Annotated in this window: 47 protein-coding genes (2 of these 47 running past the window's edge); 24 read left to right on the top strand and 23 right to left on the bottom strand. The window is 70.8% G+C overall.

Annotation, left to right across the window (positions count from 1 at the left end; genetic code table 11):
* The 6 genes in view from RS82_RS18455 to RS82_RS18430 are tightly spaced (at most 59 nt apart) and all read left to right on the top strand, a layout consistent with a single transcriptional unit that may run on beyond the window.
* Positions 1-1542, top strand: the 3' portion of a protein-coding gene (locus RS82_RS18455; protein ID WP_045302111.1) for an ABC transporter ATP-binding protein. 102 nt of this gene lie to the left of the window's left edge; 1542 of the gene's 1644 nt are visible here — the last part of the coding sequence; its start codon lies off the left edge, out of view; its stop codon occupies positions 1540-1542.
* Complete coding sequence (locus RS82_RS18450) at positions 1539-2918, top strand: M20/M25/M40 family metallo-hydrolase (protein ID WP_045302109.1); 1380 nt, start codon at positions 1539-1541, stop codon at positions 2916-2918. The genes RS82_RS18455 and RS82_RS18450 overlap by 4 nt, the downstream gene beginning before the upstream one ends.
* A complete protein-coding gene (locus tag RS82_RS18445) occupies positions 2915-4027 on the top strand; it encodes an LLM class flavin-dependent oxidoreductase (RefSeq protein ID WP_045302108.1) in 1113 nt (370 codons plus the stop codon). The genes RS82_RS18450 and RS82_RS18445 overlap by 4 nt, the downstream gene beginning before the upstream one ends.
* A gap of 59 nt (positions 4028-4086) precedes the next feature.
* On the top strand, positions 4087-4959 hold the full coding sequence (locus tag RS82_RS18440; protein ID WP_045302105.1) for a DUF1684 domain-containing protein: 873 nt from the start codon (positions 4087-4089) through the stop codon (positions 4957-4959).
* Positions 4956-6041, top strand: coding sequence for an LLM class flavin-dependent oxidoreductase (locus RS82_RS18435; RefSeq protein WP_045302103.1), 1086 nt, complete (start codon positions 4956-4958; stop codon positions 6039-6041). The genes RS82_RS18440 and RS82_RS18435 overlap by 4 nt, the downstream gene beginning before the upstream one ends.
* Positions 6038-7483, top strand: a complete 1446-nt coding sequence (locus RS82_RS18430; protein ID WP_052676930.1) for an MFS transporter — start codon at positions 6038-6040, stop codon at positions 7481-7483. Before RS82_RS18435 ends, RS82_RS18430 begins: the two co-directional genes overlap by 4 nt.
* Before the next feature lie 13 nt (positions 7484-7496).
* Here the strand turns inward: RS82_RS18430 and RS82_RS18425 are convergent, their stop codons facing one another.
* Positions 7497-8510: a GlxA family transcriptional regulator gene (locus tag RS82_RS18425; RefSeq protein ID WP_045302101.1), complete on the bottom strand. Its 1014-nt coding sequence runs from the start codon at positions 8508-8510 to the stop codon at positions 7497-7499.
* A gap of 152 nt (positions 8511-8662) precedes the next feature.
* Here RS82_RS18425 and RS82_RS18420 point away from each other — a divergent pair, with 152 nt between their 5' ends.
* Positions 8663-9484: an alpha/beta fold hydrolase gene (locus RS82_RS18420; RefSeq protein WP_045302099.1), complete on the top strand. Its 822-nt coding sequence runs from the start codon at positions 8663-8665 to the stop codon at positions 9482-9484.
* A gap of 69 nt (positions 9485-9553) precedes the next feature.
* Here RS82_RS18420 and RS82_RS18415 read toward each other — a convergent pair whose 3' ends face one another.
* The 8 genes from RS82_RS18415 to RS82_RS18380 form a co-directional block, all read right to left on the bottom strand.
* Positions 9554-10924, bottom strand: coding sequence for an FAD-binding oxidoreductase (locus tag RS82_RS18415; protein ID WP_211255963.1), 1371 nt, complete (start codon positions 10922-10924; stop codon positions 9554-9556).
* 147 nt (positions 10925-11071) lie between these two features.
* Positions 11072-11914 carry a PhzF family phenazine biosynthesis protein gene (locus RS82_RS18410; protein WP_045302286.1) on the bottom strand — a complete coding sequence of 281 codons (843 nt, stop codon included), beginning with the start codon at positions 11912-11914 and terminating at the stop codon, positions 11072-11074.
* A 61-nt stretch (positions 11915-11975) separates the two neighbouring features.
* Positions 11976-12170 carry a hypothetical protein gene (locus tag RS82_RS18405; RefSeq protein WP_045302095.1) on the bottom strand — a complete coding sequence of 65 codons (195 nt, stop codon included), beginning with the start codon at positions 12168-12170 and terminating at the stop codon, positions 11976-11978.
* A gap of 75 nt (positions 12171-12245) precedes the next feature.
* Positions 12246-13541, bottom strand: a complete 1296-nt coding sequence (locus RS82_RS18400) for a D-alanyl-D-alanine carboxypeptidase family protein (protein ID WP_211255962.1) — start codon at positions 13539-13541, stop codon at positions 12246-12248.
* A 152-nt stretch (positions 13542-13693) separates the two neighbouring features.
* Positions 13694-15859 carry an LLM class flavin-dependent oxidoreductase gene (locus RS82_RS21700; RefSeq protein ID WP_084695759.1) on the bottom strand — a complete coding sequence of 722 codons (2166 nt, stop codon included), beginning with the start codon at positions 15857-15859 and terminating at the stop codon, positions 13694-13696.
* 126 nt (positions 15860-15985) lie between these two features.
* On the bottom strand, positions 15986-16978 hold the full coding sequence (locus tag RS82_RS18390) for an ABC transporter substrate-binding protein (protein WP_045302091.1): 993 nt from the start codon (positions 16976-16978) through the stop codon (positions 15986-15988).
* 52 nt (positions 16979-17030) lie between these two features.
* Positions 17031-17834 carry an amino acid ABC transporter ATP-binding protein gene (locus RS82_RS18385; RefSeq protein WP_045302089.1) on the bottom strand — a complete coding sequence of 268 codons (804 nt, stop codon included), beginning with the start codon at positions 17832-17834 and terminating at the stop codon, positions 17031-17033.
* Position 17835: 1 nt separating this feature from the next.
* Positions 17836-18915 carry an amino acid ABC transporter permease gene (locus RS82_RS18380; protein WP_045302087.1) on the bottom strand — a complete coding sequence of 360 codons (1080 nt, stop codon included), beginning with the start codon at positions 18913-18915 and terminating at the stop codon, positions 17836-17838.
* 197 nt (positions 18916-19112) lie between these two features.
* Here RS82_RS18380 and RS82_RS18375 point away from each other — a divergent pair, with 197 nt between their 5' ends.
* The 6 genes from RS82_RS18375 (at position 19113) to RS82_RS18345 (ending at position 24729) form a co-directional block, all read left to right on the top strand.
* On the top strand, positions 19113-20171 hold the full coding sequence (locus RS82_RS18375; RefSeq protein WP_045302085.1) for an LLM class flavin-dependent oxidoreductase: 1059 nt from the start codon (positions 19113-19115) through the stop codon (positions 20169-20171).
* On the top strand, positions 20168-21481 hold the full coding sequence (locus tag RS82_RS18370; RefSeq protein ID WP_045302083.1) for an LLM class flavin-dependent oxidoreductase: 1314 nt from the start codon (positions 20168-20170) through the stop codon (positions 21479-21481). Before RS82_RS18375 ends, RS82_RS18370 begins: the two co-directional genes overlap by 4 nt.
* A gap of 68 nt (positions 21482-21549) precedes the next feature.
* A complete protein-coding gene (locus RS82_RS21915; RefSeq protein ID WP_052676929.1) occupies positions 21550-22284 on the top strand; it encodes a nitroreductase family deazaflavin-dependent oxidoreductase in 735 nt (244 codons plus the stop codon).
* Between the two features lie 62 nt (positions 22285-22346).
* Positions 22347-23618 (top strand): HNH endonuclease signature motif containing protein, encoded by a 1272-nt coding sequence (locus RS82_RS18355; RefSeq protein WP_045302081.1) that lies wholly within the window; start codon positions 22347-22349, stop codon positions 23616-23618.
* 18 nt (positions 23619-23636) lie between these two features.
* Positions 23637-24134, top strand: coding sequence for a hypothetical protein (locus tag RS82_RS18350; RefSeq protein ID WP_045302079.1), 498 nt, complete (start codon positions 23637-23639; stop codon positions 24132-24134).
* Between the two features lie 205 nt (positions 24135-24339).
* The gene (locus tag RS82_RS18345; protein WP_045302078.1) at positions 24340-24729 is read left to right on the top strand and encodes a rhodanese-like domain-containing protein; all 390 of its coding nucleotides are present in this window, start codon (positions 24340-24342) and stop codon (positions 24727-24729) included.
* Positions 24730-24735: 6 nt separating this feature from the next.
* Here the strand turns inward: RS82_RS18345 and RS82_RS18340 are convergent, their stop codons facing one another.
* The gene (locus RS82_RS18340) at positions 24736-26064 is read right to left on the bottom strand and encodes a M20/M25/M40 family metallo-hydrolase (protein ID WP_045302076.1); all 1329 of its coding nucleotides are present in this window, start codon (positions 26062-26064) and stop codon (positions 24736-24738) included.
* A gap of 134 nt (positions 26065-26198) precedes the next feature.
* On the opposite strand from RS82_RS18340, the gene RS82_RS18335 reads away from it, so the two are divergent.
* Positions 26199-26960, top strand: coding sequence for a Pr6Pr family membrane protein (locus RS82_RS18335; RefSeq protein WP_045302075.1), 762 nt, complete (start codon positions 26199-26201; stop codon positions 26958-26960).
* Between the two features lie 255 nt (positions 26961-27215).
* Positions 27216-27950 carry a Pr6Pr family membrane protein gene (locus RS82_RS18330; protein WP_045302072.1) on the top strand — a complete coding sequence of 245 codons (735 nt, stop codon included), beginning with the start codon at positions 27216-27218 and terminating at the stop codon, positions 27948-27950.
* 58 nt (positions 27951-28008) lie between these two features.
* Here the strand turns inward: RS82_RS18330 and RS82_RS18325 are convergent, their stop codons facing one another.
* On the bottom strand, positions 28009-35049 hold the full coding sequence (locus tag RS82_RS18325; RefSeq protein ID WP_045302070.1) for a DUF5979 domain-containing protein: 7041 nt from the start codon (positions 35047-35049) through the stop codon (positions 28009-28011).
* Positions 35050-35241: 192 nt separating this feature from the next.
* Here RS82_RS18325 and argG point away from each other — a divergent pair, with 192 nt between their 5' ends.
* From argG to RS82_RS18300, 5 genes are all read left to right on the top strand, one after another.
* Positions 35242-36684 carry an argininosuccinate synthase gene (argG, locus tag RS82_RS18320; protein ID WP_045302068.1) on the top strand — a complete coding sequence of 481 codons (1443 nt, stop codon included), beginning with the start codon at positions 35242-35244 and terminating at the stop codon, positions 36682-36684.
* Positions 36685-36736: 52 nt separating this feature from the next.
* On the top strand, positions 36737-37378 hold the full coding sequence (locus tag RS82_RS18315) for a helix-turn-helix domain-containing protein (RefSeq protein WP_045302066.1): 642 nt from the start codon (positions 36737-36739) through the stop codon (positions 37376-37378).
* A complete protein-coding gene (locus RS82_RS18310) occupies positions 37375-38067 on the top strand; it encodes a hypothetical protein (RefSeq protein WP_045302064.1) in 693 nt (230 codons plus the stop codon). Before RS82_RS18315 ends, RS82_RS18310 begins: the two co-directional genes overlap by 4 nt.
* Positions 38064-39917, top strand: a complete 1854-nt coding sequence (locus tag RS82_RS18305) for a YhgE/Pip domain-containing protein (protein WP_045302062.1) — start codon at positions 38064-38066, stop codon at positions 39915-39917. The genes RS82_RS18310 and RS82_RS18305 overlap by 4 nt, the downstream gene beginning before the upstream one ends.
* 184 nt (positions 39918-40101) lie before the next feature.
* Positions 40102-42702, top strand: a complete 2601-nt coding sequence (locus RS82_RS18300) for a penicillin acylase family protein (RefSeq protein ID WP_084695758.1) — start codon at positions 40102-40104, stop codon at positions 42700-42702.
* A gap of 3 nt (positions 42703-42705) precedes the next feature.
* Here RS82_RS18300 and RS82_RS18295 read toward each other — a convergent pair whose 3' ends face one another.
* Entirely contained in the window at positions 42706-42888 is a 183-nt protein-coding gene (locus RS82_RS18295; RefSeq protein WP_045302061.1) for a hypothetical protein, read from the bottom strand.
* 28 nt (positions 42889-42916) lie between these two features.
* Complete coding sequence (locus RS82_RS18290) at positions 42917-43360, bottom strand: VOC family protein (protein ID WP_045302059.1); 444 nt, start codon at positions 43358-43360, stop codon at positions 42917-42919.
* Positions 43361-43443: 83 nt separating this feature from the next.
* Between RS82_RS18290 and RS82_RS18285 the strand changes: the two genes are divergently transcribed.
* Positions 43444-43992, top strand: a complete 549-nt coding sequence (locus RS82_RS18285; protein WP_045302058.1) for a CGNR zinc finger domain-containing protein — start codon at positions 43444-43446, stop codon at positions 43990-43992.
* A 4-nt stretch (positions 43993-43996) separates the two neighbouring features.
* Here the strand turns inward: RS82_RS18285 and mnhG are convergent, their stop codons facing one another.
* From mnhG to RS82_RS18250, 7 genes are all read right to left on the bottom strand, one after another.
* Entirely contained in the window at positions 43997-44353 is a 357-nt protein-coding gene (gene mnhG, locus RS82_RS18280; RefSeq protein ID WP_045302057.1) for a monovalent cation/H(+) antiporter subunit G, read from the bottom strand.
* A complete protein-coding gene (locus RS82_RS18275; RefSeq protein WP_045302056.1) occupies positions 44353-44619 on the bottom strand; it encodes an MrpF/PhaF family protein in 267 nt (88 codons plus the stop codon). Before RS82_RS18275 ends, mnhG begins: the two co-directional genes overlap by 1 nt.
* Positions 44616-45215, bottom strand: coding sequence for a Na+/H+ antiporter subunit E (locus tag RS82_RS18270; RefSeq protein ID WP_084695757.1), 600 nt, complete (start codon positions 45213-45215; stop codon positions 44616-44618). The genes RS82_RS18275 and RS82_RS18270 overlap by 4 nt, the downstream gene beginning before the upstream one ends.
* Positions 45212-46795, bottom strand: coding sequence for a Na+/H+ antiporter subunit D (locus tag RS82_RS18265; RefSeq protein WP_045302055.1), 1584 nt, complete (start codon positions 46793-46795; stop codon positions 45212-45214). The genes RS82_RS18270 and RS82_RS18265 overlap by 4 nt, the downstream gene beginning before the upstream one ends.
* Positions 46792-47337, bottom strand: a complete 546-nt coding sequence (locus tag RS82_RS18260; protein WP_084695756.1) for a Na(+)/H(+) antiporter subunit C — start codon at positions 47335-47337, stop codon at positions 46792-46794. The genes RS82_RS18265 and RS82_RS18260 overlap by 4 nt, the downstream gene beginning before the upstream one ends.
* Positions 47334-50273, bottom strand: a complete 2940-nt coding sequence (locus RS82_RS18255) for a Na+/H+ antiporter subunit A (protein ID WP_045302053.1) — start codon at positions 50271-50273, stop codon at positions 47334-47336. Before RS82_RS18255 ends, RS82_RS18260 begins: the two co-directional genes overlap by 4 nt.
* A 153-nt stretch (positions 50274-50426) precedes the next feature.
* Positions 50427-51494, bottom strand: coding sequence for a LacI family DNA-binding transcriptional regulator (locus RS82_RS18250; RefSeq protein WP_045302272.1), 1068 nt, complete (start codon positions 51492-51494; stop codon positions 50427-50429).
* A 97-nt stretch (positions 51495-51591) separates the two neighbouring features.
* Between RS82_RS18250 and RS82_RS18245 the strand changes: the two genes are divergently transcribed.
* A complete protein-coding gene (locus tag RS82_RS18245; protein ID WP_045302051.1) occupies positions 51592-52821 on the top strand; it encodes an MFS transporter in 1230 nt (409 codons plus the stop codon).
* 20 nt (positions 52822-52841) lie between these two features.
* On the opposite strand, the gene RS82_RS18240 is transcribed toward RS82_RS18245, so the two are convergent.
* A complete protein-coding gene (locus tag RS82_RS18240; RefSeq protein ID WP_169748725.1) occupies positions 52842-53483 on the bottom strand; it encodes a response regulator transcription factor in 642 nt (213 codons plus the stop codon).
* A complete protein-coding gene (locus tag RS82_RS18235; protein WP_245619652.1) occupies positions 53480-54676 on the bottom strand; it encodes a sensor histidine kinase in 1197 nt (398 codons plus the stop codon). The genes RS82_RS18240 and RS82_RS18235 overlap by 4 nt, the downstream gene beginning before the upstream one ends.
* Before the next feature lie 117 nt (positions 54677-54793).
* On the opposite strand from RS82_RS18235, the gene RS82_RS18230 reads away from it, so the two are divergent.
* A complete protein-coding gene (locus RS82_RS18230) occupies positions 54794-55648 on the top strand; it encodes a GAP family protein (RefSeq protein WP_045302049.1) in 855 nt (284 codons plus the stop codon).
* 31 nt (positions 55649-55679) lie between these two features.
* Here RS82_RS18230 and RS82_RS18225 read toward each other — a convergent pair whose 3' ends face one another.
* Positions 55680-56972 (bottom strand): MinD/ParA family ATP-binding protein, encoded by a 1293-nt coding sequence (locus RS82_RS18225; protein ID WP_045302047.1) that lies wholly within the window; start codon positions 56970-56972, stop codon positions 55680-55682.
* 132 nt (positions 56973-57104) lie between these two features.
* Here RS82_RS18225 and nucS point away from each other — a divergent pair, with 132 nt between their 5' ends.
* Positions 57105-57671 carry the 5' portion of an endonuclease NucS gene (gene nucS / locus RS82_RS18220; protein WP_045302045.1) on the top strand. The gene runs 129 nt beyond the window's last position, so 567 of the gene's 696 nt are visible here — the first part of the coding sequence; the start codon lies at positions 57105-57107; its stop codon lies beyond the right edge, outside the window.

Here is a 57671-nt window from a genome sequence, read left to right as displayed (position 1 = left end):
GAGGTCGTCGCGATCGTCGGCGAGTCGGGCTCGGGCAAGAGCACGACCGCGCACGCCGTCATCCACCTCCTGGCCTCGAACGCGTCGGTGGATGCCGGAGCCATCGTGTTCGACGGCACCGATCTCACCGGGCTCCCGCGCCGTGCCTGGCGCGAGGTGCGCGGTCGTGCGATCGGGCTCATCCCGCAAGACCCGACGACGAGCCTCAATCCGGTCAAGCGCGTCGGGCGCCAGGTGGGCGAGCCGCTGGTGATCCACGGCCTCGCCACGCGCCGCGGCGCGGACGCGCAGGCCGTGGAACTGCTGCGTCTGGCCGGCATCGGCGAGCCCGAGGCGCGCGCCAGGCAGTTCCCGCACCAGTTCTCGGGCGGCATGAAGCAGCGCGCCCTCATCGCGACGGCGCTGGCCGCCGAGCCGCAGCTCGTGATCGCCGACGAGCCCACGAGCGCGCTCGACGTGACGGTCCAGAAGCAGATCCTCGACCACATCGACACCCTGGCGACGACGCTCGGCACGGCCGTGCTGCTCATCACGCACGACCTCGGCGTCGCCGCCGACCGGGCCGACCGCATCATCGTGATGCAGAACGGCGAGATCGTCGAGACGGGCGCTGCACGTCAGGTGCTGGACAGTCCGCAGCATCCGTATACCCGCGCACTCATCGCCGCCGCCCCCGGGCTCCGAAGCGGGGCCGCGCGGGTGACGGATCGAGCGGCACGGACGGAACCGGATGCTGCGACCCCGGCACTCCTGGAGGTCACCGGCCTCCGCAAGGAGTTCCCGCTCCCCGGCCGCGAGAAGCTCCTCGCCGTCGACGACGTGACGTTCCGCGTCGACCGCGGCGAGACGCTCGCGATCGTCGGCGAATCGGGCTCGGGCAAGAGCACGACGGCGCGCCTCGCGCTGCGGCTCGAGAAGCCGTCGGCGGGCAGCATCCGTTTCGACGGCGAGGATCTCGTCGCCGCGAGCCGTGACGAGCTGCGCGCGCTGCGCCGGCGGTTCCAGCTCGTCTACCAGAGCCCGTTCGCATCTCTCGACCCGCGGTTCACGATCGCCGAGGTGATCGACGAGCCGCTGCGGGCCTACGGCGTCGACAAGGCCGAGCGGGCACGCCGCGTGCGAGAGCTGATCGACCAGGTTGCTCTTGCGTCGAACACGGCCTCGCGGCGGCCGGCGGAGCTCTCGGGCGGCCAGCGGCAGCGCGTGGCGATCGCACGCGCGCTCGCACTGCGCCCCGACCTCGTCGTGCTCGATGAGGCGGTGTCGGCGCTCGACGTCTCGGTGCAGGCGCAGATCCTCGATCTCCTCGCCGCCGTGCAGCGCGAGGTCGGAGTGTCGTACCTGTTCATCAGCCACGACCTCGCCGTGGTCCGCGAGATCTCGGACCGCGTCGCCGTGATGCAGCACGGCCGGATCGTGGAGCAGGGTGCGACCGCGCAGGTCCTCAGCGCGCCGCGCGAGGAGTACACGCGACGGCTCATCGAGGCGATCCCGGGGTCGACGCTGTCGGCGCCGGCACTCGCGGAAGAGGCGGTCGCATGAGCATCGGGGGAACGCTGTCGCAGCAGACGACCGAGCTCCTGCAGGAGCTGATCCGCAACGCGGCCGTCAATGACGGCACCCCCGGCTCGGGGCACGAGCACCTGCAGGTGCGCACGCTGCAGCGCTTCTTCGAGGGCTCGGGTCTTGAAGGCGTCGTCGTCGAGCCGCACCCCGGGCGCCAGTCGCTCATCGTGCGCATCGAGGGCACCGACCCCACGGCGCCGTCGCTGGCGCTCGTCGGGCACACCGACGTCGTGCCCGTCGAGCCGTCGGGCTGGTCGCGCGACCCGTTCGCCGGCGAGATCGTCGACGGCGTGCTGTGGGGACGCGGCGCGATCGACATGCTCAACCTCACCGCCGCGTACGCCGTCGTGACCCGCGCGATCGCGACGGACAGGTTCCGCCCGCGCGGCGACCTCATCTTCGCCGCCGTCGCCGACGAGGAGAACGGCAGCCGGTTCGGCGTGGGGTGGCTCACCGAGCACCGCCTCGACCTCATCGACGCGGACTGCGTGCTCACCGAGTCGGGCGGCGCCCATGCCGGCGCGCAGCCGCACCTCGGCGTCATGGTGGGCGAGAAGGGCGGCGCCGGGCGCCTCCTTCGCGTGACCGGTGCCCCTGGTCACGGGTCCGCGCCGTGGGGCTCGCGCAACGCGGCGGTCATCGCTGCCGAGGCCGTGACCCGCCTCGCGCGGCACCGCGGAACCACCGTCATCACGCCGCAGTGGCGCGCGTATGCCGAGGCGCTCGACCTCGATCCCGACACCCGCACCGCCCTCACCGACCCCGACCGGTTCTACGAGGGCCTCCCGCACCTCGGCACCCTCGACGGGTTCGCGCACGCCTCGACGCACACCACGATCTCGCCGACCATCGTCCGCGCCGGGGAGAAGGGCAACGTCATCCCGGGCACCGCGACCGTGCAGCTCGACATCCGCATCCTGCCGGACGTCACGCGCGAGGACGTCGAGGGCTTGATCCGCGACGCGCTCGGCGACCTCATCGAGCACATCGAGATCGAGGGCGACTGGTTCGGGGAGTCGACGGCCTCGCCGATCGACACTCCCCTGTTCGCAGCCCTCGGCAGCGCGGTCCGCCGCGCGTACCCGAGCGCCGAGCTTCTGCCGATGCTCGGAGTGGGCGGCACGGACGGCCGCTTCTACCGTCGCCGCGGCATCCCGGCGTACGGCTTCGGCGTGCTCAGCGAGCGATGGGACTACGGCACGTTCCGCCGCCTCTTCCACGGCAACGACGAGCGCATCGACCTCGACTCGATCGCCCTCACGGTCGACGCGCTCGACCACGCGGTGCGCACGTTCCACGCCGATACGAGCACCGCGACGAGGACCCGCGCACCCGAGGAAGCCACCGTATGAGCACGCCCGGCACCATCCCGGTCGCGGGCATCATCCTCGCCGGCACGTTCCCCGAGCACGACCCCCGCGCGGGCCTCGAGACGACCCTGCGCCTGTTCGAACTCGCCGAGGATCTCGGCTACGACGTGGCCGGCATCCGTCAGCGCCATCTCGAACGCGGCGTCTCGTCGGCGCTGACGTTCCTCGCGGCGGCGAGCCAGCGGACCCGCACGATCCGCCTCGAGACCGACGTCGTGCCGCTGGGGTACGAGACGCCCTTCCGCCTCGCCGAGGACTTCGCCACCGTCGACGCCCTCTCGGGCCGCCGGGTGAACGTCGGCGTGAGCACGTCGGCCCCGCACGGCGACCTGCTCGCATCGCTCGCGAGGACGGTCCCCACGCCCCCTTCAGGCGCCGCCGGCGCGTCGCCCGGAGCCTCCGGGCGCGTGGGCCCAGCTGCGGCCGCCGCCGATCCGTACGCGCTGATCGAGCGGTTCCTCGAGTCGCTCGAAGGGCACGCGCTGTCGGACGACGAGCTGTCGACGCCGTACGGGCCGCAGATCCCCCGGGTGCAGCCGCACATCGCGGGCCTGCGCGACCGCGTGTGGCTCGGCGGCGGCTCGCTGCGCTCGGTGCGCTGGGCAGCCGCGCGCGGACTCAAGCTGCTGCTCGGCAACGTCGGGGACGGCGACGCCGCCGACACCTTCGAGGCGGCGCAGCGCGCGCACGTCGACGCGTACCTGTCCGAGTTCCGCGGCACCGACCCGCGCATCGGCGTGGAGCGGGTGATCCTGCCGACCGACTCGGCGACCGCCGCGCAGCGTGAGCACTACGCCGCGTACGTCGCCGCGCGCGACGAGCGCACCGCGGAGCCGGTGAGCCTCGGCGGACGCACCGTCGTCTTCCAGCGCGACCTCCACGGCACCGCGGAGCAGATCGCCGAGCGCCTCACGAGCGACCCGACTTTCGACGGTCGCACGGAGCTGCGCGTCGCGTTCCCCTACGGATTCGACGAGGACGAGTGCCGCCAGATCCTCACCGACATCCGGACCGCCGTCCTGCCGCTCGTCGGGTGGCGGCCTGCCGCTGCCTCCGCGACCACCGGCACCGTGGCCGCGCCCGCGGCCTGACGTCCGCGCCGGCTGAGCCCGCAGCATCCGTTCCCCACCCACCCCACCGAGGAGGACCTATGACCACCACCCTCAACTCCGATGTCGACCGCGCCGAGTTCGGGCGCGAGTGGGAGGACTGGCACCGCGGGCACGAGACGCGGCGCGCCGACTCCCTCGGCTTCTTCGCGATCACCGGCCTGCACTGGCTCGGCCGCGACCCGATCACCCTGCCGGGTGCGCCCGGCACGTGGCACCTCGGCGCCGACGGCGTCGTCGTAGACCTGGCCGACGGCGAGAGCCTGACGCTCGACGGCGCGACGATCACCGGCACGCATGCGTTCGGCGAGATCGCCGAACGGGGCAGCGTCACCCCCACCTTCACCGACGGCGACATCGCCGGTGCGGTCGAGATCGCGATCCGCGGCGGGCACACCATCCTGCGACCGCGACGGGCCGATCACCCGTTCCTCGCCGAGTACTCGGGCACCCCGACCTACGTGCCGAACCCGCGGTGGCGGGTCGCGGCGCGCTTGCGCCCGTTCGATGCGCCCGTCCCGACCGAGGTCGGTGCCGCCGTCGACGGGCTCACCCACGTCTACGACGCCCCCGGCGTGCTCGAGTTCTCGTGGCGGGGCGAGGAGTTCGCGCTCACGGCGTTCGAGGGCAAGGGGCCGGGCGACCTGCTCGTGCTGTTCACGGATGCGACGAGCGGGATCACCACGTACGCCGCGAACCGCTCGGTGGGCATCGACGCGCCCGATGCCGACGGCTGGACCACCATCGACTTCAACCGCGCCGTCAACCTGCCCTGTGCGTACACGGACTTCGCCACATGCCCGCTGCCGCCGGAGGGCAACCGTCTGCCGATCGGGATCGAGGCCGGCGAGAAGACGCCGCTCGCCCGCGTGATCTCGAACGCCGAGCTCGTCGCGCCGGGGGTGTCGGCATGAGGTTCCAGCTGCTCGACATCATCCCCTACCGCGCCGATCCGATCACCGGCCATCAGGTCTCGCCCGCCGAGCGATTCGCCGAGACGCTGCAGCAGGCGATCCGCGCCGAAGAGCTCGGATTGGATGCTGTGGCCATCGGCGAGCGCCACGCCGGGCATTTCATCTCCTCGGCGCCGACGGTGCTGCTGGGCGCGATCGCGGCCCGGACGCACAGCATCCGCCTCAACTCCGGCGTGACCGTGCTCTCGGTCCTGGATCCGGTACGCGTGGCCGAGGACTATGCGACGATCGACCAGCTGTCGGGCGGGCGCCTCGACATCACGATCGGGAAGGGCAACGAGGTCGCACAGTTCCCGTTGTTCGGCCTCGACATCGATGACCAATGGGAGCTGCTCGCCGAGAAGTACGAGCTGCTGCGCACGCTCTGGCGCGAAGAGGATGTCACCTGGCCGGGCACGGAGTTCACCCGGCCCCTGTCGGGTGTGACGACGCTGCCGCGGCCGTATGCCGGGGCACCGCGAGTGTGGCACGGCTCGGCGACGACGCTGTTCTCGGCGGGGCTGGCCGCGAAGTTCGGGGATCCGCTGTTCAGCGCGAATGCGATCCAGCCGCTCGAGAACTACGGCGTGCTGGTCGATCACTACCGCTCGGAGTACGCGCGGCACGGCCACGATCCGGCGGACGCATTCGTCGCCGCCGGCTCGGGCGCCCTCTTCATCGCCGACACCACCCAGGAGGCGATCGCCCAGTACGGGCCCGTATACAACGCCATCGTCGCCGCCACCAACGTGCCCGGCAACAACACCCCGTTCCGCGACATCGAGCATGCCGTCGCCGAGGGTCCTGCCCTCGTCGGCACACCGCAGCAGGTGATCGACAAGATCGCACGGTTCCACGGCCGGCTCGGGCACGACCTGCAGTCGATCAGCCTGCCGACGACGGTGCCGTTCGTGCAGCAGCTAGAGATCCTCGAGCGGTTCGCCGAGGAGGTCGCACCGGTGCTGCGGGAGGAGTTCCCGACGGTGCTGTGGACCGAGGCCGACCCGCTCGGTCAGCGGGAGCGCGAGCTGACGACCGCATGAGTGGCCAGAGCGCGGTCCGCGACGCGCGGCCCGCGCTCTGGGCGTGCCTCGCGGCAGGCTTCGCGACGCTGTTCGACGCGGTGGTGATCACCTACGCGGCACCGGCGGTGAGCGCGTCGCTGGGCGGCTCCACCGCGGGCGTGCAGTGGCTGCTCGCGTCGTTCTCGCTGACGTTCGGGCTCGGGCTCATCCCCTCGGGGCGGCTGGGTGATGTGTACGGGCGCCGGCTGCTCTTCCTGGTCGGCCTCGCGATCTTCCTGGTCGGAGGCGTCGCGGCCGTGCTCGCCCCGACGATCGTCGTGCTCGTGGCGGCGCGGTTCGTGCAGGGGCTGGGTGCGGGCGTGATCAGCGCGCAGGTGCTCGGCGCGATCCAGGACCTGTTCACCGGCAGAGCCCGACTGAGCGCCCTCGCCGCGTACACCGCCGTCGGCGGGCTCGCGGGTGTGCTCGGGCCGGTGCTCGCGGCCGTGGTGATCGTTGCCGTTCCCGCAGAGGTGGCATGGCGCGCCGTGCTGCTGACTCCCCTGCCGCTGGTGATCGCCGCCTTCGTCCTCGGATGGCGCGGGATGCCGGGCCCCCGCGCCCGTCCGGAGTCCTCGGGGTCGGAGCGGGTGTGGCTCGACCTGCCGGGCATCGTGCTGCTCTGCCTCGTGGTGGTGGCGCTGACCCTGCCCGTCGTGGAGCCGGGGCTCTCGGGCGTGTGGGGCCTGGCTGTCGTGGGCGCGGCGGTGCTGCTCGGGCTCGTACTGGTGCTGTGGGAACGCAGGTACGCCCGGCGTGGACGGCTTCCGCTGTTCGCGCCGGCGCTGGTGCGCTCGCGCGGTTTCGTCGTGGGGAACGTGGTCGCGCTGCTGTGGTTCGGCAGCGGCATGGCGGCCGGGTCGGTCGTGACCCTGTACTTCCTTCAGTCGCCGGCGCTGTCGGCGCTGGTGATCGCGCTCGTGTTCGCGCCGGGCGCGCTGGCGCGGCTCGTCGGGTCGCTGTTCAGTCTGCGGGTGGTGGGGCGCATCGGGTCCCCGGCCACGGTGTGGCTCGGCCTGGGACTCCAGGCGGCGCTGTTCACCGGGCTCGCGATCGCGGCGCCGCTGTCGCCGGACGGAGTGCTCTTCGTCGTCGCCGCGGCTGCCCAGATCGGGCTGGGGATCGGCGGCGGCCTCGTGGAGCCGGTGGTGCGTGCCACGACCCTGTCGTTCGCGCCCGCCGAGCTGCACGGCGTGGCGGCATCGTTCCTGCAGCTCACGCAGCGATTGGCGGCGACCTTCCTGGTGGCACTGGCCGCCGGCATCCTTCTCACGTCATCCGGTGTCTCGACGGCCGCCACCCTGCAGGCCGCACTCGCGACGTGCGCGGTCGGCTCTGCCGTTGCGCTGGCCGCGTCGGCCGATCCGGCGTTCCGGCGAGCGGGAACGCGCGCCGAGGTGACGGCCACGGCGCAGACCTGAGACTCCGGCCAGGTCAGGAGGCGAGCTCGAAGCCACCCTCCGCAGGTCTGTCTCGAACCGCCGGGAGCGCGGACCGGAACCGCCGCTGGTACTGCGACGGAGAGATGCCGAGGCGGGCGATGAACGCGCGGCGGAGCGCCTCGGCGCTCCCGTAACCCGCCTGCGCGGCGCTCTCGGTCACGTTCGCACCCGCCTCGAGGTGGACGCGGGCGAGATCGAAGCGCACCCCGGTGACGTACTCGGTCGGCGACTGCCCGATCTCTTCACGGAAGAGGCGGGTCAGATGGCGTGAGCTGACCGCCACGAGCCCGGCGAGTTCCGGCACGTTCCACGCACGAGCGGGATCCGCGTCGACGAGGTCGGTGGCGCGGCGCACGATCGAGGCTGCCTGTGCGCGGGCGCGCAGCGGCACCGAGTACTGCGACTGGCCGCCCGAACGCTGCAGGTAGACCAGCAGCAGCTGGGCGACCTGGCGCGAGACATCGGCGCCGTGGTCGTCCTCGACGAGGGCGAGCGCCAGATCGATGCCCGCCGCCACGCCGGCCGACGTCGAGACGCCGCCGTCACGCACGAAGATCGCGTCCGGTTCGACGCGCACGCGCGGGTAGCGGCGTTGCAGCTCCGGCGCGAACTTCCAGTGCGTCGTCGCCCGCTTGCCGTCGAGCGCGCCGATCTCGGCGAGCACGAAGGCGCCGCTGCAGATGGAGACGACACGGCGGGCCCGGGTGGCGAGGGCGGCCGCAGCATCCGTCAACGGTCCTCTCGCGAATTCGTGCGGCGGCATCTCGCTGCCCGGCACGATCACGGTGTCGAAGTCGCCGGCATCGTCCGCCGCGCCGTGCACCGAGACAGTGGTGCCGAGCGAGGTCATGACATCGTGTCCGTCGGGTGAGAGAAGAACGACGTCGTACCCCCGCACGGCCTGGTTGGCCTCGACGAAGACCTCGGCCGGCCCGACATAATCGAGGGTCTTCACTCCGTCGAACAGCAGGAACGCGATTCGCCGTGGGGCGGGGGCCGAGTGCATCCTTCCATCCTCGTCCTGAATCGTGGGATGTGAGGCCGTTCGAGCGGGGCGCCACGGCCGCCGATCGTCGAGGCTCGAGGGTGGCGCCGTCGCCCGTGACGGCTCCGGCGAGTGGGGCGACGGGTCGGCCCGATGATCGCAAGGAGTCCGCCATGCCGACGTTCACCACCTCCGACGGCACCGAGATCTACTACACCGACTGGGGAACCGGGAAGCCGGTCGTCCTGAGCCACGGCTGGCCGCTGAGCTCCGACGCGTGGGCCGTCGAGTCCAAGCTTCTCGCCGACGCGGGCTACCGCGCCATCGCGCACGACCGCCGCGGGCACGGCCGTTCGACCAACACCGACCGCGGGCACGACATGGACACCTACGCCCGCGACCTCGCCGAGCTGATCGAACACCTCGACCTCACCGACCTCGTCGTCATCGGCCACTCGACCGGCGGCGGTGAGGTCGTGCGCTACGCCGCGCAGCACGGCACGGGTCGCGTCCGCAAGGTCGTCACCGCCGGCGCCGTGCCTCCGATCATGGTCCGGTCCGAGGCGAACCCCGAAGGCACGCCGATCGAGGCCTTCGACGGCATCCGCGCCGGCGTTCTGGCCGATCGCTCGCAGTTCTACAAGGACCTCGCAGTGCCGTTCTACGGATTCAACCGCGAGGGCGCCGCGGTGTCGCAGGGCCTCATCGACGACTTCCAGCGCCAGGGCATGCTCGCGGGTCTCGCCGCCGCCTACGAGTGCGTCAAGGTCTTCTCCGAGACCGACTTCACCGAGGACCTCAAGGCGCTCGACGTGCCGATCCTGCTCGCTCACGGCTCGGACGACCAGATCGTGCCGATCGCAGCGGCGGCCGAGAAGTCCATCGGCCTCGTCTCGGACGGCACGCTGAAGGTCTACGAGGGCGCGCCGCACGGCATCGCCGGCGAGTATCAGAAGGCGCTGATCGCCGACATCCTCGCCTTCATCGCGGACTGACCGCGGAACCGGCCCGGGAGCTCGTCCCTCGACGGGCTCCCGGGCCGGAATCCGTCGTCCCGCCGGCCGCTAAGGCACGATGTTCTGGTTGAGGTGGAACACGTTGTCGGGGTCGTACTCGCGCTTGACGGCACGGAGCCGCTCGTAGTTGGCGCCGTAGTTGCTGGATGCCTTCGGCTGGTCGTCCTGCGAGGCGAAGTTGATGTAGCCGCCCGGCTGGGCGAACGGCTCGATCGCCGCGTAGTAGTCCTTGACCCACGCGGTGTTCGCGGTGTTCTCCGCCGGATCCGGCCACATCCCCGCGATCACCAGCGCGAAGTTCGCGTCGCGGTGCCCGAAGGCCGTCGCGTCGGACGCCACGTCGTGGCACGCTCCGTTGATCGGGTAGAAGTGGACCGTCGAGTTGACGGTCGGCACCCGCGGGCCGTGCTCCATGTGAGCGGCCACCGATTCCGGCCTGAGCTCGTCGAGGAACGCCGCCTTCCAGTAGTGCTGGAGGCCGGGTGGGACAAGTCCATCGAAGAGGCCGTTCATCGCCGGGTAGGGCATCGGACCCACCATCTCGGCCACCGGCTTCGCGACGTCGCGGAACCCTTGGACGATCTTCTCGGCCTCCGACGCCGGGCCGTTGATGCAGAAGACCACAGCGACGAACGGCTCGCCGGCGCGGTCCTCCGGCACGAACGGCAGCGCAGGAGCGATCTGGAACGCGGGGAACCCGCCGAACTCGCGCGGTGCGGTCCGCACGTAGTCGGCGAAGTACGCCAGGATCGCCGGACCGTCCGCGAGCTCGAAGAACATCGGGCCGCCGTAGATCTCGGCGACCGGATGCAGCCGGAACGTGAACTTCGTCACGACGCCGAAGTTGCCTCCCCCGCCGCGGAGAGCCCAGAACAGGTCGGGCTCCTCGTCCGCACTCGCCGTGACCACTCTCCCGTCCGCAAGCACGACCTCTGCCGAGAGCAGGTTGTCGCACGAAAGCCCGTGGCCGCGGGCGAGGTAGCCGATCCCGCCGCCGAGCGTGAGTCCGCCGACACCCGTCGTCGAGATGATCCCGCCCGTCGTGGCAAGGCCGTGCTGAGACGTCGCCTCGTTGAACATGCCCCAGGTGGCGCCGCCTGCGGCCTCGGCGGTCGAGGACGCGGGATCGACGGTCACCGTGGTCATGTCGCCCAGATCGGCGACGATCGCACCGTCCGCGGTGCCGAATCCGGGCACGCTATGGCCTCCGCCGCGGACCGCGACGTCGCTCCCATCCTCGGCGGCGGCGCGGACGACGGCCGCGACATCTGCGGCGCCCTGGCACCGCACGACCGCGGAGGGTCGGCGGTCGATCATCGCGTTGTAGACGACCCGCGCCTCGTCGTATCCGTCGTCGCCTTCTTCGACGACGGAGCCCTTCACGCTGCTGCGCAGCGAATCCATCACCTTCATGGACATGGTCGACCTTCCCATCGACGCAAACGGGCACAGCGACCGCACGGTGCGTGCGGCCGTCGGCACCGGTTTGAATCGACGGTCCTCGCGTTGGAGGGCACTGTCAAGGCGGTCAGTACCCGCGGCGCGGAGGCAGCGGAATCGCGGAGGTCAGTCGATGCGGACGGCCGACCCCGACACGACGATCCCACCGGCTGTCGGGATGTCGACGGTGAGCTCGCTCGGCCTGCCGACGTGGCTGCCCTGGAGGATCACGACTCGTGCGGGCGCCTCCACCGCGTGCGTGGCGCGAAGATAGCCGCCGGTCGCCGCTGCGGCCGCGCCGGTCGCCGGATCCTCGATGATCGACCCGACGGGGAAGACGTTGCGCGCATGCCACCGATCAGCGCTTTCGGGCCACAGCACGATCATGGTCGCAGGCCATCCCCGCGCGTCGAGCACCGCGCGCGCCCGGTCGGGATCGATCGCGAACCCGTCGAAGACCTCCCGCTCAGCGAGCACGACGAGGGGATGCCAGTTGCCGCCGAACGCCTGTGCGGGGGCGAAGTCCGGATGCAGGTCCTGGTCCGACAGCCCGATCGCCCCGAGCACGTCGGCGAGGGCGTCCGTGGGCAGCGGGGTCGTGTCGGGCTCGACGCTGATGAACGACACCCGCCGCTGCCCGGAGTCCGTTGCGGTGACGATCTCGACGACGCCGACCGGAGTCTCGAACGAGATCGCGCCGTCGCCGTCGGCCTCCGCGATCGCTGCCGCCGCAGCGACGGTGGCGTGACCGCAGAATGGCACCTCGGCGAGGGGCGAGAAGTAGCGGATGGCCCGACGGCCGTCCTCGCCGGCGACCACGAACGCCGATTCGGCATAGCCGAGGTCTGCGGCGATGCCGAGCATCGCAGCATCCGTCAGTCCGCCGGCGTCCAGCACGACACCGGCGGGATTGCCTCCCGCGGGCTCGGAGGAGAAGGCCGTCCATCGCTGGATGTCGATCGCGCTCATCCGGTCACGATAGGTCACGGCGGCGCGAGGAGGTCGCCAGGCACCGACCGATTCCTGCCGATCAGGGGGTGCGCCGCCGGCGCCGCGCGATCCCGATGCCGATCAGCACGAGCCCCACGACGAGCACGATCGGCCCGATCGTCGCCCACAGCGTCGACCCGGTCATCGCCGACCCCTGCAGCACCCCGACCCCCTGCAGCGTCCACACCAGCCCCACCGCGGCGAGGATCACGCCGGGCACGAGGAACGGCCACATTCGCTTCACGACCACGACTCTAGGTCGGCGGCGCTCCTCGCGACAGAGCCGTGGTGACCCGCGAACGGAACCGGGTTACTCCCCGCCGAGCTCCCCCGGGTGGGTGAGTCGCCAGGAGTCCGTCGGCGGGACGATGGCGCCGTCGATCTCGATCGGAACCGTCACCGTGTTCGGGCCCGCGGTCCACGTGATGCTCCCGACCTCTTCGCCGTCGGTGTACGTCTTCGGCGTGGTCGTCGTCATCTCGACGGCGATCGGGGTGTCGGACCACGTGAAGATCGTCGCGTAGTCCGAGACGACGATCTGCGCCGACGCGCCCCATCTCGTCGTGATCGTGCCGACCGGCTGATCGCGCTTGGCGAGCGGCACTTCGTGGAAGCCGGCACGGATGCTGTCGATCAGCGTCATGACGTCGTGATCGACGTTCGCGCGGGTGAAGCCGCCGAGCACCACCCCGGTCACGCTGAGCGGCTGCGCCGTTCCGACGGGGACGGATGCGGTGAAGAGCAGGTTGTACGTGCCCTCGCCCAGGTTGCCCGTCTTCAGGCCGGTGATCCCGTTGCTGCCGAGGAGGTCGTTGGTGTTCTGCATCGCACCGGGACCGGGCAGCGCGAGCGAGCGCGTCGCGACGATGCTCGCGATCACCGGGTTCGCGGCGGCGAGCTTGCCGAGGGCGATGAGGTCGGCCGGCGTGCTGGTGTTGCGCGCGTCGAGGCCGGTCGGCTCGACGATCGTCGTGCCCGTGAGGCCGTTCGTCGCGAGCCACCGCTGCGCGGCACCGCGGAAGGCGCCCTGCGAGCCGAACGCCCACGTCGAGACCGCCTCCGCGTAATTGCTCGCCGAGGGGATGAGCATCGTCGCGAGCGCGTCGTGCAGCGACATCGAGCTGCCCGTCGGCATCGCCGCGATCGTCGCACCCCTCACGTAGTACTGGTCGTAGAGGTCGTGGTCGGCCTTGCTGAAGGTGATGGTCGGCCCGGGATCCGCGGCATCCGCCAGTGGATGACGCTCGAGGATCACGAGCGCCGTGATGAGCTTCGTGATGCTCGCGATCGACTGCGGCTCGCTGGTCCCGCTCGTCGCCCAGATGCCGCTCGCCTCGGCCCCGAGGTACTCGTCGCCACCGGCGACGGCGATCGCCGAGGCCCCGGTGGACGGAAGCGCGACGGCGGCGGCTGCCGGCACCGTCACGGGCGGCTCGTGCGTCTCGACGAGTGGCGCGCTCACCGGCGCCGTCAGTGCCCACCACACGTACCCGCTGGGGACGGCGAGCAGCACGACGAGCACGATCGCCGTGACGATCCAGCCGATGCGCCGACGGCGGCGCCGCCCCTCGGGATCCACCGAGCGCTGCGGCGGACCGCCGAACATCTGCTCCTGACTGATCAGCTGCGTGAACTCTTCGAGCTCATCAGTCGGCTGCTGAGGTGTCGAAATGGAAGGCCTCCGTCCCGAATGCTGAACCCATCATGCAGCATTTGAGACTCCCCGTCTCAGGGGGACGACAGAACGGCGGCGCGGGCTCACACCGGGGCAGCGAGCTCCTTCGCGAAGCACTGCGAGAAGGAGAACGCCGTGTACGGCTCGAAGATGGGGATCGGGCGGTACCCGATGCGCTCGTAGAGCACGACCGCGTCGTGCTGACGGTCGCCGGTCTGCAGAATCAGGCGCCCGGCCCCGCGGTCCTGCGCGATGCGCTCGAGCTCCTGCATCAGCGCGCGGCTCGCACCCGTGCCGCGTGCGCGCGGCCTCACGAACACGCGTTTCACCTCGAGGTCGCGCGTGCCGTCGTGGGCGAGATCACGCAGCGCCGCGTGACCGACCGCGTCGCCTGCGGCGTCCACGGCGAGCACCGTCGCGACGATCGTGCCGGGGTCGACCGCGAACGTGCGCTGAGCCTCCTCCGCAGCGGCGGCTGCAGCATCCGCCCATCGATCCGCATACCGGGGCGATACCTCGACGTCCATCTCCGCGCGGAGCTCCTCGGCGCGCGGGTCGTCCCAGGGGACCGTCTCGAACGTCCACGCCCGCTCGCCCGGGGACGCGTCCGCGGGCTCGGGCGCGAGGTCGTAGCCGAACGTGTACAGCTCGATCCATCGGCCGGGCTGAACCTCCCACAGCCCTTCCCGCTCCGAGAGCCGCCGGAAGCCGAGCTTGGCGTACAGCGCGTGGGCGCCGGTCATCTCGGGCCCGCTGTTCATCACGACGCGGTGCGAGCCCCGCTCGCGGGCGAGGTCGATCACGTGGCGGGTGAGCGCCTCTCCGATCCCGCGACCGCGGGCGGCGGGAGCCACCGCGAGCTGACGGAAGTCCGTCTCGCCGGGCTGCGCGACCTCCGCGAGCGGACGGTTCGGTCTCGCGACCCACACGGTGCCGAGGATCTCACCGCCGTCCTCGACGGCGACCCACACGTCCCCCTCGCGCACGCGGCTCGCGACGTCGCGCAGCGAAGCGACGTACTCGTCCGAGAGATTCCGGTAGCTCGCGAGGTACGCCTCGGCGGTCACCTCGCCGGCGCGGTCGTACTCCTCGGTGCGGACGAGACGAATGGTCCATTCCGGAGACACGGATGCCGCGCCCGCGGCGTCGGAGTCCCACGCCTCGGCCAGCAGCTCGTACGAGCGCACGCGGTCCGCGGGGTCGTGCGTGACCGTCGTGACGAGGAGCTCGTCGGCGCCGGTGACCCGCTGCAGCGTCTCGAGGCGCTCGAGCACCGTCTCGGGTGAGCCGACGAACTGCGTGTCGAGGCGGTCGCGGACGACCGCGAGCTCCTCGGCTGTCAGCGGGTCGGCGGCGGCCTCGTCGGGCGAGGGGAAGGGGACGGCGCCCTGGCCGGCGCGGATGCTGTGCACCCATCGACCGTAACCCGCGGCGAGACGGCGGGCCGCGGCATCCGTCTCCGCGACGACGGCGTCCACCGACACGATGACGTAGGGCTCGAAGATGCGGCCGGGGCGGAACGCGGCGCGGTACTCGGCGATCGCCTCGAGCACGAAGCCGGGTGCGACATGGTAGTTCGCGCCGAACGGCAGGCCGAGCTCCCCGGCGAGGCGCGCACTGGGACCGGCGGTCGAACCGTGGATCCACACCGTGACGTCGGCGCCCTCGGCGGGCGTGACGTGGATCGGCACGTCTTCGGGGGGTGAGAACGTGCCGTCGAAGAACGAGAGGATCTCGGCGACGTCGTCCGCGAAGCGCTCGGCGTCGGCTTCCGTGCGCCCGAGCAGCCGCGCCTGCACGACGAAGCGCTCCGAGTCGAACCCGGCGAACGGGCGGGCCGCCGGCAGCAGGAGCCCGTCGACGATGCGATCCTCCGATGCGGCGGGAAGCGCCGCGGCCGCCGCGCTGCGTGATCCCGAGCGCCCGATGCCGAGGTCGAACCGGCCCGGGTGCAGCCGCGCCACGACGCCGGCGGCCTCGGCGACCTGCGCCGGCGAGTAGTTGCCGATGATGGTGGCGGCTGTGCCGATACGGATGCTGTGCGTCACCGCCGCGACGGATGCGAGAAGCACGTGCGGAGCGGCGCCGGCGATCCCGGGGTTGAAGTGGTGCTCGGCGACCCAATAGCGCCGGTAGCCGAGGCGCTCGGCCGCGCGCGCGAGACCGACGCTGGCGCGGAGACCGTCGGCGGGAGTCTGCCCAGAGCCGAACGGCGAGAGGTCGAGGACGGAGAGCGGAACGCGGGACATGGGTGCTCCCTAGACGTGGTGCAGACGTGGAACGAGGGCACAGAATCGGAGGTTCTCGGCGACACGCCGGGTGGCAGCATCCGTCCCCGGTGTGTCGTCCGAAACCTCCGATCCTGTGCCGATCCGTCAGGACTTGGGGAGTCCCGGCGGGTTGACGAGGCTCTCGTCGACGCGCTCGGACTCGAGGTCCCAGATCTTGAGGACCTCGTCGTACTGGCCGTTCTCGATGAGGTAGTTGAGCGCGATGGCCACCGGCTCGATGAGTCCGTTGCCCTTGGCGGTCGCGGCGGCGATGTTCGCGGTCAGCGGCCAGCCGCCGGGCACGAGGCCGACGAGCTTGGTGTCACCGGTCTCGCGGGCGGCCCACGCCGACGTCGCGTTCGGACCGAACGTCGCGTCGATGCGGCCCGACTGCAGCGCCAGCACGGTCGCGGCGTTGTCGTCGAAGTACTGCAGCTCCGCCGGCTCCTCGCCGGCGGCCTCGAGCTCCTCGTTCCAGGCGAGCAGCACCTGCTCCTGGTTCGTGCCCGAGCCGACCGCGATCTTGAGGCCCGAGATGTCCGCAGCCTCCTCGATCTTCTCGATGTCGCTGTCGCTCTTCACGTAGAAGCCGAGAAGGTCCTCGCGGTAGCTCGCGAAGTCGTAGAGCTCCTTGCGCTCCTCGGTCACGGTGACGTTCGAGGTGATGAGGTCGTACTTGCCGGACTGGATGCCGAGGGGCCAGTCCGCCCACGCGACGACGACCGGGTTGTACTCGAGGCCGAGCGCGTCGGCGATCAGGGCGCCGATGTTCGGCTCGGTGCCGGCGGGGTTCGTCTCGCCCTCGGGGATGTAGCCCAGCGGGGGGACGTACGCGGAGTGCGCCACCGTGAGCTTGCCCGGCTCGACCGGCTCGAAGCCGCTCGCTTCGAGCGCCTCGACGGCTTCGGCGACGGGCTCGTCGAGACGGACCCACTGGATCTCGTCGGTCGTGACGTTCGCCGACTCCTCGGTCGCCTCGGGGGCGGCCGCCTCGGCCGGCGCGTTCTGGTTGACGCCCCAGACGATGCCGCCGACGATCGCGGCCACCGCGACGACGCCGACGCCGATCGCGATGCCCTGTTTCTTGCTGAGTGCCATGTGACTGCTTCCTTCTCTCGGGTGAGGACTCGGGGTCGAGATCTCGGTGGGGTCAGGCCAGGACCTTCGCGAGGAAGTCCTGGACGCGGGGGTGCTTCGGTGCCACGAGCACCTCGGCGGGCGGGCCCTGCTCGATGACGCGGCCGCCGTCGAGGAACACGACGCGGTCGGCGACCTCGCGGGCGAACCCGACCTCGTGCGTGACGATCACGAGCGTCGTGCCGAGCTGCGCGAGGTCGCGGATGACGTCGAGCACCTCGCCGACGAGCTCCGGATCGAGCGCGCTGGTCGGCTCGTCGAACAGGATCACCTTGGGCTTGAGCGCGAGAGCTCGAGCGATCGCGACGCGCTGCTGCTGCCCGCCCGACAGCTGCCGTGGGTAATGCTCCGCCTTGTCGGCGAGCCCGACACGGTCGAGCAGGCCCAGCGCGAGCTCGCGGGCGTCGTCCTTCGAGAGCCGGCCGAGCGCGACGGGCGCCTCCGTGACGTTCTCGAGCGCGGTCAGGTGCGGAAAGAGGTTGAAGTTCTGGAAGACGATGCCGATCTGCGTGCGGCGCTCGAGCACCTCGCGCTCGCGCAGCTCGTAGAGCTTGGCGCCGCGCAGCTCGTAGCCGATCAGCTGGCCGTCGACCGTGACCGAGCCGCGGTCGACGCTCTCGAGGTGGTTGATGGTGCGCAGGAGCGTCGACTTGCCCGAGCCGCTCGGCCCGAGGATCGCGACGACCTCGCCCGGCTGGACGGTCAGGTCGATTCCTCGCAGCACCTCGACGCCGCCGTAGCTCTTGTGCACGTTGTGGATCTCGACGAGCCCCTTGGTGGCGGTCTCCGCCGCGGTCTGGACGATGGTGGTGCTCATGTCAGCGCCCTCCGAACTTCGCGTCGTTGCCGTTGCTGTGCTGTGCCGCAGTGGGCAGGGGCGCAGCATCCGATCCCTCCAGAGGAGGTGGTGACGAATCAGCGTCGCCGAGGCGCGCCCACTGCAGCGCGATCCAGTGGCGGGCCCGCTGCACGGGCGTCGGGGGCAGGACGCGGACGCTGCCGCGGGCGTAGTGCCGCTCGATGTAGTACTGCGCGATGCTCAGGATCGTGGTGATGATCGTGTACCAGACCACCGCGACCAGCAGCAGCGGGATCACGCGGCTGTTGCGGTTGTAGATGACCTGGACCGCGTAGAACACCTCGGGGATCGCGATCACGAACACGACCGACGCGCCCTTGACGAGGCCGATCACCTCGTTGGTGGCGTTCGGGACGATCGAGCGCATCGCCTGCGGCAGGACGATCCGGGTCAACCGCCGGCGCGGAGGGATGCCGAGTGCCGCGGCCGCCTCGAGCTGGCCCTGGTCGACCGACAGCAGGCCGCCGCGGATGATCTCCGCCGAGTAGGCGGCCTGGTTGAGGCTGAGGCCGAGGATGGCGGCCGCGAAGGCGCTGATGAGCTGCACGGTCGGGAACTCGACGATCCAGAAGTCGGTCGTGAACGGGGTGCCGAGGCCGAGGGTCGGATACAGGTAGCCGAGGTTGTACCAGACGATGATCTGCACCACGAGGGGCACCGAGCGGAAGAACCAGATGAAGACCCAGGCGGCGGAGTTGAGCAGCGGCGACTTCGCGAGACGGGCGAGGGCGAGGAGCGTGCCGAGGAAGAAGCCGATGGTCGCCGAGATCACGGTGAGTGCCAGCGTGATGCCGACGCCCTGCAGCACCGGCTCCGAGAGGAAGTAGTGCGCGAAGACGTCCCACTCGTAGTTCTCGTTCGTCACCAGCGACCACGCGAACTGAGCGACGACGAACAGCACGACGATGCCGATGGACCACCGGAACCAATGCCGGGTGTGGACCACGCGGAGGTCGCCCAGGTCGACGCGCGACGACGCCGCGGACGACGGCGGGGCGACCTCGGCGGCGCCTGCCTGGCGCGGAAGTGTGTCGGTCATGAGGGGGCTCCTCGGTCGGGGCGCGGGGTCTGAGGGGTGCGCCGGTAGGCCGAACGTAGGGCCCTGCCGGGCAGGCGGCCCAACCGCGCCGGCCCCGCGGCGACACGGATCGTGACGGTCTGCAACGCGGCGTCACACTCCGGAACCCGGCGACGCAGTCCGGCCCAGTGCGGGTGCGGAGACCTACCGTGGCTCGCATGTCCGACACCCGTTTCGCTGTCGCCCTCGAGCTGGATGCCCACGGCGCCCACCCCGCGGCATCCGCTGCCTCCGCCGCGGCGTCGCCTCGCCTTCTCGCCTCCCGCGGCGCGGCCGCCGAGCGCTTCGGCTTCACCGCCGTGACCTTCGACGACTCACCGCTGCCGGCGAGCGACCTGCCTCGCCTGGACGCCGTGCAGCGCGCCGCGTTCATCTCCCCGCTCACGTCGGCCATCGGGCTCGTGCCCGTCGCCCACGTCGCCTACAGCGAGCCGTTCCATGTGGCGACGCAGCTCGCGAGCCTCGACTGGACGTCGAACGGACGCGCGGGCTGGATCGCCGCGTCCTCCGGGTCCGCGCACGACGCCGCCGCGTACGGACGCGAGGCGCTGACCGACGCCGAGCTCGAGCGCGAGCGCCACGACGTCATCGAAGTCGCGCGCCGGCTCTGGGACTCGTGGGAGGACGACGCCGTCATCCAGGACGTCGCCACCGGCCGGTATCTCGACGCCGACAAGCTGCACTACGTCGATTTCGAGGGCGAGAGCTTCTCGGTGAAGGGTCCGCTCATCACGCCACGGCCGCCGCAGGGGCAGCTCGTGGTGGTGTCGTCCGCCGGCACCGTGGGTGCGGACGTCGCGCTGGTCACGGGTGCCGATCGGGCGGAGATCACGGATGCTGCCGCCCGCGCGCGTGCGGAAGGCGCGACCCTCGTCTGGGCCGAGGTCGAAGTGGTGCTCGACGCCCGAGGGGTGTCCGCGGCTCGGCGACTGTCCGTGCTGGGGCCCTGGCCGGAGGCCGGGCGCCTGCGCTACGCGGGTGGGGCCGACGGTCTGGTCGCGCTCATCGCGGAGCTCGCAGCATCCGTGGACGGTGTACGCCTTCACGTCGCAGAACTCGATGTCGATCTCGAGGAGCTCGGTCGCGCGGTGCTGCCGGCGCTGCGGGAGCAGATCGGCTTCCGATCGCCGCGAGCCGGCGAGACTCTGCGTGGCGTACTCGGGCTCGAGCGTCCCGTCAATCGCTATGCCGCCACCGCCGTGAAGGAGTTCGCATGACCACGTCCCGCCGCATCCAGTTCGGTGTCTTCTTCCAGGGGGTCAACTTCGGAACCATCTGGTCGAGCGACCGCAGTGGCTCGCAGTACGACTTCGAGTCGTTCCGCCGCATCGCGCAGACCGCCGAGCGCGGGCTGTTCTCGGCGTTCTTCCTCGGCGAGGGTCTGCGCCTGCGGGAGCACTTCGGCCGCATCCACGACCTCGACATCGCCGGCCGGCCCGATGCGCAGACTCAGCTCGCGGCCCTCGCCGCCGTCACCGAACGCATCGGTCTCGTCGCGACGCAGAACACGACGTACAACGACCCGTACGACCTGGCGAAGCGCCTGAACTCTCTCGACCTGCTCAGCGAGGGCCGTGCCGGGTGGAACATCGTCACGACCGACAACGCCTGGACCGGAGCGAACTTCCGCCGCGGCGGCTACCTCGAGCACGCCGACCGCTACCGCCGGGCGGCGCAGTTCGTGGCCGCCGCCCAGCGGCTGTGGGACGCGGGGGCCGACGGCGTCGGCACCCCGGTCAGGGTCGGCGATCAGCTCGTGTCGTTCGAGGGCCCCGCGCCGTTGCCGCCGAGCGCGCAGGGCCGGCCGGTGCTCTTCCAGGCGGGCGACTCCGACGAGGGCCGCGAATTCGCTGCGGCGAGCGCGGATGTGATCTTCTCGGGGCATCCGGGTCTGGAGGACGCCGTGGCGTTCGCCGCCGACGTGCGCCGGCGCCTCCCTCGCCACGGACGGACCGAAGACGACCTCAAGTTCTTCCCCGGTGCGCAGTTCATCCTCGCCGAGACCGATGCCGAGGCTCGCGAGAAGGCCGAGTGGGTCACGCGTGCGCAGGTGTCGCCGCAGACGGCGATCCGCTTCCTCGAGCCGATCTGGGGCCGCGACCTCTCCGAGTTCGACGCCGACGGACCCCTGCCCGACATCGACCCGGTCGTCGACGAGGTCGACGGCCAGCGCGGATCGCTGTTCCAGGGCCGCCGCGCGGTCGAGACGGCGCGCGAGTGGCGCGAGAGCGCGGCTGCCGAGGGCCTGTCGATCCGCGAGTTCGTCATGAAGAGGTCGTCGCTTCGCACGTTCGTGGGTGGGTACTCGACGATCGCCGACCTGGTGCAGAAGTACGTGGAGGCGGGTGCCGTCGACGGGTTCAACGTGTCGCCGTACCTGGTGCCTGAGGGACTGGACGACATCGTGGACGGCCTCATCCCCGAGCTGCAGGAACGCGGCGTCTATCCGGCCGAGTACGTGGGAACGACGCTGCGGGAGAACCTCGGGCTGCCGGGGGTCGGCGAACGGGCGGAGCTCGCGGCCTGACGTCTTGGCGGATCAGGAGATCCTGATTCGGAGGACGGATGCTGCGACCGCCGTCGTAGGGTGGGCGTGTGTCGATCAGGTCGGTCGTCAGAAGCGCCGTCGGCGCCGCGTTGCTCGTCAACGCTGTGCCGCACGGGGTGAGCGGCGTGCAGGGACGACCGTTTCCCAGCCCGTTCGCCGATCCTCCCGGTGTCGGTCTGTCGTCGCTGCGGGTGAACGTGGCATGGAGTGCGGCCAACGCGATCGTGGGGACGCTGCTGCTGCGGCGAGGCATCCGTTCGCGCGGCGAGACCGTCGGCGCGGCTGTCGGCGGAGTTGCGATGGCCATCACGATCTCGTACCACTTCGGCGACGTGCTCGCCGGAGGCAGCGGCCTTCGCGGCTTCTCCATGCGGCGGGCGGCAGGCGGCGGCTCCGGACCACCGCGCGCGCTCGTGAAGGCCACGGAACCCCTCGCGAACGCCCTCGCCGGTCGCCGCTGGTTCCCGCTGTGGGCGGTGCTGCACCATCGTGGGCGCAAGAGCGGGACGGCGTACGCGACGCCCGTCGCGATGGTGCCCACGGTGGACCCGGCGCTCGTGATGATCGGCCTGCCGTGGGGCCGGAACACGAACTGGGCGCGCAACGTCGTGGCGGCGGGATCGGCCGAACTCACGTGGTCGGGTGCGACCCACTCCGTGTCGTCACCGCACATCGTCGAGCCGGCGGAGGCTGCAGATCTCGCGAAGCCGCTGTTCCGCTCCATCGTGAAGCGGATGCCGGCGGCGATCGTGCTCCGTCGTTCGCCGGGGTCGGTTGCCTGACTCCAGCTGCGGGAGCCGCTCGACCCTCCCTGGATATCGTAGGTATGTTCTAAAGTCGAAGCATGTTCATCGACCCGGCGCTGCCTGACCAGGTGCTTCCCGATGAGCTCGATCTGGTCGTCGAAGCGGCCGACATGATGACGGTGTTCGCCGCGCAGCGACTGGTGCGGATCGACGTGATGCGGCGCGATGCGCTGCGCGATGCGACCCGCACCGGCCGGGTACTCACCGAGGTCGTCGAACGCGGCGTGCGACTGGAACTCGCGGCGGCGCTGCGGATCACCGAGCACGCGGCCGGTGATCTGCTGGGCTTCGCGGAAGCGCTGGTGCACTCCTACCCGGTGGTGCTGGCATCGATGGAGCGCACTCGCATCACCGAGCGGCACGCCGAGATCCTGGTCTCCGCGGTGAACGAACTCGAACCGGAGTTCCGCGCGCAGGTGCTCGAGCCGGGCCTCGCGCTGGCTGAGGCGGAGCCGGTGGGCACGTTCCGCCGCAAATTGCGCGCGCTCATCGACACCGTTCGTTCGGCGACGCTGACCGAGCGATACGAGCGCGCCGTCACCAAGCGGCGGATCGCCGTCGAGCCCGACGACGACGGGATGGGGTGGCTGCATCTGTACGCCCCTTTGGTCGCGATCACCGCGGCGCAGTCACGGGCGACCGCGATGGCCAAGGTGGTCAAGGCGGGCGACAGCGACACCCGCACCCTCGATCAGGCTCGCGCAGATGTCGTGCTCGACCTCCTCATCGACGGCGCTGTCGAAGCTCATCCCGGGCAGGCCCGGGGTGTGCGGGCGACGGTGTTCGTTACAGTCCCGGTGCTCGCACTCCTCCACGAGTCCGACGCCTCCCGCGCGGCGGCCGGCCTCGATCCGACGGTCGTCGAGGGGATCGGGCCCGTCCCGTTGCCCGTGGCGCGGGAACTCGCGGGCGGCGCACCCGGGTGGACGCGTGTGCTCACCCACCCCGAGACCGGAATGGTGCTCTCGGTCGGCCGCGATCAGTACCGGCCTCCGCCGGCGCTGGCGAAGCTCGTGAAGTGGCGGGCGGACCGATGCATGGGGCCGGGGTGCGGGATGCCGGCCTCCCGGTGCGACATCGATCACAACGTCGACTGGGCGCTCGGCGGAAGCACCGAGCTGACGAATCTGGGGCCGCTGTGCGAAGGGCATCACACCGTCCGACATCACACCGACTGGACGATCGAGCAGGTCGCCGGCTCAGGCGGTGCGATCCAGTGGACGTCGCCCTCGGGCCGCCGGTACCTGGTCGAGCCGGAGCGCACCGTGCCCGTGTTCCGTGCCGTGGACTGCGGAGACGCTCCGTTCTGACCCGTTACCCTGCTGTCGATGAGTTTCGATGTGGAGACCTGCAGCGCGAACACTGTGGCGTGGGCGCTCGGGCACGAGGGTTCGAGCGAGTACGCGACGCGCTGCCTGGCGTTCGTCGAAGACGCGATTGAACGCTCGAACGACCTCGAGATGTTCGGCGGCGACGACGCGGCGGAGTCCGCCCGCCTGTACGGCGCGTCGGCGAACACTGGGGTGCCGCCCGCCGATGCATTGGTGTTCTACGAGAGCGTCGGCGAGCTCTTCGGCGAGCGCCGAGATTGGGGCCACGTCGCCCTGAGCCTCGGTGACGGCCGCGTCGTGCACGCGTGGGATCGTGTGCGCGTCGATGAGTACCGCGCCCTCGAGGCCCTGACGCCGGCGCCCGGCTGGGAGCCGCTGCGATGGGTCGGCTGGGTGCCGCTCAGCCGCGCGCTCGAGGGCGGCCGCCCGCGGACGTGGGACGAGGATCCCGCCGCGGCTGCCGCGCGGATGCAGGCCGAACGCTTCGGCGGCTGACGACCCCGCGAATCACCCGAAGACGCTGCGGGCGCTCGTTCTGCGGGCCGGTGTCGAGCACCAGGGCGCGACGGCGCGTGACGGATCGTGGCGCCGTATGACGGACGGATGCCCGGGGCCGCGCGCGCCGGCCGTAGCGTGGCGCCGAGGAGCGGCATCCGTCCGTCCGTCCGTCCGTCCGTCCGTCCGAAAGGATCACCCTGCCATGACCGACACCACCGACACCGCCGCCGAGCCCACCTTCGACGCGCCACTCATCACCGCCGAGGAGGCCGCCGGGCGCGCCGCTGCAGGAGCACTCGTCGTCGACGTGCGCAGCGACGCCGGCCGGGCGCGCGACGGCGTGATCCCCGGCTCCATCCGCGGCGACCGCAACAACCTCGACGCGCAGTTCCTCATCGACTCGCCCGAGAAGTTCGCCGAGATCACCGACTGGGACCAGGACATCGTCATCGTGTGCGGCACGATCAACGGCTCCGGCCCCGTCGCCGAGCAGCTGCGCGCGAAGGGCTTCACGAACGTCGCCCATGTCGACGGCGGCTTCCCCGCCTGGAAGGAGTCGGGTGCGCCGACCGCGGAGGCGCCGTCTCGATAGCGGTGGTCAGGCGGTCCGCAGGATCCGTTCGGTCACGCGCGCCGAGAAGCGGAGCGCATCGACGGGGACACGCTCATCCGCGGCGTGGAACTGCGCGAACACGTCGAAGTCGCGCGGCACGCGCAGCGGGACGAACCCGTAGCCGTGGATGCCGAGCTTGGCGAAGTGCTTGTTGTCGGTGCTGGCCGGCAGCAGGTAGGGCACGACGACGCCGTCGGGGTCGTCGACAGAGATCGCGTCCTGGAGGACGCCGATGATCGGGGCGTCGACCGGCGCCTCCGTCGCCGACCACCACCGGCCCTCCCGGATATCGATGTCGTCGCCGACGAGCTCGCGCAGGCCCTCGCGCAACGCGTCGTCCTGGCCGGGGAGGATGCGGATGTCGAGTCGCGCCGCCGCCTCCGCCGGGATGATGTTCGTCTTGTCGCCGGCGTCGAGCACGGTCGGGGTCGCGGTGTTGCGCGTCGTCGCGCCGACGAGCGACGAGACGAATCCGAGGCTCTCGAGGTCGTCGGCGAGCGATTCGTCGGTGAAGGCCAGACCGCGTGCCTCGCCGAACACGTCGAGGAACCGCTGCAGCGCGGGCGTGCGCACCACCGGGAAGCGGTGCTCGCCGACCGCGGCCACGGCCCGCGCGAGGCGCACCACGCTGTTGTCGGCGGTGGGCCGCGAGCCGTGCGCTGCGCGTCCACGGGCCCGCAGCGTCGACCACGCGACACCCTTCTCACTCGTGGCGACGAGGTACGCACGACGGTCGTCGCCCGGCTCGTCGGCCAGAGGCACCGAGAATCCGCCGACCTCGCTGAGCGCCTCGGTGACGCCCGCGAACAGGTCGGGCCGGTTCTCGACCAGCCAGCCGGCACCCCATACGCCGCCGCTCTCCTCGTCGGCGAGGAACGCGAACACCAGGTCGCGCCGCGGCACGATCCCCTCGCGGGCGAAGTGCCGCGCCACCGCGAGGATGGTTCCCGCGTAGTTCTTCATGTCGACGGCGCCGCGCCCGTAGAGATACCCGTCCTCGATGTCGGCGCCGAACGGCGGGTGGATCCAGTCCTTCTCCTCGACCGGAACGACGTCGAGATGCGCATGCACCAGCAGCGCGCCCGCATCCGGATCGCTCCCCGGGAGGCGCGCGACGAGCGACCCGCGACCCGGACGCGACTCGACGAGCTCCGACGCGATGCCGACCTCCGCCAGCCGCTCCTGCACCCACCGCGCCGCGCGGGTCTCGCCGTCGCCGATGGTCGCGGCGACGCCGGTGTTCACGGTCTCGATGCGGATCAGATCTCGCACGAACTCCAGCGCCTCGTCCTCCAGCAGCGTCGGCACGGGCATCCTCCTCGGTCTGGCACGGCGGTCCCTCCGCCGCGGCCGAGGCTAGCCCGACTCATCCGGCGGCGCGCCCACCCGCGCCACGCGGAGTCACACCCTGACGCACCACGACATACCCCACTCGATATGGTGAGCCCATGACGCGCACGCGGGGATGGGCGACGACCTGGACGATGCTGCGACTCGCGATGGCGGCGGTGACGATCGCGGCGATCGCGGCGCAGCTGACGAAGTCGATCGGCACGGCGATCGAGCTCGGCCGCGACGTCACCACGACGATCGCGAACTTCTTCAGCTTCTTCACGATCCTCTCGAACGCCGCCGCCGCGGTCGTTCTCGCCTGGATCGCGCTCTGGTACCTCTTCAAGGGGCGCCGACAGGATCCGGATGCCGAGCCCCATGGCCTTGCGGTGGCGCTGGCGTGCGTCAGCACCTACATGATCATCACCGGCATCGTCTACAACAGCCTGCTGCGGGGCATCGAGCTGCCCCAGGGGAGTGCCCCGATCCCGTGGTCGAACGAGGTGCTCCACCTGATCGGCCCGATCTTCCTGCTCCTCGACGTGTTCGTGGGGCCGCTGCGCCGTGCGCTTGCCTGGCGGAGCCTCTGGGCCGTGGTCGCTGTTCCGATCGTCTGGGTGATCTACACGATGATCCGCGGCCCTCTCGCCACCAACCCCGTGAGCGGCGATCCGTTCTGGTACCCGTATCCCTTCCTCAACCCGAACAACCCCGGCGGATGGCCCTCGGTGATCCTCTACGTCATCGGCATCGCGGGCGCGATCGTCGCCGTCGGGGCATTCGTCGTGTGGTGGGGACGGCGCCGGGGTGCAGCCGCCGGCGCGTCGGATGACGCCGGAGCGGCGGCATCCGTCCCCTCCTCGGTCGTGTCGGACTGACGCCGAACCGGCCGTTCGCAAGGGGTCAATCGTGTCCCCCGAACGGCGGACACGCCCGGAGTTCCGCGGCTTTTGTCGACGTTGTCCACCAAACGGTGGACACGTTGTAGGTTCCTGACAACGCCCGGTGATGGGCGCGCGTTTTCCACACCTTGCCGACACAAAGGTTTGATACACCCCCGTATCGAGCGGGGTACATCTGTGCTCGGGGCAGAAAGCGACACGCAATTCGCGTGATGTCGAAAGGGGTAGGACATGCACTGGGCATGGTTTCGAATCGCCGCGGCACTCACCGGGATCTCCGGGGTGGTCGCTGGGTTCATCGTCAACGTAGACCGCGCAGCGCGCCAGGGGCAGGGCCTCGGCGACGTGCTGGCGAACTACTTCAGCCTGTTCACGATCGTGTCGACGCTGCTCAGCATCGTCGCACTGTTCGTGGCCGCATCATGGGCGATGCGGCACCCGGGCTCCGAGCGCGAGCCCTTCGGCATCGCGCTGGCTCTGGCGGCGGTCACGGGACCCGTGCTGCTGCTCGGCCTCGTCTACAACGCGCTGCTGCGCGGACTGCCCTCGGCCATCGCGCTCGGCGACTCCGCCGGGATCGCGCTGCTCGACAAGTACGCGGCCGAGGTGCTGCACGTGGTCCTGCCGATCTACTTCGTGCTCGACCTGCTGCTGGCCCCACGTCGGCGGGCGCTGCCCTGGTGGTCGCTCGCAGTGCTCGTCGGCTACCCGCTGGCATGGACGACGTACACGATGGTCCGCGGCGAGCGCGTCGAGAACCCCGACGGCACCACACCGTGGTGGTACCCGTACCCGTTCCTCGACCCGCACGGCGCGGGCGGCTACTCGTCGGCATTCACCTACATCGGCGTGATCCTGGTCGGCTTCCTGGCGATCGGCTCGATCATCATCCTGATCGGCCGGTACCGCGAGAAGCGGTCCACGCGCCACGGCGCGCCGGCCACACGCCGCACGCTGGCGATCTGATCAGCGCCAGGGGGAGGCCGCCGATGGGCGGGTGCGGTGACGCACCCGCCCATCGTCGTCAGACCCTCAGGCGGCGGCGCATCACGACCATCGCGAAGACTCCCGCGAGGATCGCCAGCGCCCCGATCGCCCCGAGACCCGCCATACGGGCACCGTCCGCACCCGTCGCCGGCAGTGGGCTGTCGAACCGGTTGTCGATGGCGACGGATGCTGCGTCCTCGCCGCCGACCGTCACGACGGCGCGGTCCGCGCCATCGGGGTCCGCCGGCGTGTACGTGACGGCATCGGCTCCGCCGTTCGAGGTCTCGCGCAAGGTGCACTCGGCGCCGACGGGGAGATCCTCGAAGATCACCGGCGCGCCTGTCGTGAGTGCGCGGACGGCGCCGCCGGGAACCTCGATCCCCGAGCCGTTCCACGTGCACGATGCGGTCACTTCGAACGAGTCGGTCCGGTGCAGCGACGCGTCGCCGCCCGACACGGTCTTCACGACCTCGATCTGCCCGACGTCGAAGGTGTTCGTGACGGTGACGTCGGTCTCGCCTTCGACGATCTCGACGGTCTCGACGGGCTCGCCCTCGGCATCCGTGATGGTCGTCGCGTGCGCGCCGCCGGTCTCGGTCTCGGTGAGCGTGCATTCGAGGCCGATGAGAAGCGGCTCGTAGGTGTAGGTGTAGTCGTTCTCTTCGCTCAGCACCTGCTCGGCGCCGCCCGGGATCATCACGGACTCGCCCGCTCCGTCGAGGCAGTCGAGCACCACCGTGAACTGACCCCCTCCCCACAGCTCGGCGCCCTCGCCGTCGATCACCTTGGTGACCGTGAGCGACCCTGCGTCGAACGTGTTGACGGCCCCGACCACCTGGGTGCCGCCGGACTCGATCGTGAACTGCGACGGGGTGATCTCGACGGATGTCGCGCCGCCGTCCTCCGTCTCACGCACGGTGCAGCTCGCCCCGGCGGCGACGTCGTCGACCTGCGCTTCGTAGCCGTTGCCCTCATCGAGCGTCAGGAAGCCGGCCCACACGATACGGGGGGTTCCACTGCCGGTGTCGAGCGTGCAGACCGCCGCGAACTCGAAGGGCCCGGCGCCGAAGTCCTCGGCGGCGGCGCCGGTGCGCGACTTCTCGATGCGGAACGATCCGACGCCGAACGAGTTCGTCGCGAGCACCTGCACCTCTGTCTCGTCCTGGATCGTCACGTCCACCGACGTGCCCTCGACGGGCTCCTCCGAATCGACCTGCATCGTGGTGCCCTCGGCGCCGAGGGCGTCGGTCTCCTCGACGGTGCACGTCGCGTTGACGGGCAGCCCGTCGAGCGCCCACGCCTGTTCGGGGGTGATCTCCTCGATCATGGGCACGTCTGGGCCGTAGCCGTCGGCGTATGCCGGCTGGCCGTTGAGCTCGCACGTGACCTCGAAGGTGAACGGACCGTAGGGGATCGGATCCCCACCGCTGTCGACAGCATCCGTGTCCACCGCCTTGCTGATGCGGAGTGAGGCGACGTCATAGATGTTCTCGATCGTGACGAGGCCGATCTCCTCGGTGTCTAGGGTGACCGTGGCGGTGCCGATGTCCGTCTGGGTCTGGCCCCACTGGTCCTCGGTCGCCGTGCACTCCGCGCCCAGCGGCAGCCCGTCGATCACCGTCGGATCCGCGCCGGGCACGAGTTCGACCTCGGGGAGGCCCCCGATCGGCTGGCCGTCGATCGTGCACACGAGCTGCACCGGGAACGAGTCGGGCGCGAACTCCGCGGCCGGCCCCGAGACGATCTTCTCGAGAGCGATCGAGCCTGTCGGATACGCGACGCCGACCCGGCGACCCTCGGTGGCCGGCACGAGCACCGTCGCATCACCGCTGAGCGCGGCGCCGCCCGTCGAGATCGTGTTGTACGCCGTCGGCTGGTCCTTCACGACCTGCCGATCGGGCGAGGTGCGGGTCTTGAACTGGAGCGTGAGGGAGTCGCCGGGCTCGAACTTCTCGTCGCCGGGGAAGTCGACCGCCACCTTGATGCTCCGCACCGTGGCCGGGTCGACGGTGTCGTCCAGCGGCAGCCACGCGCCGATCGCGCACGGGGTGCCGACCGGGTTGAGGTCGGCGGTGCAGGGCAGTGACGACGTCGAGTAGAACGTGGAGATCTGCGCGTTCGCCGGCGTGGTGGGGTCGACGATCAGCTCGAGGCTGTCGGCATACGTCGGCTGCCACTGGCTGCCTCGCGGGATCACCACGATCAGGCCCTGGTCACCGGGGGTCGGCAGGTTGTCGATCGAGACGAGCTGCGAGATCGGGACCGTTCCCGCGTTCGTGATGCGCAGCCGCCACGTCTCGGTGTCGCCGGGCAGCGTCAGGGGCACGCAGGGGTAGCGGTAGAAGCCGTCGGCGTCGGCGGCGCCGTCGCACTCGAAGTTCGCGTCGTCGCTGCGGACGTTCGGCACGTCGGGCAGGTTCGGCGGATTGTCGGCGCGCACGAACTTCACTGTGCTCAGGGCGGGAACAGCGAGGGGCCGCACCGTCGCCGTGTCTGCGCACAGTCCGGTCGCCTCGTCATAGCTCGGCACGCACTCGTCGAGCGGCTCGGCCACGTCGATCGTCGCCGTGTTGGTCACGGAGTCGTTCGGCGTGAGACCCGGTCGCAGCATCATGCGCAGCGTGATCGTGTATGTCTGCCCCGGCTCGAGCACCGATCCCTCGGGCATCGTGAAGACGATGCTCGTGCCGAGGTCATCGACCTCGACGTCGTCCGGGTCGGTCGGAAGCGGGTCGCCGTTCGGCGGGGTCGGGGCGGCGCCGGTCAGTGAGAACGACCATGGCGGCACACTCGGGTCGCGGTCGGGGTTGAAGATCAGCTGCGGCTGGCCTCCCGCGGTGAGCGGCAGCTCGTCGGTGAAGACCACGTCGGTCAGCGCCCGCTCGCCGGTGTTGGTGTAGGCGAGAGTGAACGGGATCTCGACGCCCGGCCGCACGTCGCCGGTCGGCGACTTCACGACATTGACGGATGCCTCGAGGTGCAGGTTGCGGTACTCCGCTTCGGCCGTCTCGTCGTCGGTGAGCCGCTCCCCGAGTCCGATCTGGGCCGAGATGCCTTCGACCGTGACCGTGTCGAAGAAGACGCCCGCGTCCTGCTCCCCCGGCGCGGGGACCTGATCGCTGCGCGTCGTCGGTGTGGGCTCGCCCGTACGAAGGTCCGCACGGCGCTCCACGAAGAACGGGACGTTGATGATCGGATTGACCGGGTTGGTCCAGCCGAGCTCGACATCCGACCAGAACTGGAAGCTCAGTCCGTGCAGCGTGCTCGGCGCGTTCTCGAGGAACGTCTTGGCGGCCGCGACCGATAGGTCTCCGAGACGCGGCATGCACGTCCACGTGCCCCCGACGTCCCCAGCGACGACGTTCGCGTCGGTGAAGTCACCCCCGTCGAGGTAGCAGACCTGCACCTTGCCGATGGGCGGGGGCAGCTGCCAGTCGGGGTCGGGCCCGACGAAGTCCATCGCGTTCCAGAACGTCGGGTCGTCGTCGGTCATGAGCATCGTGTACGCGCGGGCCGATCCGCCGGGCTGACCGGTGAGCGTCACTGTGACCGGCGAGAAGTCGTTCTCCTTCTGCTGCGCCGGCGCGATCGTCTTGCCTGCGCTGACCGAGAACGTCGGCTCCTCGAGCGCGATCGCCGCGGAAGCGTCGTCGCAGGCCCAGCGGGCGCGCTCGGGCGGCGGGCACGTCGTGAACGGGTCGACATCGGCGATGACACCCTCTGCGGTGTTGCTGATCGGCGAGTCCGCGACCGAGACACGCTCGGTGGTGCCCCGCCAGAAGGGTCGGAGCCGCAGGTCGAACTCGACGACGCCGGCCGCGTTCGCCGCGATGCGGCCGGTGTAGGTCACCTGCACGCCCGACACCTCACAGGGCATCGTGTTCGGGGTGAGCGCGAGCGCCTCGGCGCGCGTCAGCTCCAGCGGTGCGCCCCCGAAGCACGACAGGGTGACCACAGTGTCGGTGGCACCCACCGGCAGGTCGATGCGTACGAAGTTGTTGAAGGCGAACGCCTGGAACGGATCCTGGCGACGATCGGTCACCGAGCCGGGTGCGGTGTCGGTGATCTGCAGCATGTCCACCTTGGCCGGCGTCGTGTTGCGCGTCGTCACGGCGATCCGGCTCAGCGGGTACTGGCTGGGGAGGACATCGGGGTCGTTGGGAACCGCCAGCGGGCCGCCCTGCCAGTTCTTGTCGGTCGTCGTGGTCAGCGGGACGTCGATGATGGAGACGTCGTCCTGGTCGTCGGCCGACAGCGGCTCGCTGCCGTCCTCGGGGAACCCGGTGGCGTTGGCGGTGTTGCGCACGACCCCGTCCGTGGTCACGTTGTAGAGCTGGTCGCCGAGCACGGGCGTGCCGTCGCTGCGGCGCGTGTCCCGCACCTGCCAGACGAGCGTCACAGGCCGGTCGTTGGCGAACGACCGGGCGACGCCCGACCCCACGGGAGGCGCCGTCGGGTCGCCGGCCGACGCGGCGGCGCGATCCGGGCTCTCCACGAATGTCAGCCGCACCGCCACCGTCGACGCGCGCTCGGCCGTCGTGAGGTTCATCCCCGGGAACTGCCCGATGCACAGCGGGGTGCACGGGTTGTTCGCCGCAGTGACCCACGCCGTCCCGTTGTAGAGCTGCACGGCCTGCACCGCGTCGTAGGCGATCAATGGGTCGGTCACGGTGGTGATCGCGTTGATGCGCGTGAGGTCGAACGCGTTGTACAGGGAGTCGGTCAGAGCCGTGGTCTCGGGGGCCGCGACGTCGGTGATCTCGACGCGCTCGAGGTTCGAGTAGCCGCCGGTGGACCAGCGCAGGGTCGACGGGATGGTGTCGCCCGAGCGTGCGATCACCGTCTTGATACCGCCCGAGCTCGACGTGCCGAACGACTTGTCGATGAGATCGGCGTTGCCGGGGTCCGGCGGGACGAGCTCCAGCACGGGGCAGTCGTCGGGGGGCAGCACGGCCTGCCCGTCGGGCACGCTGGGGTTCGCGCTCGAGGCATCCGTCTGCGCGCAGTTCGGAACGAAGGTGCTCTCGTCGTCACTGAACGGCGGCTCCTCGGTGTAGCGCCCGTCCTCGCGCAGCGACGAGGTGAAGCTGGGCGCGAAGTCGGTGCCGGGCGCGAACCCGCCGGCGTCGCCGGTGTAGTCGTACACGAACCGCACGCCGCCGGCGACGTCGCTGATGTCGGAGGGCACTTGCTGCGAGTAGATCGTCGGCCCGGCGATGGGACCCGCGAGCGTCTCCCAGGTGCCGGTCGTCGTGTCGTAGTACTCGATCGTGAGGGTCGAATCGCCAGGCACCGGCGTCTGCGCGATGGCAGTGAGGTCGAACGCGTTCCACCACGCATCGCCCTCGACGGGATCCTCAGGATCCTGGATCACGACCTGCTGTGCGCGTCCGGTGGTGCCGGTGGGGTTGTCGGGGGGCGACGGCCGCTCGGTGAGGCCGCCGTTCAGAGTGACCGTCACCACCTCGCCCGGAACGGCCAGGATCGGCGTCGGCCGGATCTGCTTGGAGATGTAAGGCTCGATGACCTCGTCGTAGATGTACAGCTCATCCGTGGCGTCGGCTGTACCGGTGACGCCCGCGTTCTCGCCCTCGACGCCGACCACGTTCGGCACGGTGATCGGCAGTCCGGTCAGGTCGGGGTCGGTGTCGACGGCGAACGGGACCTCGGTCTCGCCGCCGGGGACGATGTCGCCGGTGAACACGAGCTGGAACGACGTGACGTCGGCGGGGTCCACGCCGTCGGGGAGGGCGGGAACGGTGTTGTTCGCGAACGGAACCGTGACCGTTCCGCCACCGGCGAGCGTGTAGACGACCTCGCCCGAGGTCGCCCCGGCAGGCCAGGCCACCGGCCCGGCGAAGCCGCCGAACCTGTACTCGGCGGGGAAGGAGCCCGTCGACGGCTCGGTGATCGTCAGCTGGTCGATCGGAATCGTCGAGGTGTTCCGCCCGCCGATGGTGACGGTGGTCGATTCGCCCGCGATCACCAGGTCGGGGTCGAACGACTTGCCGGCGGCGACCGTCACGGTGTTCTGCCGCAGCGTGAACGAGGCCGCGGCGTCGCCGGTGGCGGTCTCATCGCCGATCGCGACGGTCGACAGCACGTCGTTGGCGACGGTGGTGCCGTCGGGTTCGGATGTCGCGGCATCGGGCACCGTCAGATTCAGCGCGACCGACCCCGAGGCGCCGGCGGGGATGGCGCCGTTGAACGTCACCCGGGTGCCCTTGACCTCGTCGGGCGCCACACCCGCGGGAAGCGTGCCGCCGGGAGCCTCGACCCAGGCACCGTCGACGTAGACCTCGTAGGTCGTGAGCACGGGGTCGGCACCGGTCGGCGGCGTCACCGTGCCGAAACTCGCGAACGCGAGCGAATCGAAGGGGTTGGGCGAGGCGTCCGGATCGACGGGGTCCTGGATCGACAGCGACTCGACGGTCGCATTCGAGGTGTTCGTGCCGCCGAGGGCGGCCGAGACGGCGGCACCGGGCGTGGCGATCGCCTCTGTCGGCGTGAAGGTCTTGCTCGCGGTCGTCGCGAGCTCGAGCGGCACGACGGGCGTCACCGGTGCGACGGCGTCCTCGTCGGCGAAGTTCGCGCCCTCGATGGTGGCCTGGTTGATCACCGGGGTTCCGCTGACGTCGTACGACGCGTCCGCGGGCAGCTGCGCGGTGATCTCGACGATTCCCGTCGTGTTGTCGAGGATGCCGACCGTGCCGTCGCCGAGCGGCGTCGTCCAGGTCACCGTCACGGAGTTGCCGTCGATGACCGGCTCGGCGGCGGTGTTGGCGCCACCGCCGACCACCGCCTCGACGACCACGAACGGCGCGGGCACCACGTCGCTGAGCACCGCGCCGCGGCATCCGAGGTCCGTGATGGCCGAGCAGCCGACCGTCAGCGTGTACGTGAAGGTCTCACCGGGCGCGACCTCGGTGGCCGACGCGGTCTTGTCGAGCGTCGCCACCGCCGTGATGGCGACCGGTGCCGGGTCGGGCAGAATCGGGGCGGCCGAAGCCGCCGGTGCGATCAAGGTGGCGGCGGCGATCGCAAGGATCGTGACGGATGCCGCGATGCGTGAGCGCACTCTGGAGAACAACTGACCCCCCGGTCCATGTCGCTGAATGGCCCGGTCGCACTCCCGAAATCATGACCGGATCCACACCTCTCGGTCAGCCTAGCCAGGCTCCGGCGCGCCGTGCCACTGTTGCCAGCGTGACTGGAGTGACAGCCGACGCACCGCGGGGCGGCATCCTTCCCCTTAACTAGACTTGAGGGCATGTCGAAGGTCCTCCAGTCCCTGCCCGTCGGCGAGCGCGTCGGCATCGCCTTCTCGGGGGGCCTTGACACCTCCGTCGCGGTCGCGTGGATGCGCGACAAGGGCGCGATCCCCTGCACCTACACCGGTGACCTCGGCCAGCCCGACGAGGACGACATCGACGCGATCCCGAGCCGCGCGCTCGAGTACGGCGCCGAGGTCTCGCGCCTCGTGGACTGCAAGCCCGCGCTCGTCGAAGAGGGCTTCGGCGCCCTCGCGTGCGGCGCGTTCCACATCCGCTCGGGCGGCCGCACCTACTTCAACACCACGCCCATCGGCCGTGCCGTCACCGGCACGCTGCTCGTGCGCGCCATGAAGGAGGACGGCGTCGACATCTGGGGCGACGGATCCACCTACAAGGGCAACGACATCGAGCGGTTCTACCGCTACGGCCTGCTGGCGAACCCCGCGCTGCGCATCTACAAGCCCTGGCTCGACGCCGACTTCGTCACCGAGCTCGGCGGCCGCCAGGAGATGAGCGAGTGGCTCGTCGAGCACGGCTTCCCCTACCGCGACTCCGCCGAGAAGGCCTACTCCACCGACGCGAACATCTGGGGTGCGACGCACGAGGCGAAGACCCTCGAGCACCTGAACGTCTCGCTCGAGACGGTCGAGCCCATCATGGGCGTGCGCTTCTGGGAGCCGTCGGTCGACATCGAGACCGAGGACGTCACCGTCACCTTCGAGGCGGGCCGCCCCGTCGCACTCAACGGGGTCGAATTCGCCGACCCGGTCGCGCTCGTCTTCGAGGCCAACCGCATCGGCGGCCGCCACGGACTCGGCATGAGCGACCAGATCGAGAACCGGATCATCGAGGCGAAGTCTCGCGGCATCTACGAGGCACCGGGCATGGCGCTGCTGTTCACCGCGTACGAGCGCCTGGTCAACGGCATCCTGAACGAAGACACGCTCGCGACCTACCACGAACAGGGGCGCCGGCTCGGCCGCCTGATGTACGAGGGCCGCTGGCTCGAGCCGCAGTCGCTCATGCTGCGCGAGTCGATCCAGAAGTGGGTCGGTTCGACCATCACCGGTTCGGTGACGCTGCGCCTGCGCCGCGGCGAGGACTACACGATCCTCGACACCACGGCCCCGCGCCTGTCGTACCACCCCGACAAGCTCTCGATGGAGCGCGTCGGCGACGCAGCCTTCGGCCCGACCGACCGCATCGGCCAGCTCACGATGCGCAACCTCGACATCGCCGACTCGCGCGTGCGCCTCGAGTACTACGCGTCGAAGGGTCTCATCGGCGGCGCGACGGGTGAGCTCGTCGGGCATCTCACGCAGGGCGAAGCCGGCGAGATCACCGAGCACGCCGCGCCCTTCAGCTCCGAGCAGGAAGAGCTCGCCGAGGCGACGGATGCTGCGAACGAGGCGTCCGCGTTCGACCTGGGAACCGACTGAGTCATCGTGACTTAACTTGCACACCACTGTGCAAGTTATCTAACGTGGAGGCATGACCTCCTCGATCGATGCCGCGCGCCGTCCGCGGCGCGACGCCCTCGAGAACCGCGCGGGCATCCTCGCCGCGGCTCATGTCGCCCTCGCGCACGACCCCCGCGCGTCCGTCGACGCCATCGCCCGCCAGGCCGGCCTCTCGCGCCGGGCGCTGTACGGGCACTTCGACGACCGCGACGCCTTGGTGCGCGAACTGGTCGCGCAGGGGGCCGCGCGCTTCAATGCCGTCGCCGCCGCGATCGACGACGCCGACGCGAGGGTCGCCCTCGCGCGTCTCGCCGCGGCCCTGTGGAACGAGGCCGCGCACGTGCAGGTGGTCGCCGCGATCGCCCTCGACGAGGCCCACCTCGAAGAGACGGCGACTGCGCTCGCACCGCTTCGCCGCACCGTCGTGCGGATCGTGCGTGACGGACAGGACGCCGAGGTGCTGCGCACCGACGTCGCCGCCCCGACGCTCGCCCGCCTCGTCGAAGAGACCGCGCGCACCGTCATCACCCGCATCGACGCCTCGTCGCCCGCTGCCCGCGACCTCGCGGTGCGCGCCGTGCTGAGCATCGCCGGGCTGTCGTGGCGCCAGGCCGACGCGCTGCTCGACGAGCACCCCGAGATCGTCGCCACCCCCGAGGCGGCCGGCGCGTGAGGGTCGTCCTCGACGCGGTCGGCAAGGGCCGCCGCGAGCACGCGCTGCCGGCGACCTCGGCCGCCTTCGAGTCCGGCGCCGCGACGCTGGTCGCCGCCGAGACCGAGCAGCGGCCGACGGTGCTCGGACTCATCGCATCGGGTCGCATGCGCCCCGACACCGGCGCGGTGACGCTGGACGGGAAGACCGATCCCTCGGCGCTTCGGCGCCGGGTGGCCCTGGTGGATGCTCCCGAGGTGTCGGAGCCCGAGCCCGATGTCACGCTCGCCGGCGTCGCCGCCGAGGAGCTCATGTTCGCCGGACGCCGGTCCGATCCCGTCGCGGTGCGCCGATGGCTCGACGAGCACGGCCTCGGGGACGAGGCATCCGTTCCCGTCTCGAACGTGGATCCCGCCCGCCGCGTGCGGGCGCTCTGCGAGCTGGCGGTGCTGCGCAAGGGCGTCGAGGCGGTCGTGCTCGTCTCCCCCGACCGCCATGGCGGCCGGCCCGCCGCGTGGTGGGCCGTGGCGGAGGACTTCGCCGCCCGCGGCTACGCGGTGCTCGTGATCGCCGGACAGGCCTCGCAGCCGGTCGCCGGGCGGACCTCCCGCCCAGTCGTCGAGCGAGCGAAGCGAGACGAAACGCCCGGGACCATCGGACGACCTCGTGTCCGCAGGCTCACCGCACGGACGAGAGGGGGCCGCGCATGAAGGTCCCCCAGATGGTCCTCGCCGAGCTCCGGCGGCTCGCGTCGACGCGCATGTCGCTCATCGCCCTGATCGCGCTCATGGTCGTGCCGATCCTCTACGGCGGCCTGTACCTGTGGGCGAACCGCGACCCGTACGGCCAGCTCGACCAGGTGCCGGTGGCCCTGGTCGTCGCCGACACCGGCGCCGAACTCAACGGCACCGACCGCAATCTCGGCGACGAGGTCGCCCAGGAGCTCATCGCGGACGGCACCTTCGACTGGCACCTCGCCACCGCCGAGGAGGCCGACGCCGGACTCGACGAGGGCGGCTACGACTTCGCGATCGAGCTGCCCGCCGACTTCACGGCGGCCATCGCGTCGATCACGACCGGCGAGCCGCGGACGGCCGACATCGTGCTGCGCACCAGCGACGCCAACAACTACCTCGCCTCGACGATCGGCACGCAGGCGGTCGAGCGCATCCAGACGACGATCACCGAGAAGGTGGTGGCTGAGGCGGGTCTCACGATGCTCGACGCGCTCGACACCATCCGGGTCCAGTTGACGGATGCCGCCACCGGCGCCTCGCAGCTGGTCGACGGTCTCGCCCAGGCAGGCGACGGCGCGTTGCAGCTCTCCTCCGGCGCCGGGAAGCTCGCAGACGGCACCGCTCAGCTGCGCGACGGTGCAGCCCAGCTCTCCGCCGGCGCGGCACAGGTCGCCGACGGCGCGTCGCAGGTCGCCGGAGGCACCGCACAGCTCGACGCCATCGCCGACCGGATCGGCGCGGCATCCTCGTCCGCCATCTCGACATTGCCGCAGGTTCGCGACGACATCGCCGCGAAGCTCCGTGAAGCCGGCCTCGACCAGGCCCGGATCGACGACGTTCTCGCCACGCTCGACCCGGTCGGCGACCGGCTCGATGCCGTCGACAGCCGTGTGCAGGGAGCCGTCGCGCAGATCGACCGGCTGAACTCCGGCGCCCAGCAGGTCTCGGCAGGAGCGGCATCTGTCGCGGCAGGGTCGTCCACGCTCGCCGCGGGAACCGCGACGGCCGCCGACGGCGCCGCGCAGCTGCGCGACGGCGCGGCAACGCTCGACAGTGGGCTCACCCGGCTCGAGGACGGCGCAACACAGTTGCGCGACGGGCTCTCCGCAGGCGCCGCCCGACTGCCGTCGTACGACGCCGACACCCGCCAAGCCCAGGCCGACACCCTCGCGGCTCCGGTCGAGATCGAGCGCTCGTCGCTCACGCAGGCGCAGAACTACGGCGCCGGCCTCGCGCCGTTCTTCGCCGCCCTCGCGGGCTGGATCGGCATCTACGCGCTGTTCCTCATCGTGAAGCCGGTCTCGAAGCGCGCGGTGACGGCGCTGCACTCGCCGATCCGCATCACGCTGGCCGGGTGGGCGACCCCTGCGCTCCTCGGCGGGGCGCAGATGCTCGGACTGTTCGGCGTGCTCTCGCTCGCGCTCGGCTTCTCCTTCGCGCACCCGCTCGCGACCCTCGGCATCCTGCTGCTGGCGTCGGCCACCTACGCCGCGATCGTGCTCGCGCTCAACGTGTGGCTCGGCTCGGTCGGGCAGTTCCTCGGCCTCGTGCTCATGGTGCTTCAGCTCGTGACCGCCGGTGGCACGTTCCCGTGGCAGACGCTGCCCGCACCGCTCGCGGCGCTGCACCACGTGCTGCCCATGGGCTACGTCGTCGACGCGATGCGCCAGGTCATGTACGGCGGCAGCGCCGACCGCGTCTGGCTCGACCTCGCCGTGCTGCTCGCCTGGCTCGTCGGCGCGGGCGTGGTGGCCGCGATCGGCGTCACCCGCATGACCCACTTCCGGACGCTCCGCGACCTGCAGCCGAGCGTCATCGGCTAGCGGGCATCACGGCAGGACACGAGCAAGAGGCAGGTCGCGAGGTGAAAACCCAACGCGATTCGGTGCGAGGGACGACTCGGGGTTAACATGCGGAATGGTGCCGTTGCGACCCGAACGCGCGTGACACCGAATGTCGCGGTGTCCGGCACCGCGGATCCCCCACCCCGCCCGGAAAGCTCTTTCAATGACGAAGCCCCAGCCGTCCCCGTACGCCGTCGACGACACCGTGCATCGCCGGTCCGCGGGGAGGACGATCGGCATCATCCTGTTCAGCATCCTCGCGGCCATCGTGGTGCTCGCCCTCATCGCGGTCGGCTTCGTCGCGTACACGGCGCAGCGCTCGTTCCCGCAGCTGAGCGGCGAGGTGAAGGCGGCCGGCCTCGAGGCCGAGGTGACGGTGCAGCGCGACGTCCTCGGCATCCCGACGATCACCGCGGACTCGTCGCACGACCTGTTCTTCGCCCAGGGCTATGTGCACGCGCAGGACCGCTTCTGGGAGATGGATTTCCGCCGGCACGTCACGAGCGGACGACTCTCCGAGATGTTCGGCGCATCGCAGCTCGGCACCGACGAGTTCCTGCGCACCCTCGGCTGGCACGACATCGCCGAGCAGGAGGTCGACGCCCTCGACGGCACCGAGCACGCCTACTATGACGCCTACGCCGACGGAGTGAACGCGTATCTCGCCGATCACCAGGGCGCCGACGCGTCGTTCGAATACGCCGTGCTGGGCCTGCAGAACTCCGACTACGAGATCGAACCCTGGACGCCGGCCGACTCGGTCGCGTGGCTCAAGGCGATGGCCTGGGACCTCCGCAGCAACATCGAGAGCGAGACCGAGCGCGCGGTCATGGCGCCGGACTTCACCGAGGCCGAGATCGACCAGCTCTACCCCGCGTACCCGTTCGACCGGAACCCGGTCATCGTGCCCAAGATCTCCACGGTGCCCGCGGTCGGCACGGCTCCCGACGTCCTCGAGACGGACGCGTCCACCTCGTCGATCGAGTGGACCCAGGTCGGCAGCGTGATCGAGGCGGTCGGCGAACTCGTCGGCGACGCCGGCGAGGGCATCGGCTCGAACTCGTGGGTCGTGTCGGGCAGCGTGACCGACACCGGCATGCCGCTGCTCGCCAACGACCCGCACCTCGGTGCGTCGCTGCCGAGCGTGTGGCACCAGATCCAGTTGAAGTGCTCCACGGTCACCGAGGAGTGCCCCTTCGACGTCGCCGGGTTCGGCTTCTCGGGGCTCCCCGGCGTCGTGATCGGCCACAACGAGCGCATCGCGTGGGGCTTCACCAACCTCACCACCGACGTCACCGACCTGTACCTCGAGAAGGTCGAGGGCGACTCGTACTGGTATGACGGCGCGCTGGTGCCGCTCGAGACGCACACCGAGACGTTCAAGGTCGCAGGTTCCGAGGATGTCGAGCTCGAGGTGCGATCCACCGCGAACGGGCCGATCGTCTCAGGACTCACCGACGACTTCACCTCGATCGCGGAAGCGCCGTTCACCGGGACGGGCGGCACCGTGACGGAGGCGCCCGCCGACGCGCCCGAGGGCGACTATGCGGTGAGTCTGCGGTGGACGGCACTGCAGCCCGGGACCACGGCATCCGCCATCTTCGCCCTCAACACCGCGAAGGACTTCGACGACTTCCGCGGCGCCGCCGCCCTGTTCGACGTGCCGGCGCAGAACCTCATCTACGCCGACATCGACGGAAACATCGGCTACCAGACGCCCGGCAAGCTCCCGATCCGAGGCGCCGGCGATGGCTCGATGCCGCAACCCGGGTGGGACTCGGCGTACGCGTGGCAGGGATATATCCCCTTCGAGGAACTTCCGGTCTCGTACAACCCCACCGAGGGCTACATCGTCACCGCGAACAACGCGATCGTCACGCAGGACTACACCCACCCGCTCACGCGGGACTGGGACTACGGCTGGCGTGCGGCCCGCATCACGGAGCTGATCGACCGCGCGATCGCCAAGGGTCCGGTGACGGCGGACGACCTCAACGCCATCCAGGCCGACAACTATTCCTTCATCGGCATGCGCCTCACGGCCGCGTACGCCGACATCACCACGGGCGATGACGAGACCGATGCCGCGCTCGGCCTCCTGCAGGAGTGGGACGCGCAGAACAGCGCCGACTCGGCGGCCGCCGCGTACGCCAACATGCTGTGGGACACGCTCGCCGGCAACGTCTTCGTCGACGGGCGCGAGAACGCGGCGCCCATGACCGGACAGGGGCGTCAGTTCCTCGTGATGGACGCGCTGCTCGACGACGAGACGTCGCCCTGGTGGGTCAACGACGAACTCGGCGTCGACGGCAAGACGGACATGCTCAAGCGCTCGGCGATCGACGCGTACGAGCGACTCGTCGACGCCCAGGGCGACAATCCCTCGCGTTGGAACTGGGGCAGCCTGCACGCTCTTCCGCTCGAGAACGGCAGCTTCGGCAAATCGGGCATCGCGGCGATCGAGTGGCTCTTCAACCGCGGGCCGTTCCCGGTCGGCGGCGGGTCATCGGTCGTGAACGCGACCGGCTGGGATCTGACCCGGAGCTTCTCGACCGTCACCGTGCCGTCCATGCGCATGATCGTCGACCTGTCGGACTTCGACGCCTCGCGCTGGAACCAGCTCACGGGCGAGAGCGGCCACGCCTTCCACACGAACTACATCGACCAGGTGGAGTCGTGGCAGAAGGCGGAGCTGACGCCCTGGGCGTTCACGCCCGAGGCGGTCGAGGCGGCCACGACCGACACTCTCGTGCTGAAGCCCTGAGGGTCAGTCCGCCCGCTCGATCACGTACCCGTCGGTGGCGAGCGCCTGCGCCATGAAGGCGGCGTACCACTCCGGCCACGCCTCGTCGTAGACCCCGCCGAGCTCCTCGCTCTCGAAGCGGCCGTGTGCCGCTGCAGTTCGGGTGAGCAGGTCCCTGAGCAGTGCTTCGGCGTCGGGGAGCGGCATCCGTGTCATCGTCGGTGTCCTTTTCCGCTCAACGCCCGGGTGCGCGCGTGACGATCTGCTGGATCACCCAGCCGTTGCCGTCTGGGTCCGCGAACGAGGCGAACGTGCCGTAGCTGTCGGCGGACGGGTGGGGCCCGGCGACGCGGTTGTCGGTGCCGGCCCAGTGGAAGACGCCGTCGGCGTCGTGCCACAGCTCGCTGACGTCCGCGCCGCGCTGGAGGAGCTCGGCCCGGGCGGCGGCGATGTCGGGCGTGACGAGGTGCAGGCCCTGGGTCGAGCCCGGCTCTGCCGTGGTGAGCTTGTCGCCGAAGATGATGGAAGCCGCCGAACCCGGAGGGGTCACCTGCACCACGCGGAGCCCGCGCTCGGTGCGGAAGTCGGCGTCCAGGCGGAAGCCGAGGCTCTCGTAGAAGGCCTTCGAACGGTCGACATCCGCGACCGGGATGACGACGACTTCGAGCTTCAGGTCCATGGGATTCTCCTTCGATCGGTGCGTTACCGGTTAGAACGGTGACTACAGTGCCATGCATTCCCGTTACCTGTCAAAATGGTGATGTGATTCACGCCTTCCCCTGCGGCACGCTCAGCCTCGACTTCGTCGGCACGCTGCGCGCGCGCCGCAACGACGAGCCCACCGAGAAGCTCGCCGCCCCGTCAGAGCTCGATGCATGGTTCGTCGAGTCCGGCCTCGTTCCCCGGGCCGAGGCATCCGTCGCCGAAGACCTCGGTGCCGCGATCGAGGTTCGCGAGGCGATCTACGCGCTGGTGTGGTCGCGCCTGCACGACGAGCCGCTCCCGGCCGAGGCCGTCGAGAGGCTGAACGCCGCCGCGGCGACCCCTCCGCTCACCGCCGCGCTCACGCCCGACGGCTGGGCGCGGTCCGGCACACCGCGGCAGGCCCTCTCGCACATCGCACGCGAGGCCATCGAGATCATCGGCGGAGGGCAGGCGGCACTGCTGCGCGAGTGCGCGCGACCCGAGTGCACGCAGGTGTACCTCGACAACTCGCGCGGTCATCGCCGCGAGTGGTGCTCGATGGCGACGTGCGGCAGCCGCATGAAGGCCAAGGCCTATCGCGAGCGGCAGAAGGCCGGGTCGGCCTGACGCGTCAGCCGCCCGAGGCGGGTGGAGTGCGCTTGGATTCGGCGAGCTCGTCCACGAACAGCCCGGTCTCGTCGATGGTGCCGTTGCGGTAGGCCTGCCGCCCCACCATGTGCGCGGAGAGCGGGGCGGTCGCGAGCTGGATGAGCACGACCGGCACGAGGAAGGCGACGACGGGCCACGACCGCAGCGACAGCGCGATCGCGAGACAGATGAGGATCAGCCCGAGCACCTGCGGCTTGGTCGCGGCGTGCAGGCGCGTCGGCACGTCGCGGAACCTCAGCACGCCGATCGCGGCGGTCAGGCACAGCAGCGCGCCGATGAGGATCAGGATCATGGCGGCGAGGTCCAGCATGGCGTCCATCAGCGGTCCTGGTCCCTTCTCGCGACGAACCGGGCGATCGAGATCGATCCGAACACGCCGACGGCGGCGATGATGAGGAGCACCGGCAGCGTGCGCGTGTGGTGGTTGATCGCCATCTCGGCGCCGAGCACGCACATCACCAGCGTGAGGAGCACATCGGATGCCACGGCTCGGTCGAGGATCGACGGTCCGATGACGATGCGCCACAGCGTGAGCAGCGCCGCGACCCCGAAGACCACGTAGATCGCAAGCAGCAGCATGTTCATCGGGCGCCTCCTCGATCCACCGTGCCGTGGGGCGCGGCGTTCCGCATCGCCTGCAGCTGCGCGTGCGAGCCCACGGCGCGCACGATGCGCTCCTCCCAGTGGTGAACGCTCGCGCGCTGCTTCTCGACGTCGGCGTCGTCGCGCACGCCGATGACGTGGAGGTAGAGGATGCGGCGATCGCGGTCTGTGTCGACGATGAGTGATCCCGGGATGAGCGATGCCGTGACCGCGGTGTGCGTCATGATCAGGTCGTCGTCCGTGACCAGCTGCGCGGCGATGATCGCGGCGCCGGGCTGCCGGCGGAAGTCGAGCACCTGCCACGCCACCGTGAGCGAGCCCCGCACCACCGCGAGGAGGAATTCGACGACGAAGACGAGGCCCCACCACAGGTTGACCCGACCGGACAGCTCGACCGGCGGCAGGCGGAAGACGCGCGTCACCACGATGGCCGCGGCGAGTCCGGTGAGGAACGCGAGCCAGGTGAACTGGCCCCACAGCAGCATCCACAAGGCGATGAGCCAGACGAAGAACGGCAGCTGCCGCCATGCCGTCGCGAAGCCGCGGCGGAGCCGCCTCTGGGGCAGGTCGGGGCTCACGGCGCCTTCTCCGTTCCCGCGGCGTCGTCTTCGAGCTGCGTCAGCGAGACCGGCTGCAGCAGCGCCTCCCCGATGCGCGTGCAGACGTCGTACAACGGGCCGGCGAAGATGGTGAGCGCGACGGTGATGGCGACCATGCCGGTGGTGGCGGCGGTCATGATCTTCGGGATGACGCGGCGCTCTGTCTCGATGCCGGCCGCGGGGGCCGAGCCCAGGTACGAGATGCGGGCCTCGGTCTCGGCCGAGTCCTCGTCCTCGCGCCAGAACGAGAGGTTCCACGCCCGCATGAGCGCATAGAGCGTGAGGAGGCTGGTGAGGATGCCGCCCACCATCAGCACCATCATGATCGGCGTGCCCACCTGCGCGGCGGCGTCGAACAGCGCGAACTTGCCGATGAAGCCCGAGAACGGCGGCAGCCCGCCCAGGTTGATCGCGGGGATGAAGTACAGCACCGCGATCACCGGGGCCGCCCTCATGAGGCCCTTGACCCGGAGGATGGACGTCGATCCGGCGCGGCGCTCGACGAGGCCGACGGCGAGGAACAGGGTCGTCTGCACCACGATGTGGTGGACCATGTAGTAGATCGTCGCGCCGATCGCGGCGGGCGTCGCGATCGCGAGCCCGAAGATCATGTAGCCGATGTGGCTCACGAGCGTGAACGACAGGATCCGCTTGAGCTCTGCCTGGGCGACCGCGCCGAGCACGCCCACGATCATGGTCGCCAGCGCCACCCACATCAGCAGCTGGTTCACGTCGTTGTCGAGGAACAGCTCGGTCTCGGTGCGGATGATCGCGTATACGCCGACCTTGGTCAGAAGACCCGCGAACACCGCGGTGACCGGAGCAGGCGCGGTCGGGTACGAGTCGGGCAGCCAGAACGACAGCGGGAAGACGGCAGCCTTGATGCTGAACGCGAGCAGCAGCATGAGGTGGAGGATGAGCTGCGTCTCCTGCGGCAGCTCGCCCATGCGCTCGGAGATCTGCACCATGTTCACCGTGCCGAGGGCGCCGTAGATCATGGCGATCGCCGCGAGGAAGAGGATCGACGACACCAGCGACACGACGATGTAGACGACGCCGGTGCGGATGCGCGACTCGGTCGAGCCGAGCGTGATGAGCACGTACGAGGCGACCAGCAGGATCTCGAATCCGACGTAGAGGTTGAAGAGGTCGCCGGCGATGAACGCGTTGAAGATGCCCGCGCCGAGGATCAGATACGAGGGGTGGAAGATCGAGACCGGCGTGTCGTCGTCACCGTCGGCGGCACCCTGACCGACGGAGAACAGGAGGACCGCCAGCAGCACGATGCTCGAAACAACGACGAGGAGGGCCGCGAGCCGGTCGACGTAGAGCACGATGCCGAAGGGGATCGGCCAGCCTCCGACCGACACCGCGATCGGCTGGTCGCCGGTGTCGACGACGTAGAGCAGGATCGCCGCGATGACGGTGACGGCGCTCAGCGTGACGACCGACACCACGACCTGGGTCTTGCGGTGACGGCCCGCGATGAGCGCGATGGCGGCGCCCAGCAGCGGCAGCGTGACGAGCAGCGGGACGAGGGCGGGCGCGATCTGGGTCATGCGTCGTCACCCCGATCGCGCGATTCCGGGGAGGGACGGTCCACAGGGGCGTCATCGCGAAGGCCCGCGAAGTCGCGCGCGCCGAGGATCGTGATCGGCGCGGTGTCGGTCCCGACGAAGTCGGTGGTCGCGTCGTCGTCGGCGTCCTCGATCTCGGTCTCCTCGTCCATCGCCTCCTCGGCCTCGGCTGCGCGCTCGCGCACTTCGATGTCGGCCTCGTCGTCCGCCACGGTGTCGGCCTGGCCGAGCTGCCACGACCGGTAGATGAGGGCCAGGAGGAACGCCGAGACGGCGAAGGTGATGACGATGGCGGTGAGCGTGAGCGCCTGCGGGAGCGGGTCCGACATCTCGTCGACGGGTGCCGAGCCGAAGAACGGCGCGACGCCCGGGGCTCCCATGACGATGAGCAGCAGCAGGTTCGTGGCGTTCCCGAGCAGCAGGAACCCGATGAGCACGCGCGTGAGGCTGCGCTCGAGCATGGCGTAGACGCCGCAGGCGTAGAGCACCGCCATCACGATGATGAGGACGAGCGAGGCGTTCACGGCACGCTCACCCCCTGCTGCTCGCGCGCTTCCTGCGCCTGGCGGTCGACTTCGGCGCCGAGGCTGCGCAGCACGTCGAGCACGAGGCCGATGACGACCAGGTACACGCCGATGTCGAACAGTGTCGAGGTGACGAACTCGACGTGGCCGAGCAGGGGCACGTCGTCGAACTCCCAGAAGTAGCTCGTGAGCGGCTGGTCGCCGAAGAACACCGGCACGATCGCGCACGCGACCGCGATGGTCATGCCCGTGCCCAGCAGGCGTCCGGCGTCGGTCGGGGCGGCGGCGCCGAGCTCGTAGCGGCCGCCCGCGACGTAGCGCATGACGAGCGCCATGCCCGCGACCAGGCCGCCGGCGAACCCGCCGCCGGGCAGGTTGTGGCCGGCGAAGAGCAGGTACAGCGACACGATGATGATCGTGTGGAAGAGGATCCGCACGATCACTTCGAGCATGATCGAGCGGTTCTCGGGCCGCACGCGCTGGCCGCCGACGAGCCACGCCATGCGACCGCTGCCGCGCTCGTCGCCGCGCTGTCGAAGTCCGTCGGAGGTCTCCACGAGGGGGCGACGGGCACGCGTGGCCCCGGTGGGCAGCGACGAGATCGCGCGCGACAGCGTGTCGGCACGGTGGGTGACGAAGACGAGGGATGCCACACCCGTCGCCGCGAGGATCAGCACCGACAGCTCGCCCATGGTGTCCCAGCCGCGCAGGTCGACGAGCGCGACGTTCACCACGTTCTTTCCGTGGCCGAGCTCGTAGGCGAGATCGGGGAAGGCGTCCGAGATCGGCTTCTCGACGCGGGCGCTGGTTGCCACGATCGCGACGAGCGCCATGGTGATGCCCACCGCCGCGCCCAGCACTGCGCGGGCTACCGGCCACACCGAGGCGTTGTGCTCGCCCAGGCGCGACGGAATCCGGCGCAGCACGAGTGCGAACGCGACGAGCGTCACCGTCTCGACGAGGATCTGGGTGAGCGCGAGGTCGGGAGCCCCGCTGGTCGCGAAGAGCAGCACCATGCCGAGGCCGGTCACCGACACCAGCACGACTCCCGTGTACCGCTTGCGCGCACGGATCGCGATGAGTCCGGCCGCGATCATGATCGGCGCCACGAGCAGCTGCGTGGGCGTCTGGTACGCGTCCAGCTTCGCCTGCCAGTCGTCGCTCGCGAGCAGCGCGGTCGCCTCGGCCGCCACGAAAACGACGAAGATCGTGCCGACGTAGACCGGCAGCGAACCACGCTGCGTGAGGCTCGTCGTGACGACCGAGAGGCGCGCGATCACGCGCAGCGCGCCGTTGTACACCTCGGCTGCCGTGAAGGGCAGCAGGCGCTTCGCGGGACGCCAGCTCCGCGTCGCCCAGAACACGAGCACGCCGATCGCGATCGTCGCGAGCGAGATCCACAGCGCCGGCTCGAGGCCGTGCCAGAGGGCCAGATGCGCGGGGTGCTCGGGTGCCGGGACGCCGGGCGTCGAGACCGGCGCCTGGTCGGCGTAGGGCGCGAACGCCTTGTCGAGCCATGGCGCGGCGACTCCGGCGATGACGGTGAGCCCCGAGAGCACGATCGGCGCCACGAGGAATCCGATCGGCGGGTCCGGCCATTCGGTGTCGGGCATGCGGTCGCCGTTCGCCGCGCGCTTCGTCGAGAACGCACCCCAGAGGAAACGGATGCCGTACCCCGCGGTCAGCACGGAGCCGAGGACGATTCCGACCAGCGCCACGATCCCCCACACCGCGCCGCCCAGGGCCTCGTGCAGCAGCGCGGCGAGCGCGCCCTCCTTGGCGACGAAGCCGATGGTGGGGATGATGCCGATCATCGACGCGACGGCGATGATCGAGAACGTCGCCATGACCGGGGCCTGACGGCCGACGCCCGAGAGCTCCGTCAGGTCACGCGTCGACAGCTGGCGGTCGATGACGCCGACGACGAGGAACAGCGCCGACTTGAAGAGCGCGTGACTCAACAGCAGCGCGAGACCGGCGAGCGCAGCATCCCGCGTCCCGTAGCCGAGCACGACGGTCAGCAGGCCCAGCTGGCTCACCGTGCCGAAGGCGAGCACGCGCTTGAGGTCGGTCTCGCGCAGGGCCTGGAAGCCGCCGAGCAGCATCGTGAAGACGCCCAGCGAGATCACGATCGGCCGCCACGGCGGGGCGATCGCGAAGACCGGCGCGAGTCGGGCGATCAGGTAGATGCCCGCCTTAACCATTGCCGCCGCGTGCAGGTAGGCGCTCACCGGGGTCGGCGCGGCCATCGCGCCGGGGAGCCAGAAGTGGAAGGGGAAGATCGCCGACTTGCTGAGCGCGCCGACGAGGATCATCACCAGCGCCGCGTCGACGATCGGGCCCGAGGGGGCCTCGGCGAGGATCGTCGAGATGCTCGACGTCCCGGCGTCGACCACGAGCAGCACGACCCCGATCAGCATGACGAGTCCGCCGAGCGTCGTCACGAGAAGCGCCTGGAGTGCGGCACGACGGCTCGCCGCGCGCTTGTTGTAGTAGCCGATGAGAAGGTAGGACAGGACGCTCGTGACTTCCCAGAACATCACGAGGACCACGAGGTCGTCCGTGAGGACGAGCCCGTACATCGCCCCGGCGAACGCGAGCAGCACCGCTGCGAACTGCCCGAGGTTCTCCTTCTTGCCGCGGAAGTACCAGCGGCAGTAGATCATCACGAGCGCGCCGACGCCGGTGACGACCAGCGTCATGAGCCACGAGAGCGTGTCCATCCGCATCGAGAGGTCGATCCCGAGCGGCGGGATCCAGGCGTATGTCTCGAACGGAATGTCACCAGCGAGCACCTGCGGAGTGAGCACGACGGCGTACGCGAAGCCCGCGATGGGAAGGATCGCCGCGACGTAGAACGCGCGGGCGCCGATGCGCCCCACGATCCACGGGAGGAGGATGGGGACGACCGCGAACGCGCCGAGAACGAGGAGCATTCGGGCCTCCTCGGGGTCGTCGGCAGGCGCGAGTCAGAGGAGGACGGCGCAAAGCCCAGGCGATCGGGGTGTCAGGAACCATCCTAACGGGCGCATCGCACCCGATCGCCCGGACGGCATACATCGCCCGCGTTCGAGGGCGTTCAGCGGGCCTCAGACGAGCGCGGGTGCCGGCCCCGTGGTGTTGCCCTCGCGGAAGGTGCAGGTGAACCGGATGGACGCCGCGGGGGTGCCCTCCAGCATCGCGGCGACGGCGGCGCCCGCGGCACGGCCCTTGTCGGTGGCAGGCTGCACGAGCGTGGTGAGCTCGTACGGAGCGAGCCCGTCGACGACGATGCCGTCGAAGCCGGTGACGCTCACGTCCTCCGGCACGCGCAGCCCCGCCTCCTCCGCTGCGCGGATCACCCCGGCAGCGAGCAGGTCGCTCTGCGCGATGACGCCGGTCGGTCGCCTTTCGAGGTCGGCGAAGATCTCGCGGCCGGCCGCGAACCCCTCGTCGATGAAGCTGCCCGCGGCCGCGTAGGCGGTGGCGTCGGGGAACACGTCGAGGGCGCCGGCGAGACGCTCGCGCGTGACGTCCACGGTGACCGCGGCGTCGTCGTGGAGCCAGCCGCGCTGCCAGTCCGCGCGGGCGGGCAGGGTCACGATGGCGACCTCGCGATGACCGAGCGCGCGCAGGTGGCTCGCGGCCTGACGCTGGGCCTCGCGATTGTCGAGGCCGATGCGCGGCACGTCGTCGCCGGCATCCCCCTCGATGACGACGACCGGGATCCCGCGTGCCTTGACGGTCTGGAGCGATTCGCGCAGCAGGCCGCTGCAGCCGATGAGCACGGCGGCGTCGAGCGGAGCGGTGGTGAGCGAAGGGCCGCTTCCGGTGGGCTCGTGGTCGCGCAGGAGCAGCAACCCGGCGCCGAGCGGGGTGACGGCGTCGGCGAGTCCGTCCATCATGAGCGTCTTCACGGGGTCGAGGAACGCGGTGCCCAGGTGCTCCTCGAACACCACGCCGACGATCCCCGACCGGCCGCGCCGCAGCGACGCGGCACGCGGGTCGGGTCCGGTGTAGCCGAGGGCGGAGGCCGCGTCGAGGACGCGGCGACGGGTGGCCTCCGACACCGGCGTCTTTCCGCTGAACACCACCGAGGCGGTCGACGGCGAGACGCCTGCCTCGCGGGCGACGTCCGAGATCGTGGCGCGGCGGATGCCGGTGTCCTGACGGCTCATGGTGTGACGATCGTAGCCCGTCGCGGACACGTGATGTCGAATCGATTCGGCCAGGTCCCTTTCAGCCACGGTCGAATCGATTCGGTAGCATGTGCGGATGGAAACCGCGCTCACCCGTCGGCAACTGGTCGCCTGGCGCACCGCGATCTTCACGATCTTCCTCATCATGGGAGTCGGCTTCGCGTCGTGGGCGTCGCGTCTGCCGGCGGTGAAGAACGACCTCGGGATCAACGACCTCCAGGTGGGCGTCCTGCTGTTCGTGTCGGGCGTCACGTCGATCGCGGGCCTCTCCCTGGCCAACGTGATCGTGGCGCGTTGGGGGGCGCGACGGGGGATGTTCGCAACGATCATCACGTTCGCCCTCGGCGTCGTGGTGGCGGGTGCCGGCGTGGAATTCCTGCAGTCGTACGTCGTCGCCGCCATCGGCCTCGGGCTCATGGGCCTCGGGATGAGCGCCACCGACGTCATGATGAACGTCGAGGCGGCCGCCGTCGAGCAGGCGTTCGAGCGCACGCTCATGCCGCTGTTCCACGCCTTCTTCAGCCTCGGCACCGTCGCGGGTGCCGGACTCGGGGTGGCGATGGCCGCCCTGGGGATCGGCGTCGGCTGGCACCTCGGCGCCGCCGGACTGCTCGTCGCCGTCGCAGGACTGCTGTCGCTGCGCGCCGTCCCCGTGCGCGAGAGCATGCACGACGACCCCGCGACGAGCATCACGCGTCGCGAGCGCCTCGCCGAGGTCCTGGCCGTCTGGCGTGACCCCCGCACCTACGCGATCGGCGCCATCATGCTGGGCATGGCCTTCGCCGAAGGCAGCGCCAACGACTGGCTCACGATCGCGATGGTCGACGGCCACGACCAGACCGAGGCCGTCGGCGCCATCGCTCTCACGGTGTTCTCAGTCGCGATGACGACGTTCCGCGTCCTGGGCGGTCCTCTCGTGGACCGGATCGGCCGCGTCTGGTCGCTGCGCATCCTGTCGATCGCGGCGGGCGTCGGCCTCGTCATGTTCATCCTCGCGCCGAACCTGCCGATCGCCTTCATCGGCATCGCGCTGTGGGGCGCGGGCGCATCGCTCGGCTTCCCCCTCGGCATGTCCGCGGCGGCGGACGACCCGCGGAAGGCGGCGGCGTCGGTCTCGGCCGCCGCGACCATCGGGTACCTGGCGTTCCTGTGCGGCCCGCCGATCCTCGGCTGGATCAGCCACGAGATCGGCATCCTGCCGACCCTGTGGATCATCGTGGCCCTCATCGCGATGTCGGGTCTCGCCTCGGGCGCCGCGAAGCCGATCGCCGGCTCGAAGGTCGGCGCAGGTCACGCCCACCACTGAGGCGGCGCCGGCCTCGGCGGTCATGCCTCGCCGGCGGCGATCGCGACCGCGTGCGATCGACTCCGGGCGCCGAGCTTGGCCAGCACGCTGGAGACGTGGGTCTTGACCGTCGCCAGGGAGATCCCGAGCTCGTCCGAGATCTGCCGGTTGGACCGGCCGGCGCGCATCCCCTCGAGCACCTGGCGCTCGCGCTCCGTGAGCAGATCGAGCTCGCCGGCCCCACGCGTCACCTGCCGCGAGCGAGGGATCAGCGCCAGCGCGCGGCGCGTGACGCGAGGATCGAGCATCCCCTCCCCGGCGGCGACCCGACGAACGGCTTCCACGAGGGTCGCGGCATCCGTGGTCTTCAGAAGGAAGCCGGCCGCCCCGGCGCGCAGGGCGCCCTCGACGAGCTCGTCCTCATCGAAGCTGGTCAGCACGAGGACCTGAGCCGATCCCGCCGTGACGATCTCTCGCGTCGCGGTCACCCCGTCGGTGCCCGGCATGCGCAGGTCCATCAGGACGACGTCCGGGCGAAGCGCGGCGGCGTTGCGCACGGCGACCGCGCCGTCGGCGGCCTCGCCGATCACCTCGAGCCCGTGATTGTCCAGCATGAGACGCAGCGCCTCACGAATGGCGCCGTGGTCGTCGGCGAGCAGCACCCGCGGTGTGGGCGCGCTCACGCGTTCACCACCGCCGGGATCGTCGCCCGCACCGACCACCCTGCATCCGATGGCCCGGCCTCCACCGTCCCCCCGAGCGCCCGCGCACGCTCCTTCAGGAGCTCCAGCCCCCACCCGGTGCCCGGCATCGGCAGGGCGGGCGCGCTTCGGCCGCCCTGCGAATCGACACGCACGCGCACATCCCCGTCATGCGAGTCGAGTACCACGGCGACCGCCGCCCCCGCGGCATGGCGCAGGCAGTTGGCGAGGGACTCCTGCACGATCCGCGCGACCGCCAGCGCGACGGGCGAAGGGATGTCGCCGGGAAGCGCATCGGCGAGCGTCACGGTGAGTCCGTGCCGGCGGGCGTCGTCCACGAGCGCCGCAATGGCGCCGCGGTGCGGTGACACCACTGCCGCGTCGCCGGTGCGCAGCACGGCGATCATGGACCGCAGCGCCTGATGAGCTTCGAGGCTCGAGTCGCGCACCGCGACCAGCGCCGCCCTGTCGGAGCCGGCGGCTGGATCCGTCGAGAGCGCGGCCTCGGCCCGGATCGCGATCGCCGCGACATGGCCCGCCACGAGGTCGTGCAGTTCGCGCGCCATCTGCTCCCGTTCGCGGCGCATCGCCGCATCGCGATCCCGCGCCGCCAGTCGCTCGGCGTCCTCGGCGCGCTCCCGATGCAGCGCGACCAGCTCGTGCGCCTGCGCCACGGATGTCGCGTACCAGTAGTCCATGCCCGCGAGGGCGCCCAGCTGCAGGGCGACGACGACCGCGACACGCACATCGTCGGCGGCGGCGAGTGCGACGATGCCGATCCCGGCGACGGCGATGACGATGCCGAGGAGGATGCGGCGACGGCCCGCCCCCGAGGCGGCGCGCGTCGCGGCGTACAGCAGGTCGAGCACGACGACGAGTGTGACCACCCCGCCGACCGTCATCAGATCGACCGCGAACAGCACCAGGGCGAGGACGAGCAACGGCAGCGGAGCGCGGGCACGGAACGGCACCAGGGCGCACGCGGGCAACGCGGTGGCCAGCGACCACCACGGCGACACCTCATCGGGCAGCACCGAGAAGACGGTCCACAGCCCGACGATCCCGAGCGCCGCCAGCACGATCGCGAGGACGGCCATCCCTGCTGCATCGGCGATCGATCGATGCCCACGCACCCATTCGGCCACGGATGCGGCCCGTCGCTCCGATCCGCTCACGTCTTCATGCAACCACGGGCACCGGGGCGGAGCATCCGCCCAAAGGAGGAGGCCGCCGGAGAACGACTCGTCCCTCCGCCCGATCCGCGTGCCCCGACGCGGCGCGAGGCTGGTGTCATGGAACTGCTCGCCGACGCCCCGCTCGCGGTCACGCTCGGCATCCTCGCCCTGCTGGACGGACTGAGCGTCGGGACGCTGCTCGTGCCGATCTTCCTGCTGCTCGCGCCGGGACGGACCCCCGTGGGGCGAGTGCTGCTGTACCTCGTCACCATCGCGGCCTTCTACCTCGCCGTCGGCGTCCTGTTCATGCTCGGCCTGGTGAACCTGGTCGACGTCGCGCAGGAGTTCCTGACGTCGCCGGCAGGTCAGGTCGTCCGCCTCGTGGCCGGTGCGGCCCTGCTGCTCGTCGCCTTCATCGTCGGCAGAGGCGCTGCGCGGCGCGCCCCCGGCTCGCGACCTGCAGGCGAATCCGTGCGGGTCTCACCCCTGACCGGAATGCCGGTCGCCGCGACCACACCCGCCCCTGCGGCCTCGTTCGCGGCCTCGGGGACGACAGCGCCCGAGTCGTCCGCGCGCCTGATGCGGTGGCGCGATCGCCTCCTCGCGCCGCAGGCCTCAAGCGGCGGGGTGATGGCCGTGGCGGTGGGCGCAGGAGTGGTCGAGGTGGCCACGATGCTGCCCTACCTGGTGGCGATGGGCATGCTCGCCGAGGCGCCGCTGGGGATGCCCGTGCGGATCGCCGCACTGGCGGGGTACTGCGCCGTCATGATCCTTCCCGCCGTCGTGCTCCTCGCCCTGCGCGTGGTGGCGGCGCCGGTCGTCGAGCGGCCGCTCGGTCGCCTCGCGGCGTGGATGGAGCGCACGGGCCGTGAGAACACCGCGTGGATCATCGGCATCGTGGGGTTCCTCGTGGCTCGAGGAGCCGCCACCGAGCTGGGCCTCTTCGACAGGATGAGCGCATTGCTCGGCTGAGACGTGCCGCCGACTGCGACCTGCCTGTGGATCAGAGCCGGTCGGCCACCGTCGCGGCGACCGTGAGCCACGCGTCGCGGGTCTCGGGAGACAGCGCGTCGAAGTCGATGGGGCCCCCGTCGACGAGCGACGGGTCGAACGGCGCATTCACGACGGCCGACGTCACCTGCTCGAAGTGCTGGGAGAGGCGCGACTCGAGCTTGCGGTCCGGGCGGGAGGACGGTGCCGTCAGCACCGTCACCGCCTCGTCGATCTTCCTGCCGAAGCCCTTCTCGCGCAGGCCGTCCAGCAGCCAGGCGGCGCTGGCCGCGGTGTCCTCGCGCACGGTCGACACGATCACGAGCTGATCGGCGGCGGCGACGGCGGCGACCCAGTTCGAGGCGCGCATGTTGTTGCCCGTGTCGACGATCATCAGGCGGTAGTAGCGGCGCAGCAGGGCGTGGAGCCGGTCGAACGCCGGCGCGTCGATCGTCGAGGAGGCGGCGGCATCCTCATCAGAGGCGAGCACGTCGAAGCGCGCGTCGACCTGCGTGCGCACGTAGTGATCGAGCGCCGCGAGGCTGGACCCCCGGAAGTTCGAGGCCTCGTCGAGGTCCTCGAGCAGGTCGACGGCGGTGCGGTGGTGCGGCGCGTGCTGCGCGCGCCAGCCGAGCGTGCCACGGGTCTCGTTGTTGTCCCACGCGAGCGTCGCTCCGCCCCGCAGCGTGCCGAAGGTCGCTGCCAGCAGCAGGGTGCTCGTCGTCTTGTGCGCCCCGCCCTTGGGGTTGAGCACGACGATCGTGCGGGGGGCGTCGAGTCGACGCTGGACGCGCTTCTCGCGGTCGAGGCGCGAACGCTCGACGCGACCCGGCGCCGGTGAGATCAGACCGCCGGTCGCGCGCCGCACGGCGCCCTGCCAGCCCGTGGTCGCCCGCGGGCGGGCGCCGCCGCCGCGCGAGTCGAGGAGGTCCTGCACGGTCGGCCGGGCGACCTCCTCCGACACCGGCGCGAGCGTCGGCACGGCGGGAACCGGCGTCGGCGCCGTGACCGGAAGGGTCGGCACCGGGGCCGGCGCGGGTGCCGCGTCGACGGCCGCCTCCTCCAGCGCCTCGTCGAACGTGCCGTCCGGGTGAACCACGAGCGGCCAGCGGGACGAGCCCTCGACGAGGGTCGCGTGCGCCGGTTCGCCGGCGGATGCCGCGAGCTGACGGATCTCCTCGACCACGCGGTCGCGCAGCGCGAGGCTGTCGGGAGCGACGACCTCCGCGACATCGCTGCCGACGTGGAGTTCGGCGACGGTGCTGGACAGGATGTGGACGGTCGCGTCGGGCTGACGTGAGTTCATCGGTTCTTCTCCGGACGAAAGGGATGGCGTGGGGCCGGGATCTGGGGGTTGCGCGGCGAGGCGCGGGCAACGAGGGCAAAGGCTATCCGACGAGCCTGCGGGCAAGCTGACGCAGGAGGCTAGGCTCTTCGGGTGCGTCTCGTCATCGCCCGCTGCTCCGTCGACTACACCGGGCGGCTCAACGCCCACCTGCCCCTCGCCACCCGCCTGCTGGTGCACAAGGGTGACGGGTCGCTGCTGGTGCACTCCGACGGCGGCTCGTACAAGCCGCTCAACTGGATGAGCCCGCCGTGCCGTCTCGACGTCGAGGTGCCCGACGAGGAGTCGGCGTCCGCCGGCGTGCTCGAGCACTGGCGGGTGACGCACGCGAAGACCGGTGACGCGCTGCTCGTGCGCATCTACGAGGTCATCCACGACTCGTCCCACGAGCTCGGCATCGACCCTGGTCTGCAGAAGGACGGTGTCGAGGCCGACCTGCAGCGCCTCCTCGCCGAGCAGGTCGACGTCATCGGCGAGAACCTCACGCTCGTGCGCCGCGAGTTCCCGACCGCCATCGGCCCGGTCGACCTCCTGCTGCGCGACCCCGAAGGCGGCACGATCGCCGTCGAGGTCAAGCGCCGCGGCGACATCGACGGCGTCGAGCAGCTCACGCGCTACCTCGAGCTGCTCGGCCGTGACCCGCACCTCGCCCCGGTCACC

The sequence above is a fragment of the Microbacterium trichothecenolyticum genome (assembly GCF_000956465.1).
GTDB classification, from domain to species: domain Bacteria; phylum Actinomycetota; class Actinomycetes; order Actinomycetales; family Microbacteriaceae; genus Microbacterium; species Microbacterium trichothecenolyticum.
The sequence above is the reverse complement of the archived record's forward strand: the minus strand, read 5'-3'. Positions and strand labels throughout refer to the sequence as shown.

Excerpts from the sequence above, each read along its gene's own strand:
- RS82_RS18425 (WP_045302101.1), bottom strand. The coding sequence starts at position 8,510 with ATGCACTCGGCCCCCGCCCCACGGCGAATCGCGTTCCTGCTGTTCGAC.
- RS82_RS18375 (WP_045302085.1), top strand. The coding sequence starts at position 19,113 with ATGTCCGACACCCGTTTCGCTGTCGCCCTCGAGCTGGATGCCCACGGC.
- RS82_RS18420 (WP_045302099.1), top strand. The coding sequence starts at position 8,663 with ATGCCGACGTTCACCACCTCCGACGGCACCGAGATCTACTACACCGAC.
- RS82_RS18415 (WP_211255963.1), bottom strand. The coding sequence starts at position 10,924 with ATGTCCATGAAGGTGATGGATTCGCTGCGCAGCAGCGTGAAGGGCTCC.
- RS82_RS18385 (WP_045302089.1), bottom strand. The coding sequence starts at position 17,834 with ATGAGCACCACCATCGTCCAGACCGCGGCGGAGACCGCCACCAAGGGG.
- RS82_RS18275 (WP_045302056.1), bottom strand. The coding sequence starts at position 44,619 with ATGAACATGCTGCTGCTTGCGATCTACGTGGTCTTCGGGGTCGCGGCG.
- RS82_RS18355 (WP_045302081.1), top strand. The coding sequence starts at position 22,347 with ATGTTCATCGACCCGGCGCTGCCTGACCAGGTGCTTCCCGATGAGCTC.
- RS82_RS18350 (WP_045302079.1), top strand. The coding sequence starts at position 23,637 with ATGAGTTTCGATGTGGAGACCTGCAGCGCGAACACTGTGGCGTGGGCG.
- RS82_RS18245 (WP_045302051.1), top strand. The coding sequence starts at position 51,592 with ATGGAAACCGCGCTCACCCGTCGGCAACTGGTCGCCTGGCGCACCGCG.
- RS82_RS18345 (WP_045302078.1), top strand. The coding sequence starts at position 24,340 with ATGACCGACACCACCGACACCGCCGCCGAGCCCACCTTCGACGCGCCA.
- RS82_RS18305 (WP_045302062.1), top strand. The coding sequence starts at position 38,064 with ATGAAGGTCCCCCAGATGGTCCTCGCCGAGCTCCGGCGGCTCGCGTCG.
- RS82_RS18450 (WP_045302109.1), top strand. The coding sequence starts at position 1,539 with ATGAGCATCGGGGGAACGCTGTCGCAGCAGACGACCGAGCTCCTGCAG.
- RS82_RS18390 (WP_045302091.1), bottom strand. The coding sequence starts at position 16,978 with ATGGCACTCAGCAAGAAACAGGGCATCGCGATCGGCGTCGGCGTCGTC.
- RS82_RS18255 (WP_045302053.1), bottom strand. The coding sequence starts at position 50,273 with ATGCTCCTCGTTCTCGGCGCGTTCGCGGTCGTCCCCATCCTCCTCCCG.
- RS82_RS18265 (WP_045302055.1), bottom strand. The coding sequence starts at position 46,795 with ATGACCCAGATCGCGCCCGCCCTCGTCCCGCTGCTCGTCACGCTGCCG.
- RS82_RS21700 (WP_084695759.1), bottom strand. The coding sequence starts at position 15,859 with ATGTCCCGCGTTCCGCTCTCCGTCCTCGACCTCTCGCCGTTCGGCTCT.
- RS82_RS18445 (WP_045302108.1), top strand. The coding sequence starts at position 2,915 with ATGAGCACGCCCGGCACCATCCCGGTCGCGGGCATCATCCTCGCCGGC.
- RS82_RS18370 (WP_045302083.1), top strand. The coding sequence starts at position 20,168 with ATGACCACGTCCCGCCGCATCCAGTTCGGTGTCTTCTTCCAGGGGGTC.
- RS82_RS18295 (WP_045302061.1), bottom strand. The coding sequence starts at position 42,888 with ATGCCGCTCCCCGACGCCGAAGCACTGCTCAGGGACCTGCTCACCCGA.
- RS82_RS18410 (WP_045302286.1), bottom strand. The coding sequence starts at position 11,914 with ATGAGCGCGATCGACATCCAGCGATGGACGGCCTTCTCCTCCGAGCCC.
- RS82_RS18315 (WP_045302066.1), top strand. The coding sequence starts at position 36,737 with ATGACCTCCTCGATCGATGCCGCGCGCCGTCCGCGGCGCGACGCCCTC.
- argG (WP_045302068.1), top strand. The coding sequence starts at position 35,242 with ATGTCGAAGGTCCTCCAGTCCCTGCCCGTCGGCGAGCGCGTCGGCATC.
- RS82_RS18380 (WP_045302087.1), bottom strand. The coding sequence starts at position 18,915 with ATGACCGACACACTTCCGCGCCAGGCAGGCGCCGCCGAGGTCGCCCCG.
- RS82_RS18335 (WP_045302075.1), top strand. The coding sequence starts at position 26,199 with ATGACGCGCACGCGGGGATGGGCGACGACCTGGACGATGCTGCGACTC.
- RS82_RS18290 (WP_045302059.1), bottom strand. The coding sequence starts at position 43,360 with ATGGACCTGAAGCTCGAAGTCGTCGTCATCCCGGTCGCGGATGTCGAC.
- RS82_RS18330 (WP_045302072.1), top strand. The coding sequence starts at position 27,216 with ATGCACTGGGCATGGTTTCGAATCGCCGCGGCACTCACCGGGATCTCC.
- RS82_RS18230 (WP_045302049.1), top strand. The coding sequence starts at position 54,794 with ATGGAACTGCTCGCCGACGCCCCGCTCGCGGTCACGCTCGGCATCCTC.
- RS82_RS18435 (WP_045302103.1), top strand. The coding sequence starts at position 4,956 with ATGAGGTTCCAGCTGCTCGACATCATCCCCTACCGCGCCGATCCGATC.
- RS82_RS18430 (WP_052676930.1), top strand. The coding sequence starts at position 6,038 with ATGAGTGGCCAGAGCGCGGTCCGCGACGCGCGGCCCGCGCTCTGGGCG.
- RS82_RS18250 (WP_045302272.1), bottom strand. The coding sequence starts at position 51,494 with ATGAGCCGTCAGGACACCGGCATCCGCCGCGCCACGATCTCGGACGTC.
- RS82_RS18340 (WP_045302076.1), bottom strand. The coding sequence starts at position 26,064 with ATGCCCGTGCCGACGCTGCTGGAGGACGAGGCGCTGGAGTTCGTGCGA.
- RS82_RS18300 (WP_084695758.1), top strand. The coding sequence starts at position 40,102 with ATGACGAAGCCCCAGCCGTCCCCGTACGCCGTCGACGACACCGTGCAT.
- RS82_RS18405 (WP_045302095.1), bottom strand. The coding sequence starts at position 12,170 with ATGTGGCCGTTCCTCGTGCCCGGCGTGATCCTCGCCGCGGTGGGGCTG.
- RS82_RS18400 (WP_211255962.1), bottom strand. The coding sequence starts at position 13,541 with ATGTTCGGCGGTCCGCCGCAGCGCTCGGTGGATCCCGAGGGGCGGCGC.
- RS82_RS18440 (WP_045302105.1), top strand. The coding sequence starts at position 4,087 with ATGACCACCACCCTCAACTCCGATGTCGACCGCGCCGAGTTCGGGCGC.
- RS82_RS18225 (WP_045302047.1), bottom strand. The coding sequence starts at position 56,972 with ATGAACTCACGTCAGCCCGACGCGACCGTCCACATCCTGTCCAGCACC.
- mnhG (WP_045302057.1), bottom strand. The coding sequence starts at position 44,353 with ATGGACGCCATGCTGGACCTCGCCGCCATGATCCTGATCCTCATCGGC.